The sequence below is a fragment of the Herbaspirillum sp. WTB6 genome (assembly GCF_057457785.1).
In genome coordinates this window covers 570,093-626,300 of sequence record NZ_CP176522.1, presented here as the reverse complement: position 1 = coordinate 626,300, position 56,208 = coordinate 570,093, and the positions used below count along the sequence as shown (strand labels likewise).

The window sequence follows — 56,208 nt, the reverse complement described above, 5'->3', positions numbered from 1 at the left end:
CAGCCGACGTCGGTCTTGGAGTCTTCCAGCTTCTGCTGCTCGCTCATGCGCTTGCGCAATTCCAGTTCGAACAGCTTGGCCTTCAGCATGTCCCAGGCCTCGGCCTTGTTGCGATGCTGGCTGCGGTCGTTCTGGCATTGCACCACGATACCGGTGGGCGCGTGCGTCAGGCGCACCGCCGAATCGGTCTTGTTGATGTGCTGGCCGCCGGCGCCGGAAGCGCGGTAGGTATCGATGCGCACATCGGCCGGATTGATGTCGACCTCGATCGAATCATCCACTTCCGGGTAGACGAACAGGCTGGAAAACGAGGTATGGCGGCCGTTGGCGGAATCGAACGGCGACTTGCGCACCAGCCGGTGTACCCCGGTTTCGGTGCGCAGATAGCCGTAGGCGTAATCGCCCTCGACCTTGATGGTCGCGGTCTTGATGCCGGCCACCTCGCCATCCGACTGCTCCAGGATTTCAGCCTTGAAGCCCTTGCGCTCGCAATAGCGCAGGTACTGGCGCAGCAGCATCGAGGCCCAGTCCTGCGCCTCGGTGCCGCCGGCGCCGGCCTGGATGTCGATGAAGCAATTGTTGGGGTCCATCGGATTGGAAAACATGCGGTGGAATTCCATTTCTTCCACCCGCTTTTTCAGTTGCGCGGCGTCGTCCTGCAGCGCCGTCAGCGTGCCTTCATCGTTTTCCTCGCGCGCCATCTGGAACAGATCGGTGGCATCGCGCACGCCGTTTTCGATGCTGATCAGGGTCAGCACGATCGATTCCAGCGATTTTTTTTCCTTGCCGAGTTCCTGCGCCCGCTTCTGGTCGTTCCAGACGTTCGGGTCTTCCAGTTCGGCGTTGACTTGTTCTAGCTTCTCTGACTTGACATCGAAGTCAAAGATACCTCCGCAGTTCAGTCGTGCGTTCGGTCAGGTCCTCGAGCAGGGATTCGAGGGCGTTCAGGTGTTCTGCTTCCATGATGGGTATTTTGTGCGGGGAAAGGGGAGATTATACGCGAGCAGAATGGCGCTTTACCGACGATGGTTACTTCCGCAATCCTGATGAGCGATCAAGCTCAGGCAGGTGCAAAAAATGAAAGCTGTTGTCTTCGTGCAAGCGGGAACCCATGTAACTGCTTGCTTCACATGGATTGCCGCGTTCGTCGGAATGACGAAATTGGTGTTGTCTGAGATCAGTTGCTTATCAGCTCAGCAATTGAGCACCGGCACGCAATTGCGCCTCCGCCTGGGCACAAATTCGCGTCACCAGGGTCGCCGCGCTTTCGGTGCTCTGGATCAAATCCACCGCCTCGCTGGCCCAGACCATCGCTGTTTCGTGGTCATTGGCCTGCACCGCTGCCTGAAATGCCGGACGTTCCACTTCTAGCGCCGCCGTCAATCCTGCTTCGTTACCGTCCCAGCGCTGCATGAAGCGATTGCGCACCGCGCGCCCGGTGAACGCGGTCGGCCAGTCATAACCGCGCACCACGTCAAACACCTGGGTGCGCTGTGTTTGTTCACCCTTGGCCTCGACCAGGCGTTGCTTGATGGCGGCGCTGCCGAGCGCCTCGGTGCTGGCGAAAAAGCGCGTGCCTAATAAAGCGCCGTGCGCGCCCAGCATCAGCGCCGCCGCCAAGCCACGCCCATCGGCGATGCCGCCGGCGGCGACCACCGGCAGCGGCGCGACCGCATCCACTGCAATCGGCACCAGCGGTAAGGTTGCGCGCGCACCGCCGTGGCCGCCGCCTTCGGTGCCCTGCGCCACCACGATATCGGCGCCGGCTTCCTGCGCCAGCCAAGCCCCGGCGATGTCCTGCACCTGGCAAATCAGCTTGCAGCCGGCGGCCCTGATGGCCGGCGCGAACCGGCGCGGATCGCCAAATGACAGCATCACTGCGTGCGGCTGAAAGCTCAGCGCATAGTCCAGCACCCCCTCGTCAACCGCCCAGGTAATCAGCCCGACGCCCCATGGCTGCTGAGTTTCCGCGCGCACCAGGCTCAGTTCGTGCTGCAGCCAATCCCGGTTGCCGTAGCCGCCGCCGACCAGACCCAGCGCGCCGGCATTCGATACCGCCGCTGCTAGGCGGCCGCCCGAGACGCCGGCCATCGGCGCCAGCACCAGCGGATAGCGCAGTCCAAATAGAGTCGTGAGCGAAGTGGTGATCATGCAGGTCTCCGATTGAGCGTGGTTGGAATAATGACCGACCTGGCGCCGGGATGGTCGCGCCGCACGTCCGGGCCGCGATATGGTGCGAGCGGGGGACGAAAACGGTGTGGTTCAAGGCCAAAGCTTGCCGTCAGCCGCGCCAGGTGCGTAGCTTGTTTATACACCCGAAAGCGAATGCACGGGAAGCGAGGCCTGGCTCGTATCATTCCGTCGTAGAGGCGGCCATTTTTTGTAGTCAAACTGCCGCAACCGGCTCTCGGTCAAGTTCCGATCGGCACGAACATTCCGGGATCGTCAAGCCGGACGCCCCTGGCGCCATGCCGCCAGTGCCGTCGGCACCTCCGATAGCGCCACCACCTGAACCGAAGACTCGATTCGGCGTGCCAGGGCGGAACAGCTTCCGCCCGCCCAGATTTCAACCGCTGCGGGCAGTTCGGCGGCAAGCTCTGCCAAGCCATCGGCTGCCTGTTTCGGATTCATCGCTGCCGAGAACGACAGCGCCACAATATCGGCCCGTTGCGCGTCGGTTGCCCGGACTATCTCAATCAGCGGCGTTTGCACGCCGAGTGAAATGCAGTGCGCGCCCTCCAGTGCAAAGATCGCTTCGGCCATCAACAGGCCAAGCCCGTGCTGTTCTTGCGGGAAGGTGGTCAGCAGGATGCGGGGGCGCACTTCGGTTTGCACCTGCCGTTGAAGAATCGCGGAGATCGCGCCGCGCAGCAGGCCTTGCACCACTTCCGTGTAGAGATGCTCTTCGTGTATGGCGATCTGTCCGCGTGCCCAATGATCGCCGACCATTTGGGTCAGTGGCGCAATCACGTCCTCGACAAAAGCCTGCAACCCGACACGCAATAAGGTGAGCGCCAGGCTGTGCCGCAGTTCTTCCATCTGGTGCTGCCGGCACATGTCGAGTAGGAGCATCAGGTCTGGGCGATCCGCGGCAGAGACGGTTTTTTGCTCCGCCACGGCCAAGCCGTCAGCCAGTGCCTGCAACTCGTCGAAATCCAGATGCACCACTTTTCCTGGGCGATGGCCGTTGTCGATCAGGCGCTTCAGCAAGCGCAGCTTGTTGACCTGTTCAATCGGATACACGCGATCGCCATTGCCGTCGCGTTGCGGCTGCGGAAACCGATAGCGGCGTTCCCACACTCGCAGCGTGTCCTTGCCCAAACCAGTGTCTCGTTCGACAGCGCTGATGGTGTGTGTGGCTGGTGCCGGAAGGTCGGGTTCTGTCATGTCAGGGGGGCTGCGGCGCATCGCGAAAGGTCTATTGCTGGGGCAGCGAGTTACGACTTTGGTCATTCTAACGCCTTAAATTGTCCAAGACAACTCATTGACAAGAATAGATCCTGGATTTATGATGCGTCAAAATCCAATATTGTCCTAGACAATAAATATTTTTGATTGGACAAATGCCCAGGCTTTTTGTGGGCGGAATGAAATGGAGCCGAAAACGCCAGCGGGGTGAGTCGATACCTGGGGCGGCGCAAGCAATCGGCCTTGCAGTGGGTTGTCGTACAGCAAATTGAGTTAGGGGCGGATGAGATGAAGATTGCCGTTGTCGGATCGGGGATTGCCGGACTTTCCTGCGCCTATCGCCTGGCGCAAGCGAACCATGAGGTGATGCTGTTTGAAGCGAATGGCTATTTCGGCGGTCATACGCATACGGTGGATGTGACGCTGGACGGCACGACACACGGAGTCGATACCGGTTTTCTGGTGTTCAACCATCGCACCTACCCGCAACTGGTGCAACTGTTCGATGAACTGGAGGTCGAGACGGTGGCAACCGACATGTCATTCTCGGTCAAGCTGCCGTTTGGCGGACGCAGCCTGGAATGGGCCGGCGCCAATCTCGATACGGTGTTCGCCCAGCGCCGCAATCTGTTCAATTCGCGCTTCCTCGTCATGTTGCGCGATATCCTGCGCTTCAACCGGCAGGCCAGCGCGCTGGCGCTGGCACCCTCTGCAGGCTTGGCGCCGGCTTCGGTTCCGCTCGGTGCGTTTCTGGAGCGCCATCGCTACAGCGCGGAATTTCGCGACTGGTATCTGCTGCCGATGGCCGGCTGCATCTGGTCTTGTCCGACTGAACAGATGCTCGCCTTCCCGCTGTCGACCTTCGTCCGGTTTTGCCACAACCATGGGTTGCTGCAGGTCAACGATCGGCCGCAGTGGCGTACCGTCAGGGGCGGCGCGCGTACCTACGTCCAGCGCTTGCTGCAGACGATTCCCGGCCGGCAACTGGCGACCCCGGTTGAATCGGTAACCCGTGTCCGGCTCGGTACGCGGCCGCAGATCCGCATCGATACCCGCCACGCCACCTCGTTCCACGATCACGTGGTGCTGGCCAGCCACAGCGACCAGAGCTTGCGGATGCTGAAGGACGCAACCGCCAGCGAACGCAATCTGCTGGGGGCGATTCGCTACCAGCCGAATCGCGCCGTGCTGCACACGGATGCCAGCGTCCTGCCGGAAAACCGCAAGGCGTGGTCGGCCTGGAACTATCAAAGCGCAAACGGCAAGGAGCCCAGGGTTTGCGTGCATTACCTGATCAACCAGTTGCAGCCGGTGCCGTTCCGGCGGCCGGTGATCGTGTCCCTGAACCCGGTCACCGAGCCGGCGCCGGCCAGCGTGATCGACGAATTCGACTATGCGCATCCGGTGTTCGATGCCGCGGCGATTCGTGCGCAAGCCAGTCTGGAAGCGATACAGGGGCGCCGGCAAACCTGGTTCGCCGGCGCCTGGACCGGCTACGGCTTTCATGAAGACGGCCTGAAGTCGGGCTTGGCCGTGGCACAGGCGATTGCCGACGCGACGCCGGCGCAGTGGCCGGCCCGCGCGGCGGCCTGAAGGCGCAGATCATGCAAACCGCGCCTTCATTGCCGCAGTTGTGTTTCGGCCAGGTTCGCCACAGCCGCCTGCGGCCGGCCCGGCACGATTTCAGCTATGGCGTGTATTTCCTGCGCCTGCCGCTGCGCGCTCTGCAAGGCGCTTCCTTCGCCACCCGCCTGTTGGCGCGCAACCGCTTCAATCTGCTGTCTTTCCACGACCGCGATCACGGCGACGGCAAGCGGCCGCTGCTGGAGTGGATCGATACCCTGTTGCGGGCGCACGGCGTCGATGACGCCGATGGCGAAATCTGGCTGCAGACCTTTCCGCGCGTGCTGGGCTATGTGTTCAATCCCGTGTCCTTCTGGTTCTGCCACCGGCGCGACGGCGAGTTGCGCGCGGTGCTGTGCGAAGTCAACAATACCTTTGGCGAACGCCATTGCTATTTGCTGGATGCCGGCGGCGCCATGCCGTACGGCACCCTGCTCAAGGCCCGCAAGGTATTTCACGTCTCGCCGTTCTGCGCGATCGAAGGCGAGTATCGCTTTCGCTTCATGCGGGCGCTGCGCGGCACCGAGGCGCAGATGAAGGAACACACGGTGGCCCGGGTCGATCATTTCGACGCCGGCGGACCCTTGCTCCTGACCAGTATCGCCGGCGTGTCCGAGCCGCTATCGGACAAAGGCATCGCCCGGGCGTTTTTCTGCTATCCGCTGATGACCTTCGGCGTCATCGTCAGGATTCACTGGCAGGCGCTGCGGCTGTGGCTCAAGCGCGTGCCGTTTTTCAGCAAACCCTCACCACCACCAAGGGACATCAGCGGATGAATACCGAACTGATCAATGCGCCATCGCTGGACTTCGAAAGGCGCGGCGAAACCTCCCGCTTCGATCGCATGCCGGCGCCGATGAAATTGATGGTGCGGCTGTTGCACAAGCTGCAGCACGGGACGCTGCGTCTCGGCTTGCCGGATGGCGAGTCGATCCAGTTCGGGCGCGGCGCGCCGGCGGCCGGACTGAATCTGCACAACTGGAATCTTGGCGCGGCGGTGTTGAAGTCCGGCGACATCGGTTTCGCCGAAACCTTCATCAATGGCGACTGGCAGAGCGATGACCTGCCCAGCTTGATGGAATTGCTGATCCAGAATCGGGAGGCGGCCGAGAAACTGATCTATGGCAGTTGGTGGGGCAATCTGCTGTATCGGCTCAAGCATCTTTCGCATCGGAATACCCGCTCCGGCAGCCGCAAGAATATTCATGCGCACTACGACATCGGCAACGATTTTTACCGCTTGTGGCTGGACTCGTCGATGACGTATTCCAGCGGCTGGTGGGCAGGCCGCGATGAAATGCCTCTGGAGCAGGCGCAGAGCGCCAAGTACCGGCGCGTGCTGCAGCAGTTGCGGCTGGCGCCCGGCGCGCATGTGCTGGAAATCGGCTGCGGCTGGGGCGGCTTTGCCGAGTTCGCCGCATCGCAAGCGGCGGCCCACGTGACCGGGGTGACGCTGTCGACGCAGCAACTGGAGTTTGCCAACCAGCGCCTCGCGCGCTGCGGATTGGCGAGCCGCGCCGATCTGCGCCTGCAAGATTATCGCGATGTGCGCGGCAGCTTCGATGCCATCGCTTCGATCGAGATGTTCGAGGCGGTGGGCGAGGCCTACTGGCCCGGTTATTTCGAATGCATTACGCGCAATCTGAAAGCCGGCGGGCGCGCCTGCATCCAGTCGATCGTGATCGACGACCGATTGTTCGCGCGCTACCGCAAGGGTACTGACTTCATCCAGCAATATATTTTTCCCGGCGGCATGCTGCCATCCACCGCCGCCTTTCGGCGCCAGGCCCTGCGGCATGGGCTTCACGTGGAAGACGAATTCGCGTTCGGCGCCGACTATGGCCGCACTCTAGCGCAGTGGCGCGCCGCCTTCCATGCCCGCCTGGCGGAAATCCGTGAACTCGGCTTCGATGAACGGTTCGTGCGTATCTGGGACTTCTATCTGGCGTATTGCGAAGCCGGGTTTCGCGCCGGCAGCATCGATGTCGTGCAATTCACGCTGGTCAAGCCATGAGCGCCGCAGGTGTTTTGCGCGGTTCGCCGGCGGTGGCCTTCATCGGAGCGGTCGCACTGATCGTCTGCTGCGGTGCCAGGGCAGATGCTGCCGCTGCGCCGCCGCACATCGAGCGCGAAATCGAGCGGGCGCGGCTGGCGGGCGAGGGCGAGTTTCGCTGGTTCGGCCTGGACATCTATCGGGCGCGTTTGTGGATTGGCAGTTCCGGGTTTCGCCCCGAGGCGGGTGCCAGCACCAAGTTCGCGCTCGACCTGCGCTACGCGCGCGCGCTGGATGGCGCCCGCATCGCGGCCAGCAGCCACGAGCAAATGCAAAGGCTCGGAGTCGGCAGCGCCGCCCAGCGCGAAAGCTGGCTGGCGCGCATGACAGCGCTGTTTCCGGACGTGCAGCCCGGCACCCAGATCGCCGGCGTGCATTTGCCCCAGGTTGGTGTGCGCTTTTACCTGGATGGGAAACTGCTGGGAGAAGTGGCGGACCCGGACTTCGGCCGCGCCTTCTTTGCGATCTGGCTCGACCCGAAAACCAGCGCGCCGGGCTTGCGCGTAGCCTTGCTGAAGAATGCATTGCCAGTCGAATGACGAGCCTATCGCGGACCGGTTTGCTGGCATACGGCCTGTTTGGCTTGCCGTTGGCGCTGGTGGCGCTGCCGATCTATGTCTACGTGCCGCAGTTCTATGCCGAGCGTTTCGGCTTGTCGTTGACCGCGATCGGCGCGCTGCTGCTGGCCACGCGCCTGTTCGATGCCCTGGTCGATCCGGCCATTGGCCTATGGATAGATCGCGCCAAGTCCCGTATCGGCTATGGCGGCGCGATCGTGCTGGCGCTGCCGGCGCTGGCGGCGGGCTTCATCGCGCTGTTCCATCCGCCCGCTTGGGCCGGCGGCCATCCGCTGGCCTGGTTCGCGGCGGCGCTGCTGCTGGTGTACCTCGGCTTCAGCCTGGCCACGATTGCCTATCAAAGCTGGGGCGCGGCGCTGACCCAGGCGCGCTCGGAGCGCTCGCGCGTGACTGCCGTCCGCGAAGCCTGCGGTCTGGTGGGCGTGGTGCTGGCGGCGGCGGTGCCGGGCTGGATCGGCATGGGCTGGTTGGCTCTGATGTTTGTCGTCGCGCTGCTGGGCGGCGCGGCGCTCCTGCTGGCAGGCGCCCGCCGACCGCTGCTGGTGCCGTGGGTACCTCAGCCGGGGGCGGCGCTCGGCTCGATGATGGCGCCGTTTCGCGAGCGGCGCTTTCGCTGGCTGTTTTCGGTTTTCGTGCTGAACGGCATCGCCGCTGCCGTGCCGGCCACGCTCTTTGTTTTCTTCGTGCAGGACCAGTTACAACTGAAAACGCACCCGGGCTCGCTGCTGGTGCTGTATTTCGTCGCGGCGGCGGCCTCGGTGCCGCTGTGGGCGGCGCTCGCGCGGCGGCTGGGAGAGGCCCGCGCCTGGCTGCTCGGCATGCTGCTGGCGGTTGCCGCCTTTGCCTGGGCCTATGGTGTGGCGGCTGGGGCGGTCGGCGCTTTTGCCGCGATCTGCATCGTCTCCGGTCTGGCGCTGGGTGCGGACCTGGTGCTGCCGCCGGCGCTGCTGGCGGCGGTCATCGCGCAGGCCGGGCACGGCGGCCAGCGCGAAGGAAGCTACTTTGGCGCCTGGAACTTGGCGGCGAAGATGAATCTGGCACTGGCGGCGGGGATATCGCTGCCGTTGCTGGAGCGCCTGGGTTACGCGCCGGGGATGCGCGAGCCGGATGGGCTGCAAGCGCTGGGTGTGGCCTATGCACTGTTGCCTTGCGTGTTGAAACTGGCGGCCGCAGCCGCGCTGTGGCGCGCGCCGCTGCATGATCTGTAAACCCAACGGAGTCCATGATGCGCTATCTGAAATTCCTGCTTGTCCTGTGGTGCGTGTTGCTGATGGCGGGCTGCGCCAGTCGGGTCGCGCCGTCGTACTATGCGGCGCAAAAGCCGGTGCTGGATCTGCAGCAGTATTTCAACGGCACGCTGGATGCGTGGGGCGTGTTTCAGGATCGGTCCGGCACCGTGCTCAAGCGCTTCACGGTGGTCATGCAATGCCATTGGGAGGGCGATGTCGGCACGCTGGATGAAGATTTCACCTATTCGGACGGCACGCGCCAGCGGCGCGTCTGGACCCTGCGCAAGACCGGCGCCAACCGCTTTGTCGGCACCGCGCCGGATGTGGTGGGCGAAGCGGTCGGCGAGACTGCCGGCAATGCCTTGCACTGGAACTATGTGCTGGCGCTGTCTGTGGACGGCAGCGTGTATCACGTCGATTTCGACGACTGGATGTTCCTGATGGATGAGCGCGTGATGTTGAACCGCGCCGAGATGAGCAAGTTTGGCGTGTCGCTGGGCGCGGTTACGCTGTCGTTTGCCAAGCGCCCCTGACGCGGCGCAAGCACAATGACGATGAACCGTGCAATCAGCGATTGGGCCGGCAAGCGCGTCTGGGTGATCGGCGCCTCGACCGGCATTGGCGCCGAGACTGCCCGGCTGCTGCTGGCAAAAGGCGCACTGGTGGCGCTGTCGGCGCGGCGCGCCGAACTGCTGCAGGCGGTCGCCAACCGCCATCCGTCAGCGCTGGTGGTGCCGCTCGACATCACGCAGCCGGCGTCGGTGGCCGAGGCGCAGCAAACCATTTGCGGCCAATGGCAACGAATCGACCTGGTGCTGATCGTGGCCGGTTCCTACAACGAGATGCGGGCTGACCATTTCGACCTGGCGGCGGCCAACCGCTTGCTCGACTTGAACCTGCGTGGGGTATTGAATTGCCTGGCCCCGGTACTGCCTTTATTGCTGCGGCAGCGCAGTGGCGGCATCGGCATCGTTTCATCGTCCGCCGGCTTCAGCGGCTTGCCGCGGGCGCTGATCTATGGTCCGACCAAGGCGGCATTGATCAATCTTGCCGAGTCGCTCTATCTGGACTTGCACCCGCGCGGGATCGGGGTATATCTGATCAACCCCGGTTTCGTGGAAACCCCGCTGACGGCCGGCAATGCGTTTCCGATGCCGGCACTGATCTCGGCCGCCAGCGCCGCCGGCGAGCTCGTGCAGGGGATCGAAGCCGGCCAGTTCCATATCCATTTCCCACGGCGCTTTACCAACTGGTTGCGGCTGGCGCGGCTGCTGCCGTATCCACTGTATTTTTGGCTGGTACATAAGGTCACCGGACTATGAACCACGAAGCGGATTTGCAGCGAGTGATGGCCTTTTTCGAATCGCTCACGCCGGACACGGTCGAGCAGGCGGCCTTCCTGTACGCGCCCGATGCGTATTTCAAGGACCCGTTCCAGGAAGTGCGCGGCAGCGTAGCGATCGCGTCGATTTTCGGGCACATGTTTGTCCAGGTGGATACGCCGCGCTTCATCATCACCGAGCACATCCTGCAAGGCGACAGTGCCTTCCTGACCTGGGATTTCCGTTTCCGGATGAAGCGCTTTGCGCGCGTCGAGCAATGCATCCGCGGCGCCAGCCATCTGCGCTTTTCGGCCAGCGGCCAAGTCAGTTTTCACCGCGATTACTGGGATGCGGCCGAAGAACTATATGAAAAGCTGCCGCTGCTCGGTGGCCTGATGCGCGTCCTGAAGCGCGCCGCCCGCCGCTGAACCTGCGGCTGACGAGGGGGCGCGTCTACAGCAACGGCTCGGCGTGTTCCACCAGCAGTTGCACCCGCGTGACGCCGTTGTATTCGTTGCGGTCGAGTCGGTAGGCTACGCGCACTTGTTCCGGCAGCGCTTGCGGGTGGCCGAACCAGATCGCATCGTAGCGGCTGCCATTCTTTTCCAGCAGCAGCTTCAGGTGGCGCTCCTTCAACACGCGCTGACTGGCGACGCGGAATTCGTCGCAAAACACCGGTGGCGCAAATCCCTGGCCCCAGACTTGCGCGTCCATGGTGTCGATGAACTGGGTGGTGAAGTAGGCGTCTTCCAGCGGGCCGTCGGTTTCCAGCACGCGTTCCAACTGGCTCGGGGTGAGCCAATCGCGGCCGACCGCCTCGAACGCCTGGGCGAAGGCGTCGAAGGCATCGGCGCGCAAGCTGAGGCCGGCCGCCATCGCATGGCCGCCGAATTTGTCGATCAGGGTCGGTGCGTGCTTGGACACCAGATCCAACGCGTCGCGCAGGTGAAAACCGGGGATCGAGCGGCCGGAGCCCTTGATCCAGCCGTCGCCGGCGGGGGCGAAGGTGATGGTGGGACGGTAGAACCTGTCCTTCAGGCGCGAGGCGACGATGCCGATCACGCCTTGGTGCCAGCCGGGGTCGAAGACGCAAACGGTGGCGCTGTCCTGCGGTTCGAAGCTGTCCAGCTTCAGCAAGGCGGTGTCCTGCATTTCGGCTTCGACATCGCGCCGTTCGCGGTTGATCGCATCCAGTTGCTGGGCGATGGCCCAGGCGCGACCTGCGTCGTCGGTGGTCAGGCATTCGATGCCGAGCGCCATGTCGGCCATCCGCCCGGCCGCGTTCAGGCGCGGCCCCAGCGCGAAGCCAAGATCGAACGGCGTGGCGCGCCGTGCTTCTCTGCCGGCGGCGCGAAACAGCGCGGCGACGCCGGCATGCATGCGGCCAGCGCGCATGCGCTGGATGCCCTGCGCCACCAGGATGCGGTTGTTGGCGTCCAGCTTGACCACGTCGGCCACGGTGCCGAGCGCGACCAAGTCGAGCAGGGCGTCGAGCCGGGGCTGGGTCGGGGCGTCGAATATGCCGCGCTGGCGCAGTTCCGCGCGCAGCGCCAGCAGCACGTAGAACATGACGCCGACCCCGGCCAGATGCTTGCTCGGGAAGCCGCATTGCGGCTGGTTCGGGTTGACGATCACGCGCGCGTCCGGCAAACGGTCACCCGGCAAATGGTGGTCGGTGATGACGACCTCGATGCCGCGCCGCCTGGCTTCGGCCACGCCGTCGATGCTGGCGATGCCGTTGTCGACGGTGATGATGATGTCGGGCGCTTTCTCGCGCGCGGCCAGCGCGACGATTTCCGGCGTCAGTCCGTAGCCGTATTCGAAGCGATTGGGGACGATGAAGTCGACCTCGGCGCCCAGCGCCCGCAAGCCGCGCAGCCCGACCGCACAGGCAGTGGCGCCGTCGCAATCATAGTCGGCGACGATCACCATTTTCTTGCGGGCGGCGATTGAGTCCGCCAGAAAAGTCGCCGCCGACTCGATCTGCAGCAGGCCGGACGGCTTGCTGAGCGCGGTGAGCTCGCTGGCCAGCTCAGCCGGATCAAGCAATCCGCGCGCCGCATACAGGCGCGCCATCACCGGATGCACGCCGCCTTGCCGCAGGCGTTCGGCGTCGCGGAACGGATAGGGGCGGACCGTGATGCGGGTCATGCCTGCAGCCTGGCCAGCGAGGGTTTTATCCAGAACTTTTTCAGAGAGCGGGTGCTGCTGCCGGCTTCCACCAGGTGTGTACCGTTGCTGCAAATCAGCGTCAACTGTTCCAGTTTTCCGGCTTGCAGCGCGCGTAGCAGCGGCCCGAACCAGTCCTGCTCCAGCGCATGCATGCGCTCCAGCCAATACGACCAGTCGTTGGCCAGCGCCGCTTCCAGCAGCGCATCGAGCACCAGCAAGCCATGTCCGCTGGCTGCGGCGATTACCTGCTCGGCGCTGCCGGCCTGGTGCCGCATCGCGTCGGACAGGCGATAGGCGGCCATGCCGTCGGGCAGATTGAAGGCGGATTGGTAGCCGTTGGCGCTCGCCGCCAGCGAGGCCGGCGCTCCGCCCCAGAGCCAGATCGAGTTGACCGGCTTTGCTCCGCGCGCCTGCCGTTCTTCATTCACCGGGTGGGCAAACCATTCCATCTGCACTTCGTTTTGCAGCTTGCGCCATTGCCGTTCGCCGTTCCCTATCGGCGTCCAGATGTCGATGCTGCGGCCGCAGGCGGCGTCCGGCGTCGCTGTCTGCAACTCGCTCCAGTCGTCGGCGCGAGCGAACCAGGTAGAGGAATTTCCGTACAGCAGTTGTTTGCCGTCCTGCTCGAACAGCGCTTGCGCCACCTCGAACAGGCGGCGCGCTTCGGCGTCCGCGAGCTGCAGTTGGCGCAGGTCGGTCAGCACCAGGTGATCGCGCGCGATGTGGATATGGACCGGCTGGATCACGAACCAGAAACCGGCGTCGGCCGCGAGACCGAAGGAGCGCAGCGCGCTGGCGGCCAGCGGCGGGCTGGTGTCGGCTTGCAAGTCGGCCAGTGATTCGCCTGGTGACTCGGCTGGTGACTCGGCCGGCAGCCCAAGAGTCAGTCCGAAGCGCTGCGCGCTCCAGGCCTCATGTGGCAGCGCGCGCGACAATTCGTTGAAGCGGTGGCTGCGGAAGGCGTTTTTGGCGAAACGGGTGCGCGCCAGCAGCGTGGCCAGTGCTGGCGCTTGCAGGACGCGCAACAGGTCGGCGCCCAGTTGCGCCGGCAGCAGGCCAAATGGCAGCAGGATATCGAGAGAATTCATGCCGCGATTGTAGGGCGATCTGGGTTCCGGCAGAAAATCCGCAGGTTTTCTGGGGTGATCGTGGCGCGATCAGTGCCGGCCCAGCGCGGCCAGCGGGTGCTCTTGCGGCGGCCAGGGCGACGTGAAAAAGCGCTCCAGCGCCTGCTGCGCGGCCTGCGCGGAAGGGGCGCGCTGCCATTGCGGCGCGTTGTCCTTGTCGACGATGAGCGCGCGCACGCCTTCGATGAAGTCGCCGTCTTCGAAGCAATGGTGCACCAGCCCCAGTTCGATGCGAAAGCAATCTGCCAGGTCGAGCCGGCGCCCGGTCAGCAATTGGCGCCGGGTGACGTTCATCATCAGCGGCGAGCGGCTTTGCATGGTCTTCAGGGTTTTTTGTGCCCATTCCTGGCAGCGCGGATCGCTTTCTTCGGCCAGCGAAGCCATCGTCGCCGCGACGTCGGGAGCGCTGAAATGCCGGTACACGGCTGGCAGCACCTCCAGCAGCGGCGGCGCCTCGGGCGCGGTCGGGCGCGCGCCCAGCGCGGCGTAAATATCGGCGAGCGGATCCGTGCTCCAGCGGATCGCGGCCAGCGTCTGCTCCAGACCGGCCAGCGCGGCGCTCGGCACGAAGGCGTCCGCCAGGCTGCAGAACAGCGTGTCGGCGGCAAAGATGGAGTGGCCGGTAATGCCCAGGTACAGTGCCAGTTCGCGCTGCATACGGGACAGGAAATGGCTGGCGCCGACATCCGGCACCAGCCCGATCCCGGTTTCCGGCATCGCCACCCGCGTGCGCTCGGTTACCAGCCGCAACGGCGCGCCCTGTGCCAGCCCCATGCCGCCACCCATCACAATGCCGTCCATCAGCGCCACATAGGGCTTGGCAAACCGATGGATCTGGTAGTCCAGCCGGTATTCGTCGATGAAGAAATCGTGATGCAGCGCGCCGTGTTCGTGCCAACTGTTGTACAACGAGCGGATGTCGCCGCCGGCGCAAAAGGCCTTGTCGCCGGCGCCGCGCACGATCACCGCGCGGATCTGTTCATCGGCGGCCCAGGCCTCGAGGCGGGCGGCCATCGTCTGCACCATCGGGTGCGACAGCGCGTTCAGCACCTTGGGGCGGTTGAGCGTGATCAGGCCGACATGGTTGACGACGTCAAACAGGATTTCATGTTCCGGCTGAATGGCGGTAACGGTCTGGTTCATGGATTTTGGTAGTTGGCTTGATGAATCAAGAGTTCGGGTTACGGATCAATTGCCTGTCGTTCCCGCTTAAGACCGCGGGAACGACAGGATGGGTCGGCGTGGCGGCTGGCTTCAATCGGTCGGTGTCAGGCCGCGCGCGATCAGCATGCGCTGGATTTCGCTGGTGCCTTCGTAGATTTGCGTGATGCGGGCATCGCGGTAATGGCGCTCGACCGGGTAGTCTTCCAGGTAGCCGTAACCGCCGTGGATCTGGATCGCCTTCGAGCAGATCGATTCGGCGGCTTCGGAGGCGAACAGCTTGGCTTGCGAGGCTTCCGACAGGCAGGGCAGCCCGGCCGTGCGCATCTGCGCCGCCTGATGGGTCAAGAGGCGTGCCGCGTTCAGGCGCGTGGCCATGTCGGCCAGCATATTGGCGATGCTCTGGTGTTCGCCCAGATGCTTGCCGAACTGGGTGCGTTCGGCGGCATAGCGCAGCGCGTCATCGAGCGCGGCGCGGGCGATGCCGATCGCCTGCGCGGCGATACCGATGCGCCCGCCCTCCAGGTTGGATAGCGCGATCCTTAGGCCGGCACCGCGTTCGCCCAGCAGGTTTTGCTCGGGAATCGTGCAATTGTCGAAGGTCAGCGGGCAGGTGTCGGAAGCGCGGATGCCCATCTTGTGCTCGGGCCGGCCGACCGTCAGGCCCGGGCTGCCGGCCGGCACGATGAAGGCGGAGATACCTTTCTTGCCGAGTTCCGGGTCGGTCACCGCGAACACGATGATCATGCCGGCGCGCTGGCCGTTGGTGGTGAACTGCTTGCTGCCGTTCAGAACCCATTGGCCGTTTTTCAGTTCGGCGCGGGTCTTCAGGTTGTGCGCCTCGGAACCGGCCTGCGGCTCAGTCAGGGCGAAGGCGCCGATCATATCGCCGGCAGCCAGCGCCGGCAGCCAGGTTTTTTTCTGCGCCTCGGTGCCGAACTTCAGGATCGGCCCGCAGCCGACCGAATTGTGCACGCTCATCAGCGTCGCGCAGGAGGCGCAGCCGGCGGCGATTTCTTCCATCGCCAGCGCGTAGGCGGTGTAATCGGTATAGGTGCCGCCCCATTCTTCCGGCACGATCATGCCGAGCAGGCCGAGTTCGCCCATCTCGGCCACGATCTCGTCCGGCAGTTGCGCCGCCTTGTCCCAGGCGCCGGCGTTCGGCACCAGCCGGGAGCGCGCAAAGTCGCGCGCGCTGTCGCGGATCATGCGCTGTTCGTCGCTATACAAATCGCTCATGCTGTCCTCGCAATGGTTGGTCGATGGCCGGCGGGTGCGGACCGTGCCAAAGTCGCTAGTATAAAAACGCCGGGATCGATTATCTATGTCGAAATCGCGCAGGGCGCTTGAGCGGTTTTGCCATAGATGGTATGCAACTTCGCAAAACTCTTCGGCTAGAATCGAAACCCTCTTGCATTTTTCCAAACTCACGCCAATGAACAAGGGCAGCGTCGCCATCTGTTTCGTGCAACAGGCCATGCAAGGCGTGCTGGCGCGCCAACTGGACGCCGCCGCCTTGCTGCGTGCCGCCGGCATCGCCCCCGACCTGCTGGCGCTGCCGCATGCGCGCGTTTCCGCCACCAGCTACAGCGCATTATGGCGCGAAGTGGCACAGGCGCTGGATGACGAGTTTTTCGGGCAGGATGCACGCCGCATGAAGGTCGGCAGTTTCGCCATGCTGTGCCACAGCGTGATTCACTGCAAGACGCTGGAGCAAGCCTTGCAGCGCGCGCTGCAGTTCTTTGATTTGCTGCTGGACGACCTCGCCGCGCGCCTGGAAGTGGAACAGGGCATTGCGGTGCTGAGCCTGCATCCGCGCGGCGCCAGCCAAGCGCCGCGCATCTTCGCGCACGAAACCATGCTGATCATGCTGCACGGGCTGGCCTGCTGGCTGGTGGGGCGGCGCATCCCGGTACTCTCGACCAGTTTTGCTTACCCCGAGCCGGCTTACAGCGAGGAATACCGGACCATGTATTCGAGCCGCCTGCGCTTCGACCAGGCAAGCACTTCGATGCGCTTCGATGCCGCCTACCTGGCGCTGCCGCTGGCGCAGGACGAGGGGACGCTGACCGATTTTTTACGGCTGGCGCCCGCCAATCTGGTGCTGAAATACAAGAACAGCCATTCGATCGCCTCCCGCATCCGCCGCCGGCTGCGCGCGTTGCCGGTGGCGCACTGGCCCGAATTCGATGCGCTGGCGGCCGAGCTGCACCTGGCCGGCTCGACGCTGCGCCGGCGGCTGGAGCAGGAAGGGCAGGCGTATCAATTGATCAAGGACCAGTTGCGGCGTGACCTGGCGGTCGATTTCTTGCTGCGCTCGGAAAAAAGCGTGGCGCAGATCGCGCTCGAACTCGGCTTTGCCGAACCGAGCGCGTTCTATCGCGCCTTCAAGAAATGGACCGGCGCCAGGCCGGCGCAGTACCGCAAACATCGGGGCGTGGCCGAGCAGGCGTTGCGGCGTGATGCTGCCGGCGGCTAGGAACCGAATGTGAGCGCTTTGCTATACTGCGCGGGCGCGGGCGCGGGCGCCGGCGCTGCGGTCCGCATATTCCAGCTGCTCGCGTATACGACGAGTATATGGTCAAAGCATCGGCTTTATAGGCGGAAATCGCTGTATACTTCAGGAGTATATGTGCGAATCCGAATAATTATGCCCAGTATCGGCGATGCAGCGCGCCTGCGGCCAAAGCTGGGCAACCACAATAACCAACATTTTTCCGTCGCCCAGCCGCCAGCCGCATCTGACGACTGGACCGGCCAGACCCGATGATCGCTCCGCCCGCCGCTTCCGACTCGATCAATCCGCCCTTGCGTGCGCGCCTGCTGGCCGACCTGGCCGGCCTGGCGCCGGCCTATTTCGGGCTCGTGATGGCGACCGGGATCGTCTCGATTGGTGCTCACCTGCTCGGCTGGCTGCAGCTCGGGCGCATCCTGTTTTACCTGAACAACCTGATGTATGCGGCCCTGTGGCTGCTGACGCTGGGACGCCTGCTGCGCTTTCCGCGCCGCTTCTTCGGCGACCTGGTCGATCATTTGCGCGGCCCCGGGTTCTTTACCACGGTGGCCGCCACCGGCGTGCTGGGCAGCCAGTACGTGGTGCTGGCCGCCGACATCCGCACCGGCTTGGCGTTGTGGGTCGCGGCGCTGGTGCTGTGGGTCGGGCTGACCTACGCGATCTTCACCGCCTTCACGGTCAAGGAGCACAAGCCGGCCCTGGACCAGGGCATCAGCGGCGCCTGGCTGCTGGCGGTGGTGGCGACGCAGTCGATTGCGGTGCTGGCCGCGCTGCTGGCGCCGCATGTGATCCAGCCATACCGGCTGGAGATGAATTTCCTGGCGCTGTCGATGTGGCTGTGGGGGGGCATGCTGTACATCTGGATGATGTCGCTGATCTTTTATCGCTACACCTTTTTCCGGCTGGCGCCGGGCGATTTGTCGCCGCCGTACTGGATCAATATGGGGGCGATGGCGATTTCGACCCTGGCCGGCTCGCTGCTGATCATCAATGCGCCGGATGCGCCGTTCCTGTCGTCGCTGCTGCCGTTCCTGAAGGGCTTCACGGTGTTTTACTGGGCCACCGGCACCTGGTGGATCCCGATGCTGCTGGTGCTGGGCGTGTGGCGCCATGTCTACAAGCGTTTTCCGCTGCGTTACGACCCGCTGTACTGGGGCGCGGTGTTTCCGCTTGGCATGTATGCGACCTGCACGCACCAGATGGAGCGGGCGATGGAGTTCGGGTTTCTGGAATTCCTGCCCAAGGCATTCTTATACGTGGCGCTGCTGGCGTGGAGCCTGGCGTTTGCCGGCCTGCTGCACGACCTGTTGCGCCGCGTCGGCGTGGTCCGTCGCCACGGGATACCGCACTAAAGGAATGTCATGAGCGAAATGCCGACGGAAGAATTGATCCGCCTGTTGAATACCCTGCTGGAAGCCGAGCGCGCCGGCGCCAAGACACTGGCCGCTTTTCTGGATGAATACCCGCCCCAGTCCGCGGCGTGGCAACAATTGCGCCAGGTCCAACACGACGAAGCCGGCAATTGCAAGCTGCTGATCGATGCCATCCACAGTGCGGGTGGCGAGTCGAGCAAGGCCACCGGCGATTTCCTCGGCAAGGCGCTGGCGGTGCAGGGCAGGGTGGCGCGACTGGCATTCCTGAATCGCGGTCAGGGCTGGGTCGTGCGCAAGATTGCCGAGGCGCTCCCGCAAATCGGCAACGCGCCGGTGCGCGAGATGCTGCAGCAGATGCACGCTTCGCACTTGGCCAACATTGCCGCCTGCGCGGCACTGCCGGCGGCCGACCCGGGCGGCGGGACAGCGCTGACCTGAACCGGCCATTATCTTGTGGCACACTGCGAACGGCATTCGCCGTCTGACGGCGGCTTGAGTGGCGCTCGTTTCCGCCGATTTTCACGGGAGTTTCATATTGAGCATCAAAAACCTGGGCTTTGAGTGGATGGTCGGCCTGCGCTATACGCGTGCCGGCCGCCGCAGCGGCCGCAACAGTTTTATTTCCTTCATCTCGCTGATTTCAATGGCTGGCATCGCGCTCGGGGTGGCGGCGCTGATCGTGGTGTTGTCAGTGATGAACGGCTTTCAGAAAGAAGTGCGCGACCGCATGCTGTCGGTGCTGGCGCATATCGAGGTGTTCGACGCCACCGGCGCCATGCCGGACTGGCAGCAAACCGCGAAGGAAGCGTTCCAGAACAAGGAAGTCAAGGGCGCCGCGCCCTACGTGGCGGCGCAGGCAATGATGACGCATGGCGAGACGGTGCGCGGCGTGATCATACGCGGCGTGCTGCCGCAGCAGGAGCCGCAGGTGTCGGACGTGGCGTCGCAGGTCAAGGAGGGCAGTTTCAATGACCTGAAAGCCGGCGAATTCAACATCGTGCTGGGCGGCGAGCTGGCACGCGGCTTGCAAGTGGGCGTCGGCGACAAGGTGACGCTGATTGCGCCGCAAGGCCAGGTGACGCCGGCCGGCGTGCTGCCGCGCCTGAAGCAATTCACCGTGGTCGGCATCTTTGACGCCGGCCATTACGAATACGATTCGACGCTGGCTTTCATGCACATCGAAGACGCGGAAAAGATGTTCCGGCTGGCCGCGCCGTCCGGCCTGCGCCTGCGCATCGCCGACATGCTGCAGGCGCCGCAGGTGGCGCTCGAACTGTCGCGCACCCTGAGCGGCAACCTGCTGATCCGCGACTGGTCGCAGCAAAATCGCAACTGGTTCGCGGCGGTGAAAACCGAGAAGCGCATGATGTTCATCATCCTGACGCTGATCATCGCGGTGGCCGCCTTCAACCTGGTGTCGACGCTGGTGATGACGGTGACCGACAAGCAAGCCGACATCGCGATTTTGCGCACGCTCGGTGCCTCCCCCGCTTCGATCATGAAGATCTTCATGATCCAGGGCGCGCTGGTGGGCCTGATCGGCACCGCGCTCGGCGTCGGTCTGGGCGTGCTGGTGGCCAGCAATGTCGACGTCATCGTGCCGTTCATCGAGCATCTTTTCGGCGTCCAGTTCCTGCCGCGCGACATCTATCTGATCAGCGCCTTGCCGTCCGATTTGCGCTGGCCGGATGTCGGCACCATCGGCAGCGTCGCGGTGGTGCTGGCATTCCTGGCAACGCTGTATCCGAGCTGGTGGGCGGCGCGGGTGAAACCGGCGGAGGCGCTACGCTATGAATGATTCCGCCATGAATGAAATCGTCTTGTCGTGCCGGGGACTGGCCAAAACCTTCACCCAAGGCAGCTACTCGGTCAAGGTGTTGAGCGGCATCGATTTCGATGTCACGCGCGGCGAGCAGGTGGCGATCGTTGGTGCCTCCGGCTCCGGAAAATCGACGCTGCTGCATTTGCTGGGTGGGCTGGATGCGCCGACCGCCGGCGGGGTCTTGCTGCAGGGACAGAATCTGTCGCAACTGGGCGAAAAGGCGCGCGGCGACTTGCGCAACCGGGCGCTAGGCTTCGTCTACCAGTTCCACCATCTGCTGCCGGAGTTTTCCGCGCTCGACAATGTCGCGATGCCGCTGATGATCCGCCGCGTCGGCCGCGCCGAAGCACGGGCGGCAGCGCGCGCCGTGCTGGCGCAAGTCGGCCTGGCACAGCGCGAAATCCATGTGCCGGGCGAGCTGTCCGGCGGCGAACGGCAGCGGGTGGCCCTGGCGCGTGCGCTGGTCACGCACCCGGCCTGCGTGCTGGCCGACGAGCCGACCGGCAACCTGGACCGCGCCACCGCGCACAAGACTTTCGACCTGATGCTGGAACTGTCGCGCACGCTCGGCACCGCTTTCGTCATCGTCACGCATGACATCGAACTGGCGCGGCGCTGCGGGCGCATCCTGCGGCTCTCGGAAAACGGCCTGCAAGCCTCTACCGAATAGTATGTGGATCGATACTCACTGCCACCTCGATGCGCAGGAGTTCGCCGGCCGGGAGGCGCGGCTGGCCGCCGACGCCGCGCGGCAAGGAGTGGCCCGGATCGTGATCCCGGCCGTGGCGCCTTCGAATTTCGCCCGCGTGGCGCAACTGGGGACGGCGCAGCCGCATTGCGTGTATGCGCTCGGCATCCATCCACTGTATGTGGCGCAGGCGCAGGAAGACGATTTGACGGCGCTGCGCGCGGCGCTGGCGCAGGCCTTGCCCGATCCGCGGTTGGTAGCGGTCGGCGAAATCGGCCTGGATTTCTTCGTGCCGGAATTGCGGCAAGGCGAGCTGCGCGAAAAGCAGGAATATTTCTTTTCCGAACAGTTGAAGATCGCCCGCGACTGTGGGCTGCCGGTGTTGCTGCATGTGCGGCGTGCGCAAGATACGATCCTCAAATACCTGCGCCGGATCGTTGTGCCCGGTGGTATCGCCCACGCCTTCAACGGCAGCTTCCAGCAGGCGCAGATCTTCACCGAACTCGGCTTCAAGCTGGGTTTTGGCGGCGCCATGACTTTTCCGCGCGCCTTGCAGCTGCGCCGGCTGGCCAGCCAGTTGCCGCTCGATGCCATTGTGCTGGAAACCGATGCTCCGGACATTGCGCCGGCCTGGCTACAGCCGGGGCCGAACCGCCCGGACCAGATTCCGCAAATTGGCCAGGCGCTGGCGGCGCTGCGGCAGATGCCGGCCGAGCTGCTGGCGGCGCACACCTCGGCTAACGCGCGCGCCGTCCTGCCGCGAATGGCGCGACTGGACTAGGCGCCATGCGCAGCGCCATCGTCGGCTTCGTGCTGGGCGTATTGTGGCTGCAAAATCAGGCGGTGTTGCCGTCTTCATTCCAGCTTGGATTGATTCTCGCCGGTGCATTTGCCGCTGGCGCCTTGACGCGTTTGACAGCGCGCGCGCCGTTGAAGATGGCGTTACTGGCTGCCGGCGGCGGCGCGTTCGGTATCGCCTGGGCCGCGCTGGTCGCGCAGCATGCGCTGAGCGAGCAATTGCCGAGCGCGTGGGAAGGGCGCGACCTTACCGTGATCGGCACGGTGGACAGCTTGCCGCAGCGGCTGGAGCAGGGCGTGCGCTTCAATTTCGCGGTCGAGCGGGTGCTGCCGCAGGATGGCGCACCCCCCGCTATTCCGTCGCACCTGGCGCTGTCCTGGTATGCCGGGTTTCCTGGCGATGCCGACAACACCGAGCGTATCGAGCGTCACGTCAAGCCGGGCGAGCGCTGGCAACTGACGGTGCGCCTGCAGCGCCCGCACGGCAACGCCAACCCCTACGGCTTCGATTACGAAGTATGGCTGCTGGAGCAGGGCTTGCGCGCCACCGGCTACGTGCGGCCGGATCAGTATGGGATGCCGCCCAACCGGCGGCTGGACGCCTTCGCCTGGAGTTTCGGCAATGTCGTCGCAGCCTGCCGCCACTGGCTGCGCGAGCGGATTTTTGCCGCCTTGCCCGACAAGAAATATGGCGGCGTGATCGTCGCGCTGGTGGTCGGCGACCAGCGCGCGGTCAGCCAGTCGGACTGGAAGGTCTTCAACCGCACCGGCGTCAGCCACCTGATTTCCATCTCCGGCCTGCACATCACGATGATCGCTGGCCTGTTTGCCAGCCTGGTGTTCTGGCTCTGGCGGCATTCGTTTTTCACTGGCGCCGCTTTGCCGCTACGGCTGCCGGCGCAAAAGACAGCCGCGTTGGCCGGGGCCGCCAGCGCGCTGCTGTATGTGCTGCTGGCTGGTTTTGGCGTGCCCGCGCAGCGCACGCTGTACATGCTGTCGGTGGTAGCAGCGGCGCTGTGGGCCGGGCGCATCACCAGCGTTTCGCACGTGCTGTGCCTGGCGCTGGCAGTGGTGGTGGTGCTGGACCCGTGGGCCGTGTTGTGGCCCGGTTTCTGGCTGTCGTTTGGCGCGGTCGGTATCATCCTGTACACCTCGGTCGGGCGCACGCTGCAGGTGGCGGCGACGGACAGGGCGGCAGGACTGCACGCGTGGCGCACCACGCTGGTGTCGGCCGCGCGCACCCAGTATGCGATCACGCTCGGACTGGTGCCGCTGACGGTCTTGCTGTTCGCGCAGGTGTCGTTGATCAGCCCGCTGGCCAACGCGCTCGCCATACCGCTGGTCAGCCTCTTGGTGACGCCTCTGGCGCTGGTCGGCAGCATCCTGCCGGTGCCCTTGGCGGCCTCGGTGCTGGGCGCGGCGCACGCGCTGGTGGAATGGCTGGCGCTCTTGCTGGCCTGGTTGAATGCGCTGCCGCTGGCGGTATGGGCGGCGCCCACTCCTGCGCCCTGGATTTTCCTGCTCGCGCTGGCCGGCACGTTGTGGCTGCTGGCGCCGCGCGGCTGGCCGGTGCGCTGGATCGGCGTGATCGGCTGGCTGCCGCTGTTGCTGAATGCGCCGACCCGTCCGCCGGCGGGCCAGATGTGGGTCACCGCGTTCGACGTCGGCCAAGGCATGGCACTGCTGGTGGAAACCGAAAAGCATCGTTTGCTGTACGACACCGGGCCGTTCTATTCGATCGCCTCGAATGGCGGCAACCGGGTCATCCTGCCCTACCTGAAGGCGCGCGGCATCCCGGCGCTGGATGCGGTGATTGTCAGCCATAACGATAACGACCATGCGGGTGGCGCACTGTCGATTTTTGACGAAATTGAGATCGGCTGGGTGGCATCGTCGCTGGCGCACGACAGCCCGATCGTGCGGGCGGCGCCGGCACATCGGCGCTGTGCGGCGGGGCAGAGTTGGAACTGGGACGGGGCGCGCTTCGAGATGCTGCATCCGCTCGCGACCGATTACGATAACGACAAGGCCAAGCCGAATGCGCTTGGCTGCACGCTGAAAGTCTCGCTGGGAGCGCAGGCTATCCTGTTGCCGGCCGACATCGGCATTCCGCAAGAAGCCCGCTTGCTGGCCAGCGACCCTGAACAGTTGCGCGCCACGGTGCTGCTGGCGCCGCATCATGGCAGCGGCACGTCGTCCAGCCCGGCCTTCCTGCAGGCGGTGCAGCCGCAGGTGGCCTTGTTCCAGGTCGGCTACCGGAGTCGCTATGGCCATCCGAAGCCGGAGGTGTTCGACCGCTATGAAAATCTCGGCATTGCGCGCCTGCGCAGCGACCAGGCGGGCGCAATCACATTACAATTCGGGACTTCACTTCAAATTTCAGAATATCGGAGCGAGCGTGCGCGTTACTGGCATGGCCGCTGACGATGACCATCATGCCGCAACCGATTCTCCATTTCGTCCACGCCAACAGCTTCCCGGCCGGTACCTATCGGCTTTTTTTCGATCATCTGCGTGCCCATTATGACGTGCGCGCCTTGCCGATGCACGCACATAACCCGAACTATCCGGTCCGCGACGGCTGGCACGAGCTGATGCTGGAACTGATCGACGAGCTGCAGGCGAAATACGACCAGCCGGTGATCCTGGTCGGCCATTCGTTCGGCGGTATGCTGAGCGTGATGGCGGCCAAGGCGCGGCCGGAGCTGGTGCGCTGCGTGGTGATGCTGGATTCGCCGGTGGTGGCCGGCTGGCGCGCGCTCTTGCTGCGAGCGGCGAAATCGATTGGCCTGGACAAGAAATTCTCGCCCGCCCAGTTCTCCATCAAACGCCGCAAATTCTGGCCCGATATTGATAGCGCCTACCAGCATTACGCCTCCAAGCCGATGTTCGCCGCCTGGGCGCCCGAGGTGCTGCGCGACTATCTCGAGTGCGGCCTGGATCCGCATCCGGAAGGCGTGACCCTGCGCTTCACGCGCGAAACCGAAACCGCGGTATACAGCAGCTTGCCGCATCATGTCGGTGCGCTGGTAAGGTGCGGCCTGCCGGTGCCGGTCGGTTTCATCGGCGGCAGCGACTCCGCCGAATGCCGGCAGGCCGGCATGGCCGCCACCAGGCGCCTGGTCGGCCGCCACCTGCGACTGCTGCCCGGCGGCCATTTGTTCCCGATGGAAGCGCCGGCTGCGGCGGCGCAGGCGGTACACCAGATGATCCAAACCTTGCTCTCGTCCAGACATGCATAAATCGTTGACGCTCCATTCCAGTTCGCGCCTGCTGGCGATTGCCGGGTTGCTGGCGACGGCGGTGGCGCAGGCCCAAACTTCGGCTGCCGCCTGGCAGGACTTTCGCAGCGCGGCGCCGCAAGGACTGGCCACGCACACGCTCGAAATCGACAACGACAGCCTGCTGCTGCGCAAGCGCGACGGGTTTTATTCGAGCGGCGCGCGCTATACCTGGCAGCACAGCCTGCGCGACGGCGGCCGGCTGGACAGTTTCGGCTGGCGCATTGGCCAGAAAATCTATACGCCGTCAGACATCAAATTGCCGCCGGCGGCGATCAGCCCATCCGATCATCCGTATGCTGGCTGGCTGTATGGCGGGCTATTTCGCGCCACCCATTTCGCCAATGGCGGCCATCTGCGCTATGGCCTCGACCTCGGTTGCCTCGGTCCCTGCTCCGGTGGCGAATGGGTGCAAACGCAACTGCACCGGATCATCGACCAGCCACAGCCGCAGGGCTGGAGTCAGCAGGTCAAGAACGAACCGGGTGCGGTGCTGTATGTCGACTATGCACCGCGCCGCTGGCAGCTCGCTTCCTGGGCAGACGTCACGCCCAATATCCACGGCCGCTTCGGCAACATCTTCACCGACTTCGGCGCAGGTGTGGCGCTGCGCGGCGGGCGCCTGAACCTACTGCCGGATGAAGCGACGCTGCACGGTTTCGTGCGGCTCGATGCGCTCGCAGTCGGATATAACGCGACGCTGCAGGGTGGCTATTTTTCCAGCGGCAACCCGCACACGGTGGCGCCGAAACGCCTGGTCGGCGAGGCCGAGATCGGCGTGGCCTGGAATCAGGCGCCGTTCGCGCTATCCGCCGGGATCGTGCGCCGCAGTACCGAAGTGCGCGACCTGTCGAACGCCACCGCGGCTCAAAATTTCGCCCGGCTGCTGTTTTCCTACACGCCGCGCTGAGGTCACCCGCGCAGCCGGGAAACCCGCTTGCGGCTGGCCGAAGGCGTGATGCCTTGGGTTATAATTCGTATTTCCCGCACGTGCCGTTCGGCACCATTCGCAATGATCAAGTTTGTATTCGTCACCGGCGGCGTGGTTTCTTCCCTGGGCAAGGGGATTGCCGCCGCCTCTCTCGCTGCGATCCTGGAATCGCGCGGCCTGAAAGTCACTCTCCTCAAGCTCGACCCCTACATCAACGTCGATCCCGGCACGATGAGCCCGTTTCAGCACGGCGAAGTGTTCGTCACCGACGACGGCGCCGAGACCGATCTGGATCTGGGCCACTACGAGCGCTTCATCACCACCCGGATGAAGAAGATCAACAATTTCACCACCGGCCAGATTTACGAATCCGTGATTCGCAAGGAACGACGTGGGGAGTATCTTGGTAAAACCGTTCAGGTGATCCCGCATATCACCAACGAGATCCAGGAGTATATCTATCGCGGCGCGCAAGGCTACGATGTCGCGATCGTCGAGATCGGCGGCACGGTGGGTGACATCGAATCGCTGCCATTCCTCGAAGCGGCGCGCCAGCTCTCCCTGCGTGCCGGGCGTAACGCCACCGCTTTCGTACACCTGACCCTGGTGCCGTATATCGCCACCGCCGGCGAACTGAAGACCAAGCCGACCCAGCATAGCGTGCAAAAGCTGCGCGAGATCGGCATCTCGCCGGATGCGCTGCTGTGCCGCGCCGACCGCCGCATCCCGGACGACGAGCGCGCCAAGATTTCGCTGTTCTCCAATGTGCAGGAAGAGGCGGTGATCTCGGTCTGGGACGTCGACACCATCTACAAGATTCCGCAAATGCTGCACGACCAGGGGCTGGACGCGATCGTCTGCGACAAGCTGGGCCTGACGCCGCCGCCGGCCGATCTGTCGATGTGGAACAAGCTGGTGCGTTCGCTGGAAAATCCGAAGACCGAAATCACGATCGGCATGGTCGGCAAGTACGTCGACCTGACCGAGTCCTACAAGTCGCTGACCGAGGCGCTGCGCCATGCCGGCATCCATACCGAATGCCGGGTGAATATCGAGTACGTCGATTCCGAAGACATCGAGGCGCACGGCGTCGCCTCGCTGGCCAAGTACGATGCGATCCTGGTGCCGGGCGGTTTCGGCAAGCGCGGCGTCGAAGGCAAGATCGCGGCGGCGCGCTTTGCGCGCGAAAGCAAGATTCCCTATCTCGGCATCTGCCTCGGCATGCAGGTGGCATTGATCGAATACGCGCGCGACGTTGCCGGCTTGACCAAGGCCAATTCGACCGAATTCGACGAAGCCACCGAGCAGCCGGTAGTGGCGCTGATCAACGAATGGCAAAACCACGACGGCAAGGTCGAGCAGCGCGACGCCAACTCGGATCTGGGCGGCACCATGCGCCTGGGCGCGCAGACCTGCGCCGTCAAGCCGGGCACGCTGGCTGCCGAAATCTACGGCAGCTCGGTGACCGAGCGCCATCGCCACCGCTATGAAGCGAACAACCATTACCTGCCGCGCATCGAAGAAGCCGGCCTGATCGTCTCGGCACGCACGCCGAGCGAAGACCTGTGCGAAATCATGGAACTGCCGCGCAGCGGCAAGCATGCGCATCCGTGGTATCTGGGCGTGCAATACCACCCCGAATTCAAGTCGACGCCTCGCGACGGCCACCCGCTGTTCATCTCCTTCATCAAGGCGGCGCTGGCGCACAAGCAGGCCGCGGCCGAGAAGGAACTGGCATGAAGCTGTGCGGTTTCGAGGCCGCCCTGGATCAGCCGTTTTTCCTGATCGCCGGCCCGTGCGTGATCGAATCGCGGCAGATGGCGTTGGATACCGCCGGCCGCCTGAAGGAAATCACCGCCCGGCTGGGCATTCCGTTCATCTACAAATCCTCGTTCGACAAGGCCAACCGCTCGTCCGGCACCTCGTTTCGCGGTCTCGGCATGGACAAGGGGCTGGAGATCCTGGCCGAGGTCAAACAGCAGATCGGCGTGCCGGTGCTGACCGACCTGCACGCAATCGAGGAAGTGCAGTCGGTGGCGGCGGTGGTCGACGTGCTGCAGACGCCGGCCTTCCTGTGCCGCCAGACCGATTTCATCCATGCCTGCGCGCAGTCGGGCAAGCCGGTCAACATCAAGAAGGGCCAGTTCCTGGCGCCGCACGACATGGTCAACGTGGTCGACAAGGCACGCGCAGCGGCGCTTGAGGCTGGCGTGCCGACCGACAACTTCATGGTGTGCGAGCGCGGCACCTCGTTCGGCTACAACAACCTGGTGTCCGATATGCGTTCGCTGGCGATCATGCGCGAAACCGGCTGCCCGGTGGTGTTCGACGCCACCCATTCGGTGCAATTGCCAGGCGGGCAGGGCAGCTCTTCCGGCGGCCAGCGCGAATTCGTGCCGGTGCTGGCGCGTGCCGCAATCGCCGTCGGTATCGCCGGCATCTTCATGGAAACCCATCCGAACCCGGCCGAGGCGAAGTCGGACGGCCCGAACGCGGTGCCGCTGGCGCGCATGGAAGAATTGCTGGCGACGCTAGTGACGCTGGACCGCGCGGTCAAGCAGTCGGCGCTGCTGGAAAACGATTTTTCGTGACTTGGTTTCGTAACTATTGCTGGCGTTCCGGCCGTGCGGCCGCGGCGCCCTCTGATTCTTGATTTGGGAGATTTGTATGAGTGCTATCGTTGACATCATCGGCCGCGAAGTGATCGATTCGCGCGGCAATCCGACCGTCGAGTGTGACGTGCTGCTGGAATCCGGCACCATGGGCCGTGCCGCGGTGCCGTCCGGCGCCTCGACCGGTTCGCGCGAGGCGATCGAGCTGCGCGACGGCGACCAGAGCCGCTATTTCGGCAAGGGCGTCTTGAAGGCGTGCGAGCATATTAATACCGAAATCTCGGAAGCGATCATGGGGCTGGACGCCAACGAACAGGCGTTCCTCGACCGTACCCTGATTGACCTCGACGGCACCGAAAACAAGTCGCGCCTGGGCGCCAACGCCATGCTGGCGGTGTCGATGGCAGTGGCGAAAGCCGCCGCCGAGGAATCCGGCCTGCCGCTGTACCGCTATTTCGGCGGCTCCGGCGCGATGCAGATGCCGGTGCCGATGATGAACGTGATCAACGGCGGCGCTCATGCCGACAATAACCTGGATATCCAGGAATTCATGATCATCCCGGTCGGCGCACCCAGCTTTCGCGAAGCGATCCGCTACGGCGCCGAAGTGTTCCACACGCTGAAGAAAATCCTGCACGACAAGGGCCTGACCACGGCGGTCGGCGACGAGGGCGGCTTCGCGCCCTCGGTGGAGAACCATGAGGCCGCGATCAAGCTGATCCTGCAGGCGATCGAGCAGGCCGGCTACGAGCCCGGCACGCAGATCGCGCTCGGCCTCGACTGTGCCGCTTCCGAGTTTTACAAGGACGGTAACTACCACCTGCAGGGCGAGAACATGACGCTGACCGCGGCCCAGTTCACCGGCCTGTTGGCATCCTGGTGCGACAAGTATCCGATCATTTCGATTGAAGATGGCATGGCGGAAAACGACTGGGATGGCTGGAAATTGCTGACCGATACGCTGGGCAAGAAAATCCAGCTGGTGGGCGACGACCTGTTCGTCACCAATACCAAGATCCTGCGCGAAGGCATCCAGAAGAACATCGCCAACTCGATCCTGATCAAGATCAACCAGATCGGCACGCTGACCGAGACCTTCGCCGCCATCGAGATGGCCAAGCGCGCCGGCTACACCGCGGTGATTTCGCACCGCTCGGGCGAAACCGAGGATTCGACGATTGCCGATATCGCGGTCGGCATGAATGCGCTGCAGATCAAGACCGGGTCGATGTCGCGCTCGGACCGCATGGCCAAGTACAACCAGTTGCTGCGCATCGAGGAAGACCTGGGCGACATCGCCAGCTACCCCGGCCGCAATGCGTTCTACAACCTGAAGTAGCCGTTTTTCGCGTTAGCGTCTTGCCGGGCCAAGCCCTGGAGTGCACCGATGCGCCTGATCATCCTTAGCCTGACGGTACTGCTGCTGCTGATCCAGTATCCGTTGTGGCTTGGCAAGGGCGGCTGGCTGCGCGTCTGGGACCTGGATCAGCAGGTCGCGGCCGCCCGCAAGAAGAACGACGAACTGCGGGCGCGCAACGCCAAGCTCAATTCCGAGGTGCAGGACTTGAAGGACGGCACCGGTGCGATCGAGGAACGGGCCCGGCTGGAACTCGGCATGATCAAGCAGGACGAGATCTTCGTGCGGGTGCTGCCGCCCGGCACGACACCGCCGCCGACCGCAGCTCCGGCCACGCCGCCGGCCGCCGGCCGTCGCCCATGACCGACGCCGCATGACTGAAAGCTTGCCGCTGTTCGGTTTCAGCGCCAGTCCGCTGGAAATCGTTTCCTTCATCCTCGCCGTGGCGACGGTCTGGCTGACCATCCGCCAGGTGCATTGGGCTTGGCTGTTCGCGATCGCCTCGTCGGCCACCTATGGCGTGGTGTTTGCCGAAGCGCGCCTGTATGGCGATGCCGCCCTGCAACTGGTGTTCATCGCGGTATCGGCCTGGGGCTGGTACCAGTGGCTGCGCGGCGGTGCCGGCCATCATGCGCTGCCGGTGTCGAGCCTGACGGCGCGCCAGCGCTGGCTGTGCGTATGCGGCTGGCTGGCCGGGTTCGCGCTGTTGTCTTGGTTCCTGCGGCATTTCACCGATACCGACGTGCCGCATGTCGACGGCTTCCTGACCGCCGGCAGCCTGCTCGGCCAGTTCCTGCTGTCGCGCAAGAAGCTGGAGAACTGGCATGTCTGGATTGCGGTCGACGTGCTGTATATCGGCCTCTACATTCACAAGCAATTGATGCTGACGGCGGTGCTGTATGCGCTGTTCGTCGCCATGGCGATCACGGGATTACGGGTATGGCGCCAATCGCAAGACCAGGCCGCGCTGCAGCCCGGGTAGCGCTGCTGGGCGGCGAGTCGTCCGGCAAGAGCACGCTGGCGGCGGCCCTGGCGGAACACTACCGCACGCTGTGGGTGCCGGAATACCTGCGCGAATTCACCGAAAGCCGGGGCCGGCCGCCGCTCGAGCACGAGCAGATCGGCGTCGCCCGCATGCAGGTCGAGCGCGAACGGCAGGCCTGGCAACAGGCGCGCGATTTCCTGTTTTGCGACACCACGCCGCTGATGATCGCAATCTACAGCGATTTCTGCTTCGGCGCCGCCGACGCCGAACTGGCGCGGCTGGCGCGCGAGCACGCCTACGATTTCACGATCGTCACCGCGCCCGACATCGCCTGGGTGGCGGACGGCTTGCAGCGCGAATCGGATGCGGTGCGGCAGGCGATCCATCGTGCGGTGCTGGCGCGCCTGCAGGCCGCCGGGACGCCGTTTCTGCTGGCTGGCGGCGAGCTCCGACAGCGTCTCCAGCAAAGTATCGCGTATTTGGAAAAATCTGGGGTATAGCGAAAAATAACCTATTTTCGTAGGCAAATTAACCGGTTGTTAAAATACCGTGTGTAGTATCTTATTCAGACGGGACGTGGGCAAAGCCCGCGCCGCCAACTCAATGCCTGGCGTCGCTGGGCGGTAGCAGTACTTCGGCCGGCGCTTCGCTGGCAAACAATTGCGCGCAGTCGACCTTGTCGAAGTCGTAATGCCGTCCGCAAAAATCGCAGTCGATGCCAAGCTGGCCCAGCTCATCCAGCGCCGACTGCACTTCCGCCACCCCCAGCATCTTCAGCATGTTGCCGACTTTTTCGCGCGAGCAACTGCAATGGAATTGCGGATGCAGCGGCTCGAACAGGCGGATCGTCTCTTCCCAGAACAGCCGGTGGCGCAGCGTGTCGATGCCGGTGTCCAGCAGTTCCGGCCGCTGCAGGGTCGACGCCAGCGCCAGCAGCCGCTGCCAGGTTTCCGCTCCATCCTCGTGCGGGGCCTGGGTGCCGCCGCTGCCCGGCATTCTCTGCAACAGCATGCCGCGCGCGGCCTTGGCGTCGGCCGCCAGCCACAGCCTGGTGTCCAGTTGTTCCGAGCGCGCCATGTAGTTTTCGATGATCGCCGCCACCGACTCGCCGTCGAGCGGAACGATGCCCTGATACGGCTTCTGGCCGGGCAGCTTGTCGCGCGGATCGAGCGTGATGGCGAAGCGTCCGAGCCCGTTGCGGTTGACCAGTTGCGCAATGCCGGCCTGCTCGTCGATCACTGCACCCGGCGCCAGCTTGGCAGTGGCGCGCAGGCGCAATTCGGCATCGCACTCGACCACCAGGAGGCGCACCGGGCCGTCGCCGTGGATCTGCATCACGATCGCGCCGTTGAATTTCAGATTGGCCGACAGCAGCGCGGTCGCCGCCAGCATTTCCCCCAGCAGGGTCAGGACTGGCCGCGGATAATCGTGATTTGCCTGCACCTCGCGCCAGGTGTTTGAAATATCGACCAGTTCGCCGCGCACCGCGCCATCTTCGGTCATGAATTTTTGCAGCGTATCGCTCATTGCAACTCGACTCTTTGCAGCCGCGTTTCGAAAAATTGCGCCCGCGCATGGATGGACGCGAAATTTTTGTAGAATCGACGGTTCGATTTTTGAAACGGCCATTTTACCGTCACACGCATGATTGCACCGATTCCGCACGCCCCGCCATCCGCTGGCGCCGAGTTGCGCCAGGCCGCCCTGGATTGGCTGGCCGTGGCCGATCCCGATGCCAAGGCCGCCGGCGTTGGGGCATTGCGGCACGCCTGGCAACAGGGCGCGCTGGCGCTCGATACCGAGACCAGACTGGTCGCCGACACCAGCCTGCCGGGCCGGCCGGCGCGGCCCGAACTGGTGCCGCCGCTTGCCGTCATGCATCGCTCGATGCGCACCGCGGAAGGGCGCGCGGCGCTGATCCATGCGCTGGCGCACATCGAGTTCAACGCGATCAACCTGGCGCTGGATGCGATCTGGCGCTTTCCGCAGATGCCCGCCGCGTACTACGCCGACTGGCTGCAGGTGGCAGCGGAAGAGGCGCTGCATTTCTCGCTGCTGCGCGACCACCTGCGCGAACTGGGGTTCGGCTACGGTGACTTCAGCGCCCACAACAGCCTGTGGGACATGGCGGAAAAAACCCGCGACGATGTGCTGGCGCGCATCGCGCTGGTGCCGCGCACGCTGGAAGCGCGCGGGCTGGATGCGGCGCCGCCGATGCGGGCGAAACTGGCGCAGGCCGGCGATCTGGCGGCCGCCCAAATCCTCGACATCATCCTGCGCGATGAGATCGGCCACGTCGCCATCGGCAACCGCTGGTTCGGCTGGCTGTGCGAGCAACGCCGGCTCGACCCGGTCGCCGCCTACGCCGAATTGGCGCGCCGCTACAAGGCGCCGCCGCTGCGCGGGCCGTTCAATCTCGATGCGCGCCGCGCGGCCGGATTCAGCGAGCGGGAATTGCTGGCGCTTTAGCGCTGCACTAGCTCCTTGGCCCGCTGTTCTTCCTGCAATCGCAAGACGCGCCGCTGCAGCTTGCCGGTGGTGGTCATCGGCAATTGATCGATGAACTCGATTTCCTTCGGGTATTCGTACGGCGCCAGTTTGCCGCGCACATGCGTTTGCAGTTCGGCAATCAGTTTTTTCTCGGCCGCCGCGCCGCGCTCGACACCGGCCGCCAGCACCACGTAAGCCTTGACGATATTGCCGCGCCCGCTATCGGGCTTCGGCACCACGGCGGCGTTCAGCACGGCCGGGTGCTTGAGCAGGCAATTTTCGATTTCGCCGGGGCCGATGCGATAGCCGGCGGCCTTGAACATGTCGTCGGCGCGGCCCTGGTACCAGAAATATCCATCCTCGTCGACCAGCGCCAGGTCGCCGGTGCGGCACCAGTCGCCGCTGTACTTGTCGCGCGTGGCTTGCGGATTCTTCCAGTATTCGAGGAAGAAGATCGGATCCGGCGTGCCGTGGATGTCGGTGCGGTGCAGTGCCACTTCGCCCACCATGCCGGCGGCAAGCGGATTGCCGTCGTCATCGATTACCGCCACTTTGTGCCCCGGGTAAGGGCGCCCCATGCTGCCCGGTTTGGCCGGCCATTTGGTGTGGCTGTTGCCGACCAGGTAGTTCATCTCGGTCTGGCCGAACATTTCGTTGATCGTGATGCCCAGCGCCGACTGGCCCCATTCGAACACGGTGTCGCCGACCGCTTCGCCGGCGCTCATGATGGCGCGCAGCCTCAGGTTGAACTGCTCGCGCGGTTCCGGATACGCCTTCATCATCAGCTTGAGTGCAGTCGGGAACAGGAAGGTATTGGTCACCCGGTATTTTTGCATCAGGTAAAAGGCGGTTTCCGCCGAAAAGCGGCCGCGGTAGCCGACCAGCGGCATGCCGAAGTACAGCGTCGGCAACAGCGCATCCATCAGGCCGCCGGTCCAGGCCCAGTCGGCCGGCGACCAGAACACGTCGCCTTGCTGCGGAAACCAGTCTTGCGAGGCGACGAAGCCGGGCAGATTGCCGATCACCGCCGAGTGCGGCAGCAGCGCGCCTTTCGGTGCGCCGGTGGTGCCGCTGGTGTAGATCAGGATCGCCGGGTCGGAGGCGCGCGTGGCTTCGATCTCGAAGTCTGGCGAAGCCTGCGCCATCAGGTCGTCCCAGTTCAGGCTGCCGGCCGGATGGCAGTCGATGGCGATGATGTGCTGCAAGGCCGGGCAACTGGCGCGAATCTGCTGCAGGCTGTCGAGCGCGGCGCGATCGGCGATGGCGACCATGGCTTCGCTGTTCTGCAGCCGGTATTCGAGCGCATCCGGGCCGAACAGGGTCGACAGCGGCATCGACACCGCGCCCAACTGGAAGCACGCCATGTTGGCCACCGCCGTTTGCGGTCGCTGCGCCAGCACGATAGCGATGCGGTCGCCGCGCGCCACGCCCAGTTGGCGCAGCACGTTGGCCAGCCGGTTGGCCTGTTGCTGCAATTCGGCGTAGGTCAGGGTGGCGCTGGCGCCGGCTTCATCCTCATAATGGATGGCAACGCGTGTGGCGTCCGCGGCCCAGCGCCGGCAGCAGACTTCGGCGATATTGAACGAATTCGGTACTTGCCAGCGAAACTGCCGATACAGTTCGTTGTATTGGTCTACGGAAACGGATTTTCCGGATTTCATGCTTTCTCCACTATAATTATCGAACGACCGTTCTATTGCATCTCGATTCATCTGGCGCGGCAATGGGCATCGTCGTGGGCCGCGTCCAAACCCACAACCATCCGATTGTTGTCAGGCCGGCCGCAGGGCCGCAATCGGTTATTTCCCTTGATTATGAAACTTTCTCGTTCCGAATTTATCACGCTGCGTGGCCTGCGGTACCACATTCGCCACTGGGGCTCGGCGACGGCGCCCAAACTGTTCATGGTGCATGGCTGGATGGATGTGTCGGCCTCGTTCCAGTTCATGGTGGATTGCCTGACCGGCGATTGGCATGTGATCGCCCCCGATTGGCGCGGCTTCGGCCTGTCCGACAATTCCGGCGCCGACAATTACTGGTTTCCGGATTACCTGGGCGACCTGGACGCGATCCTGGAGCATTATGCGCCGGATGAGGCGGTCAACTTGCTGGGCCACAGCATGGGCGGCAACGTGGTCGGCCTGTATGCCGGCATCCGGCCGGAACGAGTGCGCAAGCTGACCAACCTGGAAGGATTCGGCCTGCCGGCGACCACGCCGCAGCAGGCGCCGCAGCGCTATGCCAACTGGCTCGCCGAGTTGCGGCAGACACCGAGTATGCGCGGCTATGGCTCGCAGGCCGAGGTCGCGCGTCGCCTGCAAAAAACCAATCCGCGCCTGTCGGATGAACGCGCCGCTTTCCTGTCCGCGCACTGGGCCCGGCCCAACAGCGCCGGCGAGTGGCAAATCCTGGGCGATCCGGTGCATAAAAACAGCGGACCGCTGCAATATCAAGTGGATGAAGTGCTGGCGTGCTGGCAACGGATCACGGCGCCAGTGCTCTGGGTGGAGGCGGCCGATACCGATGCCTGGCGCTGGCTGGGACCGAAGGAGCAGGCGCGGGCCGAAATCGACCGCCGTATCGCGCATATCCGGCGCGTTCGCACCGAAGTGATCGAGGGTGCTGGCCACATGCTGCACCATGATCAGCCGGAGCGGCTGGCGGCGCTGGTGGAGCAGTTCCTGGCGGAAGCAGACGGCGATTAACATTTGTGCGACTGCAGCATAGCGGGTCCCGTCAGCGTACAATGAATCTTTTAGATCGCGTGTTTCCCTGCGCCGGATACCATGCTGAATTTCGACCTGCATTGCCACTCCAACATTTCCGACGGTGTCCTGTCGCCGGCGGCGGTGGCGGCGCGGGCGCGGGCCAACGGTGTCGATATCTGGGCCCTGACCGATCATGACGAAGTGAGTGGCATTGCCGCCGCGCGCGCGGCGGCCCGAGAGTGCGGCATGCAATACGTGACCGGGGTCGAGATTTCGGTCACCTGGGGCGGTGAAACGGTGCACGTCATCGGTTTGCAGTTCGATGAAACCAATGCTGCGCTGGTGCAAGGCCTGACTGCAACCCGATCCGGGCGTGAGCAGCGTGGACGCGAAATGGCGCGCCAACTGGCGGCGGCCGGCATTCCGGATGCCTTCGAAGGCGCCCTCAAATACGTCGGCAATCCCTTGCTGATGTCGCGCACCCATTTTGCACGCTACATCGTCGAGCGCGGCATCTGCGGCAATATCCCCGACGTGTTTCGCCGCTACCTGAGCGAAGGCAAGCCGGGCTACGTCGAGCATCGCTGGGCCAGCCTGCCTGACGCGGTGGGCTGGATTCGCGGCGCCGGCGGGATTGCCATCATCGCCCATCCCGGCCGTTACCATTTCAGCGATCTGGCCGAAGGCGCACTGTTCGACGAATTCAAGCAACTGGGTGGGACCGCGATCGAAGTCGTGACCGGCAGCCATACTCCGGACCAGTACGAGGTGTATGCCAAACTGGCCAACCGCTATGGCTTCCTGGCGTCGCGCGGCTCGGATTTTCATGGCCCCGGCGAATCGCGCGTGGAACTCGGCCAGTTGCCACCGCTGCCTGACAGCGTGACGCCGGTCTGGCACAATTGGCGCCTCTGATTCGGCGTCATTGCGCCGGCGCATCGAACGGCGTTCCCTTGATTTTTCCGCAATCAATCTTATTTACAGATCACTTCTCAACCGGAGCCTTCTGAATGAAACGAATTTTCCTGTTCCTCGCGACCAATATCGCCGTGCTGGCCGTCATGACCGTGGTGCTGTCGCTGCTGGGCGTCAACCGCTTTCTGACTGGAACAGGCTTGAACCTGCCGATGCTGCTGGTGTTTTCGCTGGTGGTCGGTTTCACCGGTTCGATCTTTTCGCTGCTGATCTCGAAGCCGATGGCCAAGTGGTCGACCGGTGCACGCGTGATCGATGCCCCGTCCTCCAGCACCGAATTGTGGCTGGTCGATACCGTCGCCAAGCTGGCGCAGCGCGCCGGCATCGCGATGCCGGAAGTGGCGGTGTACGACGGCGAACCGAACGCGTTCGCCACCGGCGCGTTCAAGAATTCGGCGCTGGTCGCGGTGTCGACCGGCCTGCTGGAAAGCATGACCAAGGAGGAAGTGGAGGCGGTGCTCGGCCATGAAATCGCCCACGTCGCCAATGGCGACATGGTGACCATGACCCTGATCCAGGGCGTGGTGAATACCTTCGTGGTGTTCCTGTCGCGCGTGGTCGGCTACGCGGTCGATCGCGCGCTGTCGAAGGGCGACAACGACAGCCCCGGCATCGGCTACACGGTGGCGGTGATTGTGTCGCAAATCGTGTTCGGTATCGGCGCCTCGATTATCGTCGCCTGGTTTTCGCGCCACCGCGAGTTCCGCGCCGACGCCGGTTCGGCCACGCTGCTCGGTTCGCCGCGGCCGATGGTCAATGCGCTGGCGCGGCTGGGCGGCATCGAGAGCCACGGTTTGCCGGAACGGATCGCCACCCTCGGAATCCAGGACAAACCGGGCATCATGGGCCTGTTTTCGACCCACCCGCCGATTGAAGCGCGGATTGCGGCGCTGCAGGCTGGCAAATAAGTTATTCTTTCGGCTCCCGATCACTACTTCACGGTGCCAGCCTGAGGGCTGGCATTGGCATTCATGAGCCAGTTCTTTCAGATCCACCCCGAGAATCCGCAAGTGCGGCTGCTGAAGCAGGCGGTGCAGATCATCAACGCCGGCGGCATCGTAGCGCTGCCGACCGACTCCTGCTATGCGCTGGTGTGCCAACTGGATAACAAGGAGGCGGTCGAGCGCCTGCGGCGGATTCGCGACGTCGACGAACGCCATCACATGACGCTGCTGTGCCGCGACCTGTCCGAGGTGGCGCAGTATGCGCAGATCGATAACCGCCAGTACCGTCTGCTGAAAGCGGCCACGCCCGGCACCTACACCATCATTCTGGAAGCAACCCGGGAAGTGCCGCGCCGCCTCTCCCATCCGTCGCGCAAGACCATCGGCCTGCGCGTGCCGCAGCACAAGGTGGCACGGGCGTTGCTGGAAGAACTGGCGCAGCCGCTGCTCGGCACCACCCTGATCCTGCCGGGCGAGGAGGACGCACTGACCGATCCCGACGAAGTGCGCGAACGGCTCGGCAAGCAGATCGAGCTGGTGATCGACAGTGGCGCCTGCGGCTTGCAGCCGACCACGGTGATCGATCTGACCGGACCCGAGCCGCAACTGGTCCGGCGCGGACGCGGCGATCCGGCGTTGTTCGGCCTGTGATTGGATCATTTATATACTATTGCCGGTATTTTTGGATTCGCAAGCAAACTGGGCGAAAACAGCACTGTTTTTGCCTATACTCCGATAAATTTAAATATTTCCGGAGTGCCGGCAGGATTCTCGGCTGCCACGCTTGTCGCTGTTGTCATTCGGCACGATTTCCCCCTCTGATAAAATCCATGCATGAATGATCTGATCCAGACCTTTGCGGTTTACGCCTTGCCGATCCTGTTCGCGATTACGCTGCACGAAGCGGCGCATGCCTACGCGGCCAAGTATTTCGGCGACTCCACCGCCTACCTGCAGGGGCGCATGAGCCTGAATCCGATCCGCCACATCGACCCGGTCGGCACCTTGCTGATTCCAATCGTGCTGTATTTCGTCGGCAGTCCGTTCCTGTTCGGCTATGCCAAGCCGGTGCCGGTCGAGTTTGGCAAGCTGCGCAACCCGAAGAAGCAGATGGCCTGGGTGGCCTTGGCCGGCCCCGCCGCCAACCTGGTGATGGCGCTGATGTGGATGACGCTCGGGCTGCTGCTGGCCGCGCTGAACTTCGACGAAGCGTTTTTCATGCGGATGGCGCAGGCCGGCGTCTTGACCAACCTGGTGATCTTCGCCTTCAACCTGTTCCCGATCCCGCCGCTGGATGGCGGCCGCATCCTGACCGGCATCCTCCCGCACCGCTACGCCTACAAGTTCGCCCAACTGGAGCCATACGGGTTTGTCATCATCATCGCCCTGATGTTCCTGAAGGTCCTGGGCTACTGGATGCTGCCGGTGATGATGGTGGCCAACGGCCTGCTGCAGGTGCTGATCTTTCCCCTGAAATTCCTACTGACCTAATTCATCACTATGTATCCTGATCGCGTTGTTTCCGGCATGCGTCCCACCGGCGCGCTGCACCTCGGCCATTATCACGGCGCCCTGAAGAACTGGGTCAAGCTGCAATCCGAGTTGCCCTGCCTGTTCTTCGTCGCCGACTGGCATGCGCTGACCACGCAGTATGACGATCCGACGCAGATCGAAAACAGCACCTGGGACATGCTGATCGACTGGCTGGCGGCCGGTGTCGATCCGTCGCAGGCGACGCTGTTCGTGCAGTCGCGCGTGCTGGAGCACGCCGAGCTGCACCTGCTGCTGTCGATGGGCACGCCGCTAGGCTGGCTGGAACGGGTGCCGACCTACAAGGACCAGATCGAGAACCTGGCGCACAAGGACCTGACCACCTACGGCTTTCTCGGCTATCCGCTGCTGATGGCGGCCGACGTGCTGTTGTACCGCGCCAGCCATGTGCCGGTCGGCGACGACCAGATTCCGCACATCGAAATGATGCGCGAGATCGCGCGCCGCTTCAATCACCTGTACGGCAAGGAAAAGGATTTCGAGGAAAAGGCCAACGCCGCCATCAAGAAACTCGGCAGCAAGCGCGGCAAGCTATACAAGGAACTGCGTACCGAATACCAGGAGCAGGGCAAGGAAGATGCACTGGAACAGGCCAAGGCGATGCTGGATGATGCGCAGAACCTGTCGATGATCGACCGCGAACGCCTGTTCGGCTATCTGGAAGGCAGCCGCAAGCTGATCCTGTCCGAGCCGCAAGCGCTGTTGACCGAAGCCTCGCGCCTGCCGGGGCTGGATGGGCGCAAGATGTCGAAAAGTTACGGCAATGCGATTGCGCTGCGCGAAGACAAGGAATCGGTCACGAAGAAAATCCGCACCATGCAGACCGATCCGGCGCGGGTGCGCCGCTCCGATCCGGGCAATCCGGAGAAGTGCCCGGTATGGCAATTCCACAAGGTGTATTCGGACCAGGCGACCCAGGATTGGGTGTGGAAGGGCTGTACCAGCGCCGGCATCGGCTGCCTTGAGTGCAAGCAGCCGGTGATCGACGCCATTATCAAGGAGCAGGAGCCGATGCACGAGCGCGCCCAGCAATATCTGGACGATCCGTCGCTGGTGCGGGCGATTGTGGCCGACGGCGGCGACCACGCGCGCAAGCTGGCGCAGGAAACCATGCGCGACGTACGCGAGGCGATGGGACTGGGCTATGCCTGATCCGGCCTTTCCACATGACTGAGCTGCACACTGCCGATGCGCCGTCGCCGTGGGTGGCGCGTTTCGCCGGCCTGATTCCGGCCGGTGAGGTGCTGGATCTCGCCTGCGGCCGCGGCCGTCACGCGCGTCTGCTGGCGGCGCTCGGACACCCTGTGCTGGCGGTGGACCGCGACGGCGCGGCGCTGGCGGCGCTGGAAGGCGGCGGCATCCGCACCCAGCAACTGGATCTGGAGGGTACAGCCGTGGATGGTCCGGACTGGCCGCTGCAGCCGGCGCGCTTCGCCGGCGTCGTGGTTGCCAACTACCTGCACCGGCCCCTGCTGGCCGCGTTGACGGCCAGCCTGATGCCGGGCGGCGTCCTGATTTACGAGACTTTCGCTCAGGGCAACGAGCGCTTCGGCAAACCGTCGAATCCCGCCTTTTTGCTGAGGCCGGACGAATTGCTGGAAGTGGCTCGTTCGGCTCGCCCCGCAACTTTGCGCGTGCTGGCGTTTGAACAAGGGCAGGTGGCGCATCCGAAGCCAGCACTGGTGCAGCGCATCTGCGCCATGCGGCCGCTTGGCGCCGATCCGGCACCGGTACTGTTGCCGATTTGAGCCCAAATTCGACTCGAGTTGCGCCACGGGTACGGGCGATCCGCTACAATCAATCCTTTATATTCTTCGCGCCATCATCATGATTCAGGGCAGCATAGTTGCAATCGTCACCCCGATGCATCCAGACGGCAGCATCGATTATCCCGGCTTGCGCCAACTGATCGACTGGCATATCGCCGAAGGTACGGATGGCATCGTCATCGTTGGCACCACCGGCGAATCGCCGACCGTCAGCGTGGATGAGCACTGCGAATTGATCAAGGTCGCGGTTGAACATACGGACGGGCGGATTCCGGTGATCGCCGGCACCGGTGGCAATTCCACTGCGGAAGCGATTGAACTGACCCACTATGCGAAGAAAGTCGGCGCCGACGCTTCGCTGCAGGTGGTGCCGTACTACAACCGGCCAACCCAGGAAGGGATGTACCAGCATTTCAAGAAGATCGCCGAAGCGGTCGATCTGCCGGTCATCCTGTACAACGTTCCGGGCCGTACCGTGGCCGACATGAGCAACGAAACCATCCTGCGGCTGGCGCAGTTGCCCGGCATCGCCGGCGTCAAGGACGCGACTGGCAATCTCGGCCGCGGTACCGACTTGCTGCGGCGCATTCCGTCGTCGTTCGCCGTCTATTCCGGCGACGACGTGACGGCGATGGCGCTGATGCTGTGTGGTGCGCGTGGCAATATCTCGGTGACCGCCAACGTCGCGCCGCGCGCGATGCACGCGTTGTGCATGGCGGCCATGAGCGGCAACGTCGCCGAAGCGATCGCCGTCAATAACCGCATGCTGCCGTTGCATACCAAACTGTTCGTCGAACCCAATCCGTTGCCGGTGAAGTGGGCGCTGACGGAAATGGGGCGCATCGCTTCCGGTATCCGCCTGCCGCTGGTGCCGCTGGCTGCCGAATACCACGAGACCGTGCGCGCGGCCTTGCGCGAGTCGGGTGTATTACAATAAGCCCCGCTCGGGCAGGGTGGCGCCTGCCGTCCGCGTTTATCCATTCAGCAACAACATGATTACCCGGAAGACCTTTCATATGGCTCAAAGCGGCATCACCTATCGTGGAATATTTTGTGCGCTTGCATTGGCCGGACTGGCTGGCTGCAATTCATTGAACTCCCTGATGGAGCCGGGACGGGTCGACTACAAGAGTGCCGGCAAGGCGCCGACGCTGGAAATTCCGCCTGACCTGACGCAACTGCAGCGGGAAAACCGCTACGCGATTCCGGAGGCGAACCGCGGCACCGCGACTGCCTCCGGCTTTAATCTGCAACAGGGTAGCAAGACCAGCAGCACGGCCGTGGTGGCGCCCAAGGCGACGCCCGACATGCGGATCGAGCGCGATGGTACGCAACGCTGGCTGGTGGTGAAGCAGACGCCGGAAGCGCTGTGGCCCGAAATCAAGGACTTCTGGCAGGATTCCGGCTTTCTGATCAGTCTCGATTCGCCGCAGTCCGGTGTGATGGAAACCGACTGGGCCGAAAACCGCGCCAAGATTCCGCTTGACCTGATCCGCAGCACGCTCGGCAAGGCGCTCGATTCGCTGTATTCGACCGGCGAGCGCGATAAATTCCGCACCCGGCTGGAGCGCGGTCCCGACGGCACCACCGAAATCTATATCAGCCATCGCGGCGCCGAGGAGGTGCTGGTCGGGCAGCAAAAGGACACCACCGTGTGGACCCCGCGCGCACCTGATCCGGAACTGGAAGCCGAGTTTCTCGGCCGACTGATGGTGCGCCTGGGCGCCGAGAACAGCCGCGCGCAGGCGATGGTAGCCAATGCGCCGGTGCAGAAGGCACGCGCCAAGCTGGTCAAGGACAGCAACGGCGGCTACATCGACGTCGATGAAAGTTTCGACCGCGCCTGGCGCCGGGTCGGGCTGGCGCTGGATCGAGTCGGCTTCACCGTGGTCGATCGTGACCGCAGCCAGGGCCTGTATTTTGTGCGCTACGTCGACCAAGGCCAGGACGCCAAGGACAAGAAGAACGACAAGGGGATTCTGGCGCGCTGGTTCTCGTTCGGTTCCGACAAGGACAAGGAAAAATCGGCGCTGCGCTACCGGATCTCGGTACGCGACACGAATGCCGTGAGTCGGATCGTGGTCCTGAACGACCAGGGGCAACCGGAGAAATCGGCGATCGCCGACAAGATCCTGGCGTTGCTGAATGACCAGTTGAAATAACGCATGCGGGAGGGGCACGCCTGCCGTGCCGCATGACCACCTTGAAGTTTGCCAGCCTGGGTAGCGGAAGCGAGGGCAATGCGCTCCTGATCCGCGGTGCATCCGGCACCACCCGCAGCACCGTCATGCTGGACTGCGGTTTCGCGATTCGCGAGACCGAGCGCCGACTGGCCCGGCTGGATGTGGGGCCGGGCGAACTCACCGCCATCGTCGTCACCCACGAACATCAGGATCACGTCGGTGGCGTCTTCAAGTTTGCGCGCCGCCACCGGATTCCGGTATGGCTGACCTACGGCACCTGGTCAGCGGTGCAGCGCGATTGCCATGGCGTTGACCTGCATTTTTGCCGTGATGGCGAGCGCCTGGCGCTGGGCGACCTCGAACTTACCCCGTATACCGTGCCGCACGATGCGCGCGAGCCGGTACAGTATGTTGCCAGTGATGGCCGTCACAAACTGGGGGTGCTGACCGATGCCGGGCAGTCGACATCGCATCTGCTGGCGGCGCTGGCCGCGTGCGACGCACTGCTGCTGGAATGCAATCACGATCGCCAGATGCTGGCCGACTCCACCTACCCGCCATCGCTCAAGCAGCGCATTGGCGGTGCTTACGGCCACTTGTCCAACGATACCAGCGCTGAAATATTGGCGGCTCTGGATCAGTCGCGCCTGAAGACCGTGATCGGCGCCCACCTGAGTCAGCGCAACAACCTGCCGCAACTGGCGCGCGCCGCCCTGTCGCGCGGCTTGGGCACGTATGCGACGGACGGCAATATACGAATCGCCTGCCAGCAGGAGGGGTTTGGCTGGATCGAGATGGCTTGAGGCGGCTACGGGCGGAGCGAGGAACGGAAACTGATTTTACCGGCGACTGGAGGTACCACCGGCAAGAGGTGGCGGCAACATTAAAAAGCCGACCCGCGGGTCGGCTTTTTTGCGTGCCTGGTACTTACGGCGCTTACTTGGATGCGGCAGGTGCAGCAGCGGCGGCGTCAGCAGCAGGAGCGGCCGGAGCAGCGGCGTCAGCAGCAGGAGCGGCCGGAGCGGCAGCGTCAGCAGCAGGAGCGGCCGGCGGGGTTGCTTCGGCAGGAGCAGCAGGAGCCGGAGCTGCGGCAGGTGCTTCTGCGGCAGGCGCAGCTGCGGGAGCTTCTTCTTTCTTGCTGCAGGCGGAGAGTGCAACGGCCAGCAGAGCTGCGATCAATAGTGTCTTTTTCATGAATCTTCCTTAATGATGTTTCAAATTTGCGATCAATAACTACCGGTAATTATCGCTCCCAGAACGTTTTCGTCGTGATTGTTCAATGATGCGGCAATGCGATAAAACGAAAACTTTCCAGCCGATGATTATAGCCGAATTCCGTTTGTCAAGTAGCAAAGAATTTTCTTTTTGGTAAGCGGATGTAAGCGAGTTCAACGACGTGTATCAATCAGGACTGCGGCGGACAGCTCCGCCTTCTGAGGCGCTTTTTCGCATGCCGGCGCAGGGGGCAAGTGAGAGACGCGCAGCCGGATTTTTGCAATGCAGCAAACGCGCTGCCACGGCGCGCATGTTCAAGACAATGCCAGCCAGCCGTCCCGATACCAGACGTGCAGCGCCTGCTTGACGTCATCTGATGCGGCAGTCACGGTGGCGCCGTCCAGTTCGCGCAAATCGGCGAGCTGGCACAGCGTGACCTTGTCGGCGCGCCGCATGTCGAACGATTCGCCGTTGATGAACAGGTGTCTGCCGGTGTGCAGCATCTGTGTCTTGCGCGCCAGCCGCACGCCGCGCTTGGCGGCGGCTTGCAGGAAGCGCGCCGGGCTCAGGGCGGGCGCCGGCGGGTCGAAAAATATGCTGGCCTTCGGCTCGGACAGGTATTGGCCCAGGAAGATCGCGATGTCGTCCGGCGTGAAGCGCACCTTGTTCAGTTCGGTGGCGACCCGGGTCAGCATCGTGCGGCTGATTTCGGCCGGCCGCCTGGTTATGGCCAGGTCGGGGTCGGCGTAGCGTCCAGGCAGGTCGATCGACTCCGCCATGAACTGCAGGAAGGCTTCGCCCAGTTCCTGAAACGAGGGCGCCCGAAAGCCGATCGAATAGGTCATGCATTCGCCCAGCGCAACGCCGTCGTGGGCGTAGTGCGGCGGCAGGTACAGCATGTCGCCCGGGTCCAGCACGAACTCTTGCTCGGGTTCGAAATTTTTCAGGATCTTCAGGGCTGCTCCTTCGACCAGCGTCAAATCGTTCTGGGCGCCGATGCGCCAGCGGCGCTGTCCCTGCGCCTGCAGCAGGAATACGTCATAGGAATCGAAGTGCGGCCCGACGCCGCCGCCGTCGCTGGCATAGCTGACCATCAGGTCATCCAGCCGGGCATCCGGGATGAAGCGGAACTGGCGCAGCAGACGATCGGCGGCGTCATCGTGCAGGTTCAGCCCTTGCAGCAATAGCGTCCAGTTTTTTTGCGCGGGCGAGGGCAGCGTCGCGAACGGGCCGTTGGCCACTTGCCAGCGGCGCTTGAAATGCGTCACCAGCCGCGCCTCGACGTCGTCCCGCTGCGCCAGTTGAAACAGGGCGTCGCGTGTCAGCAGCGGGGAGAAGGCGGGGAACGCCTGGCGAATCAGCAGCGGTTTCTTGTGCCAGTAGTCGCGCAGAAAATGCGCAGCGGGGAGAGAGCCGAGGGGAGCGGGATTTTTCATGCCGCCATTATAGGCATGCATCCATGCCGCCGCCGCTGGTGGAGGGGCGTACGGGTATAATCCCGAGATTCAAATGAAAGGAGCCGGCATGAAGATTGCCAAAAATACAGTCGTGACTGTGCACTACAAATTGTCCGACGCCCAGGGCAATCTGATCGAAGAAAGCAAGGAGCCGATGGTGTATCTGCATGGCGGCTACGAAAATACCCTGCCGAAGATCGAACAGGCGCTGGACGGCCAGGAAACAGGCTATCAGACCATGCTGCAGGTCGAGCCGGAGGATGCCTTTGGCGAATACGATCCGGAGCTGGTCAAGATCGAGCCGCGCAACCGGTTGCCGTCACCGCTGGAGGTCGGCATGCAATTCGAGGGTACGCCCGACGGCGACGACGAGGGACACGATATGCTGATATTCACCGTGACCGACATTGCCGAGGACAAGGTGGTGCTGGACGGCAATCATCCGCTGGCCGGCATGGCCTTGCGCTTCGCGCTGAACGTGGCCGAAGTGCGCGCGGCGAGCGCCGAAGAGATTGCCCACGGGCACGTGCACGGCGCGCACGGACATCATCACGATGACCCGGATGAGGATGAGGCTGCCGGCGACCACTATCGCAGTCATCCGCTGCACTAGACCGACGCCCGTTCGCATTATCTGAAAATCCCGTCGCGGATACGCCGTCAAGGGATTTTTCCATTTCATACTGGCGGTAGCATTTTAGATTCCGCAGACAATATCTGCGAGAATCGTCGTTTTTCCCCCATACCCCATTTTTTGATCCTGAGTTGGCGGCCGCCCGCGGTTGCGCGGATTTCAGGGCGGCGTTTCGCCGGCGACGGCAAACAGCATCGGATCGGCCTCGCGGGCGGAAATCTTCAGCCAGCCGGGATTGACCGCCACGCTACCGAGGTTGCCGCGCCAGGCGATGCGCGCCGGTGCTGTCCGCTGGATGCCGGCCGGGCCGTGCACCACCAGCACCTTGCCCGGGAATTTCCTGGTGAGCGCGTTGATCCGCTGCCGCATGTCGGCAAAGCCGTCGTAGCGGCCGCGCAGCTCGGATGCGCGCGGCGGCGCCAGCGGATCGCCGTCGCAAAACAGCACGATGCCGCGCAGCCTCTTGTAGGTGGCGTGCAGGAACAGCCGCTGCAGCCAGTGGCGGTTGGCAACTTGCCGATCCTCGAATTCACTGTTGCGCCCGGCCGCGCTCAGGTAGTGGTTGTTGTTGGCGGGCAGGTCGATGGTCGCAAACAGGAGGCCATCGAATTCCCAACGGGCGTTCTCGACATAGGTGCCGAATTTCGGCGTGGTGGATTGTCGGATCAGCGGAATCCGGCTTCCGCCCTGGGAGAAATCCTCGCTGAAAAACAGCTCGCGCAGGCGCGCCAGGCGCTCCAGTGCCACCGACTTGCCGGCGTCGTTTTTGCACCCGGTCCAGTCGCTGGCGGCCAGCGTTACCACCAGGCCGTTCTTGGCGCTGTCGAGCAAGCTCTTGCGCTCGCCATATACCTCGTCGCTGCATGGCGCGGCGCTGGACTTGATGCCGAGGGCGACCACGAAGCCGAGATTGTCGGCATCGCTCTGGTCGATCGCCGCGCGCAGCACCGCCTCGTCGCGCGCCGCCCGGTCGGAGTGGCGGATCACGCCGAATGCCAGATCGGCGGCGCCGGCCGGCGCCGCGCACGCCACCAGCGCCAGCCACAGCAGGCCGGAGCGAAGCAGGTGCCGCCTCATGCTTGACGCAGCGCCTCATGCAATTGCTTCAGGCGGTACAACTCCTCGAGCGCGGCGCGCGGCGACAGCGCGTCGGGGTCGAGCTCGTCCAATGCCGTGCGCAGGGCCCAGTCATCCGGCGTTGGCGGCGGCGGTTCGGGCTCGGCAGCGCCGGCCGCGCCGCCGGCAAACAGGTCGAACTGGCCATCGGCCGCCACCGACTGCGCTTCCAGCAGCGCCAGATGCTTGCGCGCGGCCCGGATCACCGCCGGCGGCACGCCCGCCAGTTGCGCCACCTGCAGGCCATAGCTCTGCGAGGCAGGCCCCGGCTGCACCGCATGCAGGAAGACGATGTGGTCCTTGTGTTCGAGGGCCGACAAGTGGACGTTGGCGGCGCTCGGCCAGGTCTGCGGCAGTTGGGTGAGCTCGAAGTAATGGGTGGCGAACAGGGTCATGCTGCGCGAATGCTCGATCAGGTGGCGCGCGATCGCCCACGCCAGCGCCAAGCCGTCGAAGGTCGAGGTGCCGCGTCCGACCTCGTCCATCAGCACCAGCGAATTTTCGGTGGCGCCATTCAGGATCGCCGCCGACTCGGTCATTTCCACCATGAAGGTCGAGCGGCCGCCGGCCAGGTCGTCGGCGGCGCCGATGCGGGTAAAAATGCGGTCGATCGGGCCGATGGTGGCGGCGGCGGCCGGCACGTAGCTGCCGACATAGGCCAAGAGCGTGATCAGCGCGGTCTGCCGCATGTAGGTCGATTTGCCGCCCATGTTGGGGCCGGTGATCAGCAGCAGCCGGCGCTCGGGATTGAATTCGCAGTCGTTGGCGATGAAGCGCTCGATCTGGTTTTCCACCACCGGGTGGCGGCCCTGCTCGATCTTCAGCAGCGGCTCGGCCACCAGCTGCGGCGCGCACCAGTCGTGCCGCTTGGCATGTTCGGCCAGCGCCACCAGGGTGTCGAGCTGGGCCACCGCCTGCGCCACGCGCTGCAGGCCGGCGATGTGCGGCGCCAGGTCGAGCAGCAGTTGCTCGTACAGGATTTTTTCGCGCATCAGCGCTCGCTCCTGGGCCGACAGCGCCTTGTCCTCGAACACCTTCAGTTCCGGCGTGATGTAGCGCTCGGCATTTTTTAGGGTCTGGCGCCGGCGGTAGTCGTCCGGCACCTTGGCGGTCTGACCGTGCGTGACCTCGATATAGAAGCCGTGCACCTTGTTGTATTCGACCCGCAGATTGGCGATGCCGGTGCGCGCGCGTTCGCGCGCTTCCAGGTCGAGCAGGAACTGGCCGGCGTTTTCCGACAACCCGCGCAGCTCGTCCAGCTCGGCATCGAAGCCGGGCGCCATGACGCCGCCGTCGCGCACCATCGCCGCCGGCTCGGCGGCGATCGCGCGCTGCAGCAGATCGAGGCAGGCCGGCGGCGTCGCCAGAACCTGCCGCAGCGATTGCAGCAGCGTGCTGCCGGTATCCGGTTCGCTGGTGGCCAACTCCTGCAGTAGGAGCGGCAATTGCTGCAAGCCGGCACGCAGGCCCGCCAGGTCGCGCGGGCGCGCCGACAAGAGCGCGATGCGGGTGGTGATGCGTTCGATATCGGGCACCGCCGCCAGGGCGCTCGACAACGGTGTGGTGGCATTGGAGCCGATCAGCACCGCAATGGCCGCATGCCGTGCGCGCGCCACCGACTGTTCGCGCCGCGCGTGATGCAGCCAATGGCGCAGCAGGCGCGCACCCATCGCGGTGCGGCAATGGTCGAGCAGCGAAAACAGGGTCGGGGAGGCGGATGAGGCATCCTCGCCGCGGATGGTTTCGGTCAGTTCCAGGTTGCGCCGGGTGGCGGCGTCGAGGCCGATGAAATCCTGCTCCGATTCGAGCGCGAGGCTGCGCACGTGGCGCAACTCCTTGCCCTGGGTGGCTTGCGCATAGCGCAATAGCGCGCCGGCGGCGCCCAGCGCTGCGGTGCATTGGGCGGCGCCAAAGCCGGCCAGGGTGGAGACGCCGAGCTGCTCCTGCAAGGCTTTTTCGCCGCCGGCAACGTCGAAATGCCAGTCGGGAACGACGGTCGCTTTCATGCCGTCGATATTCTGTTCGATGGCGGCTCCGGCCAGTACTTCGGCCGGCGCGATGCGCTCCAGTTCCTGTTTCAGGCGCGCTTCCCACGATTTGGCATCGACCGCGCATTCCATCAAGGTCAATGCGCCGCTGGCCATCGAGAGCCAGGCCAGGCCGATCACGGCTTGTTCCTGCTTGCGGCCGCCGGCGTGGACGATATTCAGGGCCAGCAGCGGCCGCTCCGATTTTTCCGGCAGCAGGCTGGAATCGGTCAGGGTGCCGGGCGTGATCACGCGCAGCACCTTGCGCTCGACCGGGCCCTTGCTGGTGGCCGGGTCGCCGATCTGTTCGCAGATCGCGACCGCCTCGCCGGCCTTCACCAGCCTTGCCAGATACTGATCGACCGAGTGAAATGGGACGCCGGCCATCTTGATCGGCGCGCCGTTGGACGTGCCGCGTTGGGTCAGCGTGATGCCGAGCAGGCGCGCGGCTTTTTCGGCGTCGTCGAAAAAGAGTTCGTAGAAATCTCCCATCCGGTAAAACACCAGCGTGGTCGGATGCTCCGCCTTGATGCGCAAATATTGCTGCATCATCGGCGTGTGCGCGGGTTCTAACCGTGTTGAAAGACCTTGTTTCACTCGAATAATGTGTTGTGGTTGATTGGCTAATACGGCGAGCGCGAAGCAAAGCGTGATTTTAGCCTCATCAGTGGCCGATCGGCCGGCTGCATGCCGGACGCTGCGCGAGCGCCTGCGTTCAGGCTGCCACTTGGGTGGGGTGGTTAGAACTGGTAGGAAGCGCTGAGGCCCGCGCTCCAGTTGCGCCCCGGGGCCGGTTCGAAGTAGCGGCCGTTGCTGTCGTTGATGATCACCGAGCCGGCGTATTGGCGATCCAACAGGTTGTCGGCGCGGGCGTAGGCATTCAGCGTCCATTGCTCGAATTGCAGCAGGTAGCCGGCGTGGGCCGAGGCTGTGAAGTATGCCGGTGCCGTATCGGCATTGCTGTCATTGACGGCAATCTTGCCCAGGTAGCGGCCTTCGATGCCGGCACGCCAGCCTTGCGGCGGCGCCCAAGCCAGCGCTGCGAACGCCATCTGGCGGGGAATGCCGGGAATCCGGTTGCCGGCGGCCACCGGCGGATTGGTGCGGGAGCATGCGGATGAGCAAAAGCTGTCGCGGTAAGTGGCATCCAGCAAGGTGTAGGCCAACTGGGAATGCCAATGGCCTCCCAGCTCGCCGTCCCAGCCCAGTTCCAGTCCGTTGCGCAGCGTGCGGCCGGCATTCTGATAAGTGGTGCGGCCGCCCGAGCTGCTGGCGGTGACGATTTCATTTTCGGTGCGGGTCTGGAATAGCGCCGCGCTCAGCGTGCTACCGGCCAGACGTGCCTTGGCGCCAAGCTCGAAATTCAGATTGACTGCCGGCTGCAAGCCGAAGTTCAGGCCGGGCAGGCCATCGGGGCGGTAGGAAATTTCATTCAAGGTCGGCGTTTCGAAACCCCGGCCGACGGTCGCGTACAGATTCAGGTCGGGCCGGGCCTGATAGCGCAGTGCCGCCATCGGCAGGGCTTTGCGATAACGTACGGCGCCGCTGTCGTTGCCATTGGCGCCCACGATGTAGTGGTCATCCGAAGAGAAGCGGACCGTGCTGTAGCGCACGCCGGCGTCCAGGTTCCAGCGCTCCGCCAGATGCCAGGAAGCCTGCAGATAGGGGTCGGCGCTCCATGCCAGGTTGCTCTCGTCGCGGCGCAATGCGCCTTGCACGCCCAATTGCTGGGCGGGGCCGCTGCCGATGAAATTTTCGTAACCCTGGCGCTGTTCGGTCAGCGTGTCGTAGGCGAGGCCGCCGATCAGAGTCAGCGGCCGGCCGGCCAGCGTCAGGCGCGACGTCCAGCGCGCATCGATGCCGCCATAGTCGCGGCCCAGCGCGATGACGCCGCCGGCCTGCAGCGGATTGGCCTGTGCCGCGGCTGGTATCGCCTGGAACTGCACGGTGTCGCGCTGACCGTAGTACACCATCAGGCGCAAATCGTTGGCGGCATCGATGCGGCGTTCGTAGATCGCGCCGCCCTGGGACTGCTGCACCGCTTTGCGCGTGTTGAATTGGGTCGCAACCGCGGCGACGCTGCGCGGGGCGGCCTGGAATTGGGCGAAGGTCAGGCCCAGCGGGTCCTGCGCCGTGAGGTCGACGCTGTTCAGCACCAGCGTCAGCTTGCTGTCGGAGTCGAGCTGGATGCCAAGCCGGCCGTTCACCAGGTTCTTGCTGGCCGCGCTGTGATCGCGGTAGCCATCGGTGGTGAAACGGCTGGTGCTGAGCAGGTAGTCGACGGCGCCGGCGCCATTGCCGGTCGAGCCGCTGGCTTTCAATCCATAGCGACGCAGGTCATAGCTGCCCAGGGTGAAGCTGGGAGTCACCAGGGGCGGCCCGCTGCCTTCTTCGGTGAAGACCTGGATCACGCCGCCCGACGAGTTGCCGTACAGGGCGGAGAACGGTCCGCGCAGCACTTCGACCCGGCCGATCGAGGCGATGTCGATGTTCGAACTTTGCCCCTGGCCATCCGGCAGGGTGGCCGGGATGCCATCCACGTACAGTCGCACGCCCCGAATTCCGAAGGCGGAGCGGGCGCCGAAGCCGCGTATCGAAACCTGCAGGTCCTGGGCATAGTTTTGCCGGTTCTGGATCATCAGCCCCGGCACGCTTGCCAGCCCTTCCGACAGGTTGACCTGCGGCTGGCTGTCACGCATCGACTCGCCGCTGACCAGGTCGACCGAGGCCGGCGTATCGAAGGGCGGTGTCCCGATGCGGGTGCTGGTGACGACCACCGGCTTCATGGCTGCCGTGTCCGGCGCTCCCGCCGCCTCTGGTACCTGCGCGCTGGCCGGCACCCAAACGGCGAGCGCCATGCCGGCCGCCACCATGCTGCAGATAACGCAGCCGCCACGGCGCATGGCCGCGGCGCGGCGGCCGCGGCATGAGCTGTCGCAAACGATAGTCATGCTTGATCTCCTCCCTTATGGCGACCCGGCACCGATCGTGCGCTCCAGCGGCGCACAGGCGGCGCGCTTGCTGCTGGCGGTTACTTGATCACCACGCCCCACGGCAGCTTGCCGACGGGGATGTCGCCTATTTTCACGTTCTGCACGGTGTCGATCACCGATACGCTGTTCGAGCGGCCGTTCGCCACGTATAGCTTCGCGCCATCGGGCGTAATTGCCATGTTCCATGGCCGCTGCCCGACCGGGATGGTGGCGATGATCCGGTTATCCGTCGTATCGATCACCGACACGCTGCCCTCGCCGCCGTTGGAAACGTAGACGCGGCTGCCGTCCGGATGGACGGTGACCCCATTGGCGCGCTTACCCGCGTGGATCTGTGCGAGCAACTGGTTGGTCGCGGTGTCGATCACGTACACCTCGCTGCTGTTCTCGGCCGCCACATAGGCCCGGCTGCCATCGGGCAGGAAGCCGATGCCGCGCGGACGCGCGCCGACCGGCACTTGCGCCACCTGCCGGCGAGTGGCGAAGTCGAGAATGTCGACCGCGCCGCCTTCTTCGGCGCTGACGAACAGCTTGCTGCCATCCGGGCTGAATACCGCGTGCTCGGGGTTGCGCCCGTGCACCTTGATCGTGAAAGCGATCTGGTTGGTCCTGGTATCGGTGATCGCCACATCGTTGCTTTCCTCGATCGCCGCCGCAATCCAGCGCCCATCGGGTGACGCATACACGCCTTCCGGCGATTCGCCAAGCGCAATACAGGCTCCCGCTTGGCGTCGCTTCAGGTCGATCATCTGCAGGCAGTTGTTTGGCTGGTCGCTGACGTACAGCCAGTCGCCGCTGACCGCCAGTCCACGCGGCTTTTTGCCGGCCGGGATCTCGGCCACCACCTGATCGCTGGCGGTGTCGATCACCGACACCGTGCCCGACCCCTCGTTGGGAACGTAGGCGAATGGAGCGGCGCAGGCAATGGCCGACCAGGACAGCAATCCCGCCGCGGCGAGGCATCTGAAGCGTGTTCGATGGATGGTCGGCATGTCCATTGGGCTTTCAAGTCGCTTGCGCATCGTCACCGGCTGGCCGGATGAAGCGGCAAGATGCGTGAAAAAATATGATCGCGATCCACCAGCAAGTGCTTGAGCGCGGCCAGCACATGCAGAATCACCAGGAACAGCAGCAGCCAGGCGGTAATCTTGTGGGTCTGGTTAAAGACCGCATACAGCAGCTTGTCGTCCTTGCCCCAGGGCGCCAGTTTGACCGAGTTGAAGAAATTCACGCCATGCTTGCTGAAATTCGAGGCCACGTAACCGGACAGCGGCATCATCAGCATCAGCACATACAGCAGGCGGTGACTGGCGGTTGCGGCGCGCCGCTGCCAGCTTGGCATGACGTCCGGTAACGGCGGCGGTCGATGCGTCAGCCGCCACAGAATGCGAAACACGATCAGCAGTGCGATCAGGATACCGGTGCTCTTGTGCAGATTGACGTAGTAGCTGCGCGCCGGAACCCCGCGCGGAATGTCGTCCAGAAACCAGCCAAAGGCAAACTGACCCAACAGCAGAATGGCAATCAGCCAGTGCAGAAACATTGCCGTGCGGGTATAGCGCTGTTCCATTTGGCGGCCTTAACGCAAGCTGGTGATGTACTGCGCCAGGTTTTCGATATCGGCATCGGTCAAGGTTTTCGTCACGCTGGTCATGTTGCCGGCGTCGTTGGTGCGGGTGCGCGACCGGAAGTCCTTCATCTGCTTGACGATGTATTCATACTGCTGGCCGGCGACGCGCGGGATCTCGTTCTGGCCCGAGAAGCCGCCCAGATGGCACATCGTGCACAAGACTTCATCCGCCTTGACCTTGCCGAGCCTGACCTTGCTCTCGTCGACCTTAAAGGCCGATGGCTTGAGCGTTTGCGCGGCAAAGAAGTTAGCGATGTCGATCATGTCCTGGCGGCTCAGTGGCGCCGCCATCGGGCTCATGACCGGATCGCTGCGGCGCCCCTCCTTGAAGTCCTTCAACTGGACGTAAAGGTAGCGCCAGGTCTGGCCGGCCAGATTGGGATAATTTCCCGATGACGAATTGCCGTCGGCGCCGTGGCATGCCGCGCAGGCCTGCGCCTTGGTGCGTCCGGCTTCGATGTCCTGGGCGCTGGCCGATGTGAGCGTCGCCCACGTGCAGATGCCGGCTAGCGCGTAGGCCAGGAAAATAGTGAATTGCAACTTGCCTCCCGCGTTTCGGACGTTTGCAAGCCCGAGCGCATGGCAAGAGCCGAGGCCGCCGCTCGTTCCCGATGAGCCGGGGCTATCCTTGCGAATGGCCCCGGCATGTTCGTGACGTCTCTTGAGTCATTTCTTCGGCAACGCATACACCACCATCGTGTTGCCGCGTTTGAAGTCGATCTGGGTATTGCCGCCGCAGCCCATGGCGATGTATTGGCGTCCCTTGACGGTGTAGGAAACCGGCATGGCGTTGGCGCCAGCGCCGCACTGGTATTCCCATAGCAGCTTGCCGTTGCGCGCGTCAAGTGCGCGGAACAGGCCGTTGCCCTCGCCGTAGAACAACAAGTCGCCGGCCGTCGCCAGGGCGCCGCCGATCAATGGCTGCTCAGTATCGAACTTCCAGGCGATCTTGCCGGTATCGACATTCACTGCCGCCACCCGTCCCCACTGCCGCTCGCCTTCAATCGCCTTGAAGGCGCCGCCGAGCCACAGCTTGCCGCCGGGGTAAGCTGCCTTCTCGACCTGGTAGGTCATCGGCTGATGCAGATTCAGCGCATAGGCCAGGCGCAGCTTCTGGTTGACAGCCATCGGCGACCATTCCACGCCACCGTTGGCGCCCGGCAGCATGCGCGCCCCGGTTGCGGTCGGCAGCACCCACATGTTCTCTTGCGGAATCATCGCTTCCGAGAAGCGGATCAGCTTGCCGTCCTTGCGGTCATGCACGTAGATATGACCGGTCTTGCCGCCGTGGATCACGCCCGGAATCATCTTGCCGGATTTGTCTTTGACGTCGACCAGGATCGGCGGGCTGACGGCATCCAGGTCCCAGACGTCGTGCGGAACGTACTGCGAGTGCCATTTGTACTGGCCGCTGTCGAGGTCGACCGCGACCAGCGAGTCGGTGTACAGGTTGTCGCCCGGGCGCTCGGCGCCATACAGGT

General features: G+C 64.0%; 53 protein-coding genes (2 of these 53 running past the window's edge). 35 read left to right on the top strand and 18 right to left on the bottom strand.

The window, feature by feature from the left end:
- The 3 genes from prfB to ACK2VC_RS02880 form a co-directional block, all read right to left on the bottom strand.
- Positions 1 to 963, bottom strand: a protein-coding gene (prfB, locus tag ACK2VC_RS02890) for a peptide chain release factor 2 (RefSeq protein WP_486732089.1) whose coding sequence is annotated in 2 segments (ribosomal slippage) — positions 1 to 881 and positions 883 to 963 — 1,104 coding nt in all; it reaches 142 nt to the left of the window's first position. Because the reading frame shifts where the segments join, the coding sequence is not laid out codon by codon here.
- A gap of 225 nt (positions 964 to 1,188) precedes the next feature.
- Positions 1,189 to 2,151 carry an NAD(P)H-dependent flavin oxidoreductase gene (locus ACK2VC_RS02885; RefSeq protein ID WP_486732087.1) on the bottom strand — a complete coding sequence of 321 codons (963 nt, stop codon included), beginning with the start codon at positions 2,149 to 2,151 and terminating at the stop codon, positions 1,189 to 1,191.
- A gap of 294 nt (positions 2,152 to 2,445) precedes the next feature.
- Complete coding sequence (locus ACK2VC_RS02880) at positions 2,446 to 3,453, bottom strand: MerR family transcriptional regulator (protein ID WP_486732086.1); 1,008 nt, start codon at positions 3,451 to 3,453, stop codon at positions 2,446 to 2,448.
- Between the two features lie 243 nt (positions 3,454 to 3,696).
- On the opposite strand from ACK2VC_RS02880, the gene ACK2VC_RS02875 reads away from it, so the two are divergent.
- The 8 genes from ACK2VC_RS02875 to ACK2VC_RS02840 are packed head-to-tail and all read left to right on the top strand — an operon-like array spanning position 3,697 to position 10,641.
- Positions 3,697 to 5,001, top strand: a complete 1,305-nt coding sequence (locus ACK2VC_RS02875) for an NAD(P)/FAD-dependent oxidoreductase (RefSeq protein WP_486732084.1) — start codon at positions 3,697 to 3,699, stop codon at positions 4,999 to 5,001.
- Between the two features lie 11 nt (positions 5,002 to 5,012).
- Positions 5,013 to 5,807 (top strand): DUF1365 domain-containing protein, encoded by a 795-nt coding sequence (locus tag ACK2VC_RS02870; protein WP_486732083.1) that lies wholly within the window; start codon positions 5,013 to 5,015, stop codon positions 5,805 to 5,807.
- Positions 5,804 to 7,045: a class I SAM-dependent methyltransferase gene (locus tag ACK2VC_RS02865; protein WP_486732081.1), complete on the top strand. Its 1,242-nt coding sequence runs from the start codon at positions 5,804 to 5,806 to the stop codon at positions 7,043 to 7,045. Before ACK2VC_RS02870 ends, ACK2VC_RS02865 begins: the two co-directional genes overlap by 4 nt.
- Positions 7,042 to 7,623 (top strand): chalcone isomerase family protein, encoded by a 582-nt coding sequence (locus ACK2VC_RS02860; RefSeq protein ID WP_486732080.1) that lies wholly within the window; start codon positions 7,042 to 7,044, stop codon positions 7,621 to 7,623. The genes ACK2VC_RS02865 and ACK2VC_RS02860 overlap by 4 nt, the downstream gene beginning before the upstream one ends.
- On the top strand, positions 7,620 to 8,870 hold the full coding sequence (locus tag ACK2VC_RS02855) for an MFS transporter (RefSeq protein WP_486732079.1): 1,251 nt from the start codon (positions 7,620 to 7,622) through the stop codon (positions 8,868 to 8,870). The genes ACK2VC_RS02860 and ACK2VC_RS02855 overlap by 4 nt, the downstream gene beginning before the upstream one ends.
- Before the next feature lie 14 nt (positions 8,871 to 8,884).
- On the top strand, positions 8,885 to 9,424 hold the full coding sequence (locus ACK2VC_RS02850; RefSeq protein ID WP_486732078.1) for a DUF3833 domain-containing protein: 540 nt from the start codon (positions 8,885 to 8,887) through the stop codon (positions 9,422 to 9,424).
- A 21-nt stretch (positions 9,425 to 9,445) separates the two neighbouring features.
- The gene (locus tag ACK2VC_RS02845) at positions 9,446 to 10,213 is read left to right on the top strand and encodes an SDR family NAD(P)-dependent oxidoreductase (RefSeq protein WP_486732077.1); all 768 of its coding nucleotides are present in this window, start codon (positions 9,446 to 9,448) and stop codon (positions 10,211 to 10,213) included.
- A 26-nt stretch (positions 10,214 to 10,239) separates the two neighbouring features.
- Complete coding sequence (locus ACK2VC_RS02840) at positions 10,240 to 10,641, top strand: nuclear transport factor 2 family protein (RefSeq protein ID WP_486732076.1); 402 nt, start codon at positions 10,240 to 10,242, stop codon at positions 10,639 to 10,641.
- A 25-nt stretch (positions 10,642 to 10,666) separates the two neighbouring features.
- On the opposite strand, the gene recJ is transcribed toward ACK2VC_RS02840, so the two are convergent.
- From recJ to ACK2VC_RS02820, 4 genes are all read right to left on the bottom strand, one after another.
- Positions 10,667 to 12,364 (bottom strand): single-stranded-DNA-specific exonuclease RecJ, encoded by a 1,698-nt coding sequence (gene recJ / locus ACK2VC_RS02835; RefSeq protein WP_486732075.1) that lies wholly within the window; start codon positions 12,362 to 12,364, stop codon positions 10,667 to 10,669.
- A complete protein-coding gene (locus ACK2VC_RS02830; protein ID WP_486732074.1) occupies positions 12,361 to 13,473 on the bottom strand; it encodes a hypothetical protein in 1,113 nt (370 codons plus the stop codon). Before ACK2VC_RS02830 ends, recJ begins: the two co-directional genes overlap by 4 nt.
- Before the next feature lie 69 nt (positions 13,474 to 13,542).
- Complete coding sequence (locus ACK2VC_RS02825; protein WP_486732073.1) at positions 13,543 to 14,655, bottom strand: enoyl-CoA hydratase/isomerase family protein; 1,113 nt, start codon at positions 14,653 to 14,655, stop codon at positions 13,543 to 13,545.
- A gap of 111 nt (positions 14,656 to 14,766) precedes the next feature.
- Positions 14,767 to 15,912 carry an acyl-CoA dehydrogenase gene (locus ACK2VC_RS02820; RefSeq protein ID WP_486732072.1) on the bottom strand — a complete coding sequence of 382 codons (1,146 nt, stop codon included), beginning with the start codon at positions 15,910 to 15,912 and terminating at the stop codon, positions 14,767 to 14,769.
- Positions 15,913 to 16,108: 196 nt separating this feature from the next.
- On the opposite strand from ACK2VC_RS02820, the gene ACK2VC_RS02815 reads away from it, so the two are divergent.
- From ACK2VC_RS02815 to ACK2VC_RS02745, 15 genes are all read left to right on the top strand, one after another.
- Positions 16,109 to 17,152, top strand: a complete 1,044-nt coding sequence (locus ACK2VC_RS02815) for an AraC family transcriptional regulator (RefSeq protein ID WP_486733155.1) — start codon at positions 16,109 to 16,111, stop codon at positions 17,150 to 17,152.
- A gap of 287 nt (positions 17,153 to 17,439) precedes the next feature.
- Entirely contained in the window at positions 17,440 to 18,540 is a 1,101-nt protein-coding gene (locus ACK2VC_RS02810) for a tellurite resistance/C4-dicarboxylate transporter family protein (protein ID WP_486732071.1), read from the top strand.
- Between the two features lie 9 nt (positions 18,541 to 18,549).
- Entirely contained in the window at positions 18,550 to 18,999 is a 450-nt protein-coding gene (locus ACK2VC_RS02805) for a DUF6306 domain-containing protein (RefSeq protein ID WP_486732070.1), read from the top strand.
- A gap of 94 nt (positions 19,000 to 19,093) precedes the next feature.
- On the top strand, positions 19,094 to 20,359 hold the full coding sequence (locus ACK2VC_RS02800; protein WP_486733154.1) for a lipoprotein-releasing ABC transporter permease subunit: 1,266 nt from the start codon (positions 19,094 to 19,096) through the stop codon (positions 20,357 to 20,359).
- Positions 20,352 to 21,053 carry a lipoprotein-releasing ABC transporter ATP-binding protein LolD gene (gene lolD / locus ACK2VC_RS02795; protein ID WP_486732069.1) on the top strand — a complete coding sequence of 234 codons (702 nt, stop codon included), beginning with the start codon at positions 20,352 to 20,354 and terminating at the stop codon, positions 21,051 to 21,053. The genes ACK2VC_RS02800 and lolD overlap by 8 nt, the downstream gene beginning before the upstream one ends.
- Before the next feature lies 1 nt (position 21,054).
- Complete coding sequence (locus ACK2VC_RS02790; RefSeq protein ID WP_486732068.1) at positions 21,055 to 21,852, top strand: TatD family hydrolase; 798 nt, start codon at positions 21,055 to 21,057, stop codon at positions 21,850 to 21,852.
- A gap of 5 nt (positions 21,853 to 21,857) precedes the next feature.
- Entirely contained in the window at positions 21,858 to 24,293 is a 2,436-nt protein-coding gene (locus tag ACK2VC_RS02785; protein ID WP_486732067.1) for a DNA internalization-related competence protein ComEC/Rec2, read from the top strand.
- A gap of 11 nt (positions 24,294 to 24,304) precedes the next feature.
- Positions 24,305 to 25,111 (top strand): alpha/beta fold hydrolase, encoded by an 807-nt coding sequence (locus ACK2VC_RS02780; protein WP_486732066.1) that lies wholly within the window; start codon positions 24,305 to 24,307, stop codon positions 25,109 to 25,111.
- 4 nt (positions 25,112 to 25,115) lie between these two features.
- Entirely contained in the window at positions 25,116 to 26,060 is a 945-nt protein-coding gene (locus tag ACK2VC_RS02775) for a lipid A deacylase LpxR family protein (RefSeq protein WP_486732065.1), read from the top strand.
- Positions 26,061 to 26,162: 102 nt separating this feature from the next.
- Entirely contained in the window at positions 26,163 to 27,821 is a 1,659-nt protein-coding gene (gene pyrG, locus ACK2VC_RS02770; protein WP_486732064.1) for a CTP synthase, read from the top strand.
- Positions 27,818 to 28,672 (top strand): 3-deoxy-8-phosphooctulonate synthase, encoded by an 855-nt coding sequence (gene kdsA / locus ACK2VC_RS02765; protein ID WP_486732063.1) that lies wholly within the window; start codon positions 27,818 to 27,820, stop codon positions 28,670 to 28,672. The genes pyrG and kdsA overlap by 4 nt, the downstream gene beginning before the upstream one ends.
- Positions 28,673 to 28,748: 76 nt before the next feature.
- Positions 28,749 to 30,032, top strand: a complete 1,284-nt coding sequence (gene eno, locus ACK2VC_RS02760; protein WP_486732062.1) for a phosphopyruvate hydratase — start codon at positions 28,749 to 28,751, stop codon at positions 30,030 to 30,032.
- 48 nt (positions 30,033 to 30,080) lie between these two features.
- A complete protein-coding gene (ftsB, locus tag ACK2VC_RS02755) occupies positions 30,081 to 30,413 on the top strand; it encodes a cell division protein FtsB (protein ID WP_486732061.1) in 333 nt (110 codons plus the stop codon).
- Positions 30,414 to 30,423: 10 nt separating this feature from the next.
- Complete coding sequence (gene pnuC / locus ACK2VC_RS02750; protein WP_486732060.1) at positions 30,424 to 31,032, top strand: nicotinamide riboside transporter PnuC; 609 nt, start codon at positions 30,424 to 30,426, stop codon at positions 31,030 to 31,032.
- Positions 30,990 to 31,535, top strand: coding sequence for an AAA family ATPase (locus tag ACK2VC_RS02745; RefSeq protein WP_486732059.1), 546 nt, complete (start codon positions 30,990 to 30,992; stop codon positions 31,533 to 31,535). Before pnuC ends, ACK2VC_RS02745 begins: the two co-directional genes overlap by 43 nt.
- Before the next feature lie 100 nt (positions 31,536 to 31,635).
- Here the strand turns inward: ACK2VC_RS02745 and hslO are convergent, their stop codons facing one another.
- Complete coding sequence (hslO, locus tag ACK2VC_RS02740; protein WP_486732058.1) at positions 31,636 to 32,562, bottom strand: Hsp33 family molecular chaperone HslO; 927 nt, start codon at positions 32,560 to 32,562, stop codon at positions 31,636 to 31,638.
- A gap of 117 nt (positions 32,563 to 32,679) precedes the next feature.
- Between hslO and ACK2VC_RS02735 the strand changes: the two genes are divergently transcribed.
- Positions 32,680 to 33,504: a ferritin-like domain-containing protein gene (locus tag ACK2VC_RS02735; protein WP_486732057.1), complete on the top strand. Its 825-nt coding sequence runs from the start codon at positions 32,680 to 32,682 to the stop codon at positions 33,502 to 33,504.
- On the opposite strand, the gene ACK2VC_RS02730 is transcribed toward ACK2VC_RS02735, so the two are convergent.
- Complete coding sequence (locus tag ACK2VC_RS02730; protein WP_486732056.1) at positions 33,501 to 35,186, bottom strand: acetate--CoA ligase; 1,686 nt, start codon at positions 35,184 to 35,186, stop codon at positions 33,501 to 33,503. The two genes, ACK2VC_RS02735 and ACK2VC_RS02730, sit on opposite strands and share 4 nt — an antisense overlap.
- 153 nt (positions 35,187 to 35,339) lie before the next feature.
- Here ACK2VC_RS02730 and ACK2VC_RS02725 point away from each other — a divergent pair, with 153 nt between their 5' ends.
- The 10 genes from ACK2VC_RS02725 (at position 35,340) to ACK2VC_RS02680 (ending at position 44,458) form a co-directional block, all read left to right on the top strand.
- Complete coding sequence (locus tag ACK2VC_RS02725; RefSeq protein ID WP_486732055.1) at positions 35,340 to 36,230, top strand: alpha/beta fold hydrolase; 891 nt, start codon at positions 35,340 to 35,342, stop codon at positions 36,228 to 36,230.
- Positions 36,231 to 36,311: 81 nt separating this feature from the next.
- Positions 36,312 to 37,148, top strand: a complete 837-nt coding sequence (locus ACK2VC_RS02720; protein ID WP_486732054.1) for a 3',5'-nucleoside bisphosphate phosphatase — start codon at positions 36,312 to 36,314, stop codon at positions 37,146 to 37,148.
- Positions 37,149 to 37,243: 95 nt separating this feature from the next.
- A complete protein-coding gene (gene htpX / locus ACK2VC_RS02715; RefSeq protein ID WP_486732053.1) occupies positions 37,244 to 38,116 on the top strand; it encodes a protease HtpX in 873 nt (290 codons plus the stop codon).
- Positions 38,117 to 38,179: 63 nt separating this feature from the next.
- Positions 38,180 to 38,803, top strand: coding sequence for an L-threonylcarbamoyladenylate synthase (locus ACK2VC_RS02710; protein WP_486732052.1), 624 nt, complete (start codon positions 38,180 to 38,182; stop codon positions 38,801 to 38,803).
- Between the two features lie 183 nt (positions 38,804 to 38,986).
- A complete protein-coding gene (locus tag ACK2VC_RS02705; protein WP_486732051.1) occupies positions 38,987 to 39,643 on the top strand; it encodes a site-2 protease family protein in 657 nt (218 codons plus the stop codon).
- Positions 39,644 to 39,652: 9 nt separating this feature from the next.
- Positions 39,653 to 40,855: a tryptophan--tRNA ligase gene (locus ACK2VC_RS02700; protein ID WP_486732050.1), complete on the top strand. Its 1,203-nt coding sequence runs from the start codon at positions 39,653 to 39,655 to the stop codon at positions 40,853 to 40,855.
- Between the two features lie 14 nt (positions 40,856 to 40,869).
- The gene (locus ACK2VC_RS02695; protein WP_486732049.1) at positions 40,870 to 41,451 is read left to right on the top strand and encodes a class I SAM-dependent methyltransferase; all 582 of its coding nucleotides are present in this window, start codon (positions 40,870 to 40,872) and stop codon (positions 41,449 to 41,451) included.
- A 79-nt stretch (positions 41,452 to 41,530) separates the two neighbouring features.
- Positions 41,531 to 42,409, top strand: coding sequence for a 4-hydroxy-tetrahydrodipicolinate synthase (dapA, locus tag ACK2VC_RS02690; protein ID WP_486732048.1), 879 nt, complete (start codon positions 41,531 to 41,533; stop codon positions 42,407 to 42,409).
- 55 nt (positions 42,410 to 42,464) lie between these two features.
- The gene (gene bamC / locus ACK2VC_RS02685; RefSeq protein WP_486732047.1) at positions 42,465 to 43,634 is read left to right on the top strand and encodes an NlpB/DapX family lipoprotein; all 1,170 of its coding nucleotides are present in this window, start codon (positions 42,465 to 42,467) and stop codon (positions 43,632 to 43,634) included.
- A 41-nt stretch (positions 43,635 to 43,675) separates the two neighbouring features.
- On the top strand, positions 43,676 to 44,458 hold the full coding sequence (locus ACK2VC_RS02680; protein ID WP_486733153.1) for an MBL fold metallo-hydrolase: 783 nt from the start codon (positions 43,676 to 43,678) through the stop codon (positions 44,456 to 44,458).
- Positions 44,459 to 44,494: 36 nt separating this feature from the next.
- Here ACK2VC_RS02680 and ACK2VC_RS02675 read toward each other — a convergent pair whose 3' ends face one another.
- Positions 44,495 to 44,812, bottom strand: a complete 318-nt coding sequence (locus tag ACK2VC_RS02675; RefSeq protein ID WP_486732046.1) for a hypothetical protein — start codon at positions 44,810 to 44,812, stop codon at positions 44,495 to 44,497.
- A gap of 372 nt (positions 44,813 to 45,184) precedes the next feature.
- A complete protein-coding gene (locus ACK2VC_RS02670; RefSeq protein ID WP_486732045.1) occupies positions 45,185 to 46,306 on the bottom strand; it encodes a JmjC domain-containing protein in 1,122 nt (373 codons plus the stop codon).
- Positions 46,307 to 46,394: 88 nt separating this feature from the next.
- Between ACK2VC_RS02670 and ACK2VC_RS02665 the strand changes: the two genes are divergently transcribed.
- A complete protein-coding gene (locus ACK2VC_RS02665; protein WP_486732044.1) occupies positions 46,395 to 46,940 on the top strand; it encodes an FKBP-type peptidyl-prolyl cis-trans isomerase in 546 nt (181 codons plus the stop codon).
- Positions 46,941 to 47,120: 180 nt separating this feature from the next.
- Here ACK2VC_RS02665 and ACK2VC_RS02660 read toward each other — a convergent pair whose 3' ends face one another.
- From ACK2VC_RS02660 to ACK2VC_RS02630, 7 genes are all read right to left on the bottom strand, one after another.
- Positions 47,121 to 48,038, bottom strand: a complete 918-nt coding sequence (locus ACK2VC_RS02660; protein WP_486732043.1) for a hypothetical protein — start codon at positions 48,036 to 48,038, stop codon at positions 47,121 to 47,123.
- Entirely contained in the window at positions 48,035 to 50,656 is a 2,622-nt protein-coding gene (gene mutS, locus ACK2VC_RS02655; protein ID WP_486732042.1) for a DNA mismatch repair protein MutS, read from the bottom strand. Before mutS ends, ACK2VC_RS02660 begins: the two co-directional genes overlap by 4 nt.
- A gap of 188 nt (positions 50,657 to 50,844) precedes the next feature.
- A complete protein-coding gene (locus ACK2VC_RS02650) occupies positions 50,845 to 52,977 on the bottom strand; it encodes a TonB-dependent receptor domain-containing protein (RefSeq protein ID WP_486733152.1) in 2,133 nt (710 codons plus the stop codon).
- A 158-nt stretch (positions 52,978 to 53,135) separates the two neighbouring features.
- Complete coding sequence (locus ACK2VC_RS02645) at positions 53,136 to 54,095, bottom strand: beta-propeller fold lactonase family protein (RefSeq protein WP_486732041.1); 960 nt, start codon at positions 54,093 to 54,095, stop codon at positions 53,136 to 53,138.
- A gap of 26 nt (positions 54,096 to 54,121) precedes the next feature.
- Positions 54,122 to 54,667, bottom strand: a complete 546-nt coding sequence (locus ACK2VC_RS02640) for a cytochrome b (protein WP_486732040.1) — start codon at positions 54,665 to 54,667, stop codon at positions 54,122 to 54,124.
- 9 nt (positions 54,668 to 54,676) lie between these two features.
- A complete protein-coding gene (locus tag ACK2VC_RS02635) occupies positions 54,677 to 55,267 on the bottom strand; it encodes a c-type cytochrome (RefSeq protein ID WP_486732039.1) in 591 nt (196 codons plus the stop codon).
- 126 nt (positions 55,268 to 55,393) lie between these two features.
- On the bottom strand, positions 55,394 to 56,208 hold the 3' portion of the coding sequence (locus ACK2VC_RS02630) for an outer membrane protein assembly factor BamB family protein (protein ID WP_486732038.1). The gene runs 913 nt beyond the window's last position; the window shows 815 of its 1,728 coding nt (coding positions 914–1,728); its start codon lies beyond the right edge, outside the window — the gene reads right to left on this strand; its stop codon occupies positions 55,394 to 55,396.

Bases quoted from the DNA above. Each gene is read 5' to 3' on its own strand.
- ACK2VC_RS02885 (WP_486732087.1), bottom strand. From the start codon at position 2,151: ATGATCACCACTTCGCTCACGACTCTATTTGGACTGCGCTATCCGCTG.
- ACK2VC_RS02880 (WP_486732086.1), bottom strand. From the start codon at position 3,453: ATGACCAAAGTCGTAACTCGCTGCCCCAGCAATAGACCTTTCGCGATG.
- ACK2VC_RS02875 (WP_486732084.1), top strand. From the start codon at position 3,697: ATGAAGATTGCCGTTGTCGGATCGGGGATTGCCGGACTTTCCTGCGCC.
- ACK2VC_RS02870 (WP_486732083.1), top strand. From the start codon at position 5,013: ATGCAAACCGCGCCTTCATTGCCGCAGTTGTGTTTCGGCCAGGTTCGC.
- ACK2VC_RS02865 (WP_486732081.1), top strand. From the start codon at position 5,804: ATGAATACCGAACTGATCAATGCGCCATCGCTGGACTTCGAAAGGCGC.
- ACK2VC_RS02860 (WP_486732080.1), top strand. From the start codon at position 7,042: ATGAGCGCCGCAGGTGTTTTGCGCGGTTCGCCGGCGGTGGCCTTCATC.
- ACK2VC_RS02855 (WP_486732079.1), top strand. From the start codon at position 7,620: ATGACGAGCCTATCGCGGACCGGTTTGCTGGCATACGGCCTGTTTGGC.
- ACK2VC_RS02850 (WP_486732078.1), top strand. From the start codon at position 8,885: ATGATGCGCTATCTGAAATTCCTGCTTGTCCTGTGGTGCGTGTTGCTG.
- ACK2VC_RS02845 (WP_486732077.1), top strand. From the start codon at position 9,446: ATGAACCGTGCAATCAGCGATTGGGCCGGCAAGCGCGTCTGGGTGATC.
- ACK2VC_RS02840 (WP_486732076.1), top strand. From the start codon at position 10,240: ATGGCCTTTTTCGAATCGCTCACGCCGGACACGGTCGAGCAGGCGGCC.
- recJ (WP_486732075.1), bottom strand. From the start codon at position 12,364: ATGACCCGCATCACGGTCCGCCCCTATCCGTTCCGCGACGCCGAACGC.
- ACK2VC_RS02830 (WP_486732074.1), bottom strand. From the start codon at position 13,473: ATGAATTCTCTCGATATCCTGCTGCCATTTGGCCTGCTGCCGGCGCAA.
- ACK2VC_RS02825 (WP_486732073.1), bottom strand. From the start codon at position 14,655: ATGAACCAGACCGTTACCGCCATTCAGCCGGAACATGAAATCCTGTTT.
- ACK2VC_RS02820 (WP_486732072.1), bottom strand. From the start codon at position 15,912: ATGAGCGATTTGTATAGCGACGAACAGCGCATGATCCGCGACAGCGCG.
- ACK2VC_RS02815 (WP_486733155.1), top strand. From the start codon at position 16,109: ATGAACAAGGGCAGCGTCGCCATCTGTTTCGTGCAACAGGCCATGCAA.
- ACK2VC_RS02810 (WP_486732071.1), top strand. From the start codon at position 17,440: ATGATCGCTCCGCCCGCCGCTTCCGACTCGATCAATCCGCCCTTGCGT.
- ACK2VC_RS02805 (WP_486732070.1), top strand. From the start codon at position 18,550: ATGAGCGAAATGCCGACGGAAGAATTGATCCGCCTGTTGAATACCCTG.
- lolD (WP_486732069.1), top strand. From the start codon at position 20,352: ATGAATGATTCCGCCATGAATGAAATCGTCTTGTCGTGCCGGGGACTG.
- ACK2VC_RS02790 (WP_486732068.1), top strand. From the start codon at position 21,055: ATGTGGATCGATACTCACTGCCACCTCGATGCGCAGGAGTTCGCCGGC.
- ACK2VC_RS02785 (WP_486732067.1), top strand. From the start codon at position 21,858: ATGCGCAGCGCCATCGTCGGCTTCGTGCTGGGCGTATTGTGGCTGCAA.
- ACK2VC_RS02780 (WP_486732066.1), top strand. From the start codon at position 24,305: ATGCCGCAACCGATTCTCCATTTCGTCCACGCCAACAGCTTCCCGGCC.
- pyrG (WP_486732064.1), top strand. From the start codon at position 26,163: ATGATCAAGTTTGTATTCGTCACCGGCGGCGTGGTTTCTTCCCTGGGC.
- kdsA (WP_486732063.1), top strand. From the start codon at position 27,818: ATGAAGCTGTGCGGTTTCGAGGCCGCCCTGGATCAGCCGTTTTTCCTG.
- eno (WP_486732062.1), top strand. From the start codon at position 28,749: ATGAGTGCTATCGTTGACATCATCGGCCGCGAAGTGATCGATTCGCGC.
- ftsB (WP_486732061.1), top strand. From the start codon at position 30,081: ATGCGCCTGATCATCCTTAGCCTGACGGTACTGCTGCTGCTGATCCAG.
- pnuC (WP_486732060.1), top strand. From the start codon at position 30,424: ATGACTGAAAGCTTGCCGCTGTTCGGTTTCAGCGCCAGTCCGCTGGAA.
- ACK2VC_RS02745 (WP_486732059.1), top strand. From the start codon at position 30,990: ATGGCGCCAATCGCAAGACCAGGCCGCGCTGCAGCCCGGGTAGCGCTG.
- hslO (WP_486732058.1), bottom strand. From the start codon at position 32,562: ATGAGCGATACGCTGCAAAAATTCATGACCGAAGATGGCGCGGTGCGC.
- ACK2VC_RS02735 (WP_486732057.1), top strand. From the start codon at position 32,680: ATGATTGCACCGATTCCGCACGCCCCGCCATCCGCTGGCGCCGAGTTG.
- ACK2VC_RS02730 (WP_486732056.1), bottom strand. From the start codon at position 35,186: ATGAAATCCGGAAAATCCGTTTCCGTAGACCAATACAACGAACTGTAT.
- ACK2VC_RS02725 (WP_486732055.1), top strand. From the start codon at position 35,340: ATGAAACTTTCTCGTTCCGAATTTATCACGCTGCGTGGCCTGCGGTAC.
- ACK2VC_RS02720 (WP_486732054.1), top strand. From the start codon at position 36,312: ATGCTGAATTTCGACCTGCATTGCCACTCCAACATTTCCGACGGTGTC.
- htpX (WP_486732053.1), top strand. From the start codon at position 37,244: ATGAAACGAATTTTCCTGTTCCTCGCGACCAATATCGCCGTGCTGGCC.
- ACK2VC_RS02710 (WP_486732052.1), top strand. From the start codon at position 38,180: ATGAGCCAGTTCTTTCAGATCCACCCCGAGAATCCGCAAGTGCGGCTG.
- ACK2VC_RS02705 (WP_486732051.1), top strand. From the start codon at position 38,987: ATGAATGATCTGATCCAGACCTTTGCGGTTTACGCCTTGCCGATCCTG.
- ACK2VC_RS02700 (WP_486732050.1), top strand. From the start codon at position 39,653: ATGTATCCTGATCGCGTTGTTTCCGGCATGCGTCCCACCGGCGCGCTG.
- ACK2VC_RS02695 (WP_486732049.1), top strand. From the start codon at position 40,870: ATGACTGAGCTGCACACTGCCGATGCGCCGTCGCCGTGGGTGGCGCGT.
- dapA (WP_486732048.1), top strand. From the start codon at position 41,531: ATGATTCAGGGCAGCATAGTTGCAATCGTCACCCCGATGCATCCAGAC.
- bamC (WP_486732047.1), top strand. From the start codon at position 42,465: ATGATTACCCGGAAGACCTTTCATATGGCTCAAAGCGGCATCACCTAT.
- ACK2VC_RS02670 (WP_486732045.1), bottom strand. From the start codon at position 46,306: ATGAAAAATCCCGCTCCCCTCGGCTCTCTCCCCGCTGCGCATTTTCTG.
- ACK2VC_RS02665 (WP_486732044.1), top strand. From the start codon at position 46,395: ATGAAGATTGCCAAAAATACAGTCGTGACTGTGCACTACAAATTGTCC.
- ACK2VC_RS02660 (WP_486732043.1), bottom strand. From the start codon at position 48,038: ATGAGGCGGCACCTGCTTCGCTCCGGCCTGCTGTGGCTGGCGCTGGTG.
- mutS (WP_486732042.1), bottom strand. From the start codon at position 50,656: ATGATGCAGCAATATTTGCGCATCAAGGCGGAGCATCCGACCACGCTG.
- ACK2VC_RS02650 (WP_486733152.1), bottom strand. From the start codon at position 52,977: ATGGTGGCGGCCGGCATGGCGCTCGCCGTTTGGGTGCCGGCCAGCGCG.
- ACK2VC_RS02645 (WP_486732041.1), bottom strand. From the start codon at position 54,095: ATGGACATGCCGACCATCCATCGAACACGCTTCAGATGCCTCGCCGCG.
- ACK2VC_RS02640 (WP_486732040.1), bottom strand. From the start codon at position 54,667: ATGGAACAGCGCTATACCCGCACGGCAATGTTTCTGCACTGGCTGATT.